Here is a 56,944-nt window from a genome sequence, read left to right as displayed (position 1 = left end):
GATGTAACCGCTGTACATCAAGTAATCCACCGCCGCTGCGCCCACTTCATCGGGGTTCTTCATGGCGGCCATGCCGACTTGGGTGGTCAGTTCGCCCCATTCCCCGTTCAACTGATTGAGCTGCGCCACATACCCCTTGAGCAGCGGATGCTCGGCATTCGCCAAGCAGAACTTATGCACAATCTTGGTAAACCCGCGCAGCAACTTGCCCTGGCTACCCAGCACCTTGCGCCCCAGCAGGTCGAGGGCCTGGATGCCGTTGGTGCCCTCATAGATGGGTGCGATACGCGCATCGCGTGCCAACTGCTCCATGCCCCATTCGCGGATGTAACCGTGGCCGCCGAAGATCTGCATGCCGTGGTTGGTCACTTCCAGGCCGGTATCCGTCATAAAGGCCTTGCAGATCGGCGTGAGAAACGCCAGCAAGTCCTCGGCCTCCTGACGCTGGCCGGCGTCAGGGCTCAGATGCGCGGTGTCGAGCAACTGCGCGGTGAAATAGGTCAGCGCCCGGTTGCCTTCGTTGAAGGCCTTCATGGTCAGCAGCATGCGGCGCACGTCGGGGTGCACGATGATCGGGTCAGCCGCTTTATCGGGGGCCTTGGCGCCGGTCAGCGAGCGCATTTGCAGGCGGTCGTTGGCGTACTGGATGGCGCCCTGGAAACTCGCCTCACCGTTGCACAGCCCCTGCATGCCGGTACCCAGGCGGGCGTGGTTCATCATGGTGAACATGCAGTTGAGGCCCTTGTTCGGCTCGCCGATCAAAAAGCCCTTGGCCCCGTCGAAATTCAGCACACAGGTGGCCGAGCCCTTGATACCCATCTTGTGCTCGATGGAGCCGCAGTGCACCGCATTGCGCTCACCGGAATCGGCATGGAACTTGGGCACGATAAACAGCGAGATGCCCTTGGTACCCGCCGGCGCATCCGGCAGCTTGGCCAGCACCAGGTGGATGATGTTGGCACTCATGTCGTGCTCGCCGGCCGAGATGAAAATCTTGCTGCCGGTGACCGCATAACTGCCGTCCGCCTGGGGCACGGCGCGGGTCTTGATCAGGCCCAGGTCGGTGCCGCAATGGGCTTCGGTGAGGCACATGGTGCCGGTCCACTCCCCGGCAGTCAGTTTGGTCAAGAAGGTGTCTTTTTGCTCGGCCGTGCCATGGGCATGAATCGCCGACATCGCGCCGTGGGTCAGCCCCGGGTACATGCCCCAGGAGGTGTTGCTGGAGCCGATCATCTCGCTCAGTACCAAACCCAGCGATTGCGGCAAGCCTTGGCCACCATAGGCCGGGTCGGCCGCCACGCCATGCCAGCCGCCTTCCACGTACTGGGCGAAGGCTTCCTTGAACCCCTTGGGCGTGGTGACCACGCCATTGTCGAAATGGCAGCCCTCTTCATCACCGCTGCGGTTGAGCGGTGCGAGGACGTTCTCACAGAATTTCGCGCCTTCTTCGAGGATCGCGCTGACCATGTCAGGGCTGGCGTCGGTGGCGCCCAAGGCCGCGTAGTGGCCGTGGAAATCAAACACATGGTCGATCAGAAAGCGCATGTCGCGCAGGGGAGCTTTGTAGTCAGGCATGGCAATGTCTCCGGCAGCAGATGGTTTCAACCTACTGCCGGCCATCGCCTCAAACAATGACTGTAGCGCTGCTGAATACAGCGCCATCACTCAACCGGCAGCACCTTCCGTGCGCACCGCGCCGCGCCGGGTTTGGCCGGAGGCGACCACGCAGTTACGCCCGGCGCCCTTGGCCGCGTACAACGCTTGGTCGGCGGATTTAAGCACTTCTTCAGGGGTGCGCTGCTCGGCCTGGCGTTCGGCCACGCCGATGCTGATGGTCACCGAGACACTCGATGCGCCGCTGCCTGCACGGCGCTGCCGACCCTGGTGATCGTCCTGCGGGCGGTCCGAGTTGCGCAGCTTGATGTCGTAGTCGGCGATGATCTCGCGGATTTCCTCCAGATGCGGCATGCACTCATCCAGGGTCTTGCCGGCAAACACCACGGCAAACTCTTCCCCGCCATACCGGTACGCGCGCCCGCCGCCGTTGACCTTGGACAGCTTGCTGGCCACCAGGCGCAGCACCTGGTCGCCCACGTCGTGGCCATGGGTGTCGTTGAAGCGCTTGAAGTGGTCGACGTCGCTCATCGCCAGCACATAGTTGCGCCCCAGGCGTTGCATGCGCTCGTTGAGTGCACGGCGCCCCGGCAGGCCGGTCAGCTCGTCGCGGAAGGCCATTTGGTAGGCCTCGTGGGCCACGCCGGCTGCAATCATCAGCATCACCTGGCTGCACATGATGTTCAGGGTGAACGGCAGGATGAAGGTTTGCGGCAACATCCAGAACATCCCCAGCAACCCGACCATTTGCGCCGCGTGCAACGGGCGTGGCTGGTACCAGTACTGCGCCGCCAGGGTCAGGAAGCCGATCAGGAACATCGGGTACGACAGCTGGATCAGGCTCATCCAACTCCCATGCAGCGCCGGCCAGCGGATCTCCGCCAACCAGGCCAGCAGCGCCTGTGGGTAACTTTGCTCCAAGGCCAACGCCACGCTGCCGACGGCAAACAGCACCGCACAGCGGGCGACAAAGTCGCGGAACAGGTGGGTCTTTTCCTGCCACAGTGCGTAGATGCTGAACAACAGCGGCAACAGCAGGCAACACAGGTGGAACACCACCGCTGCGTCTTCGCGCACGCGGCCGTTGTCGCGGTAGAAGTCGGTCTGGGTGTCGAGCAGGAAGTAGGCGATGTACACCGTGATCATCAGGAACAGTTCACGCTGGCGCCGATACACCGCGCAGTACGAACCGCCGAGCAACAGCACCAGGGTCGGCAGCACGTTGAACAGCGAGGTGAAGAAGACGTTGAGGTCCTTGACGTACGCAGCCGAGAGCCCGGCCAGCAACAGCAGTAACGAAGGTAGGAAATGACTGAAACGTACAGCGGACACGCGTGACAAGGGTAAAACTCCGACCCGCAAAAAATGATGGCACTGTGCCTTTATGCCGACAGTTAAGCACAACCTGGCACGCATGTATCACATTGCCATCACTGTAACGGCAGCCGAGCAGAATCCCTGAGCGCTGTACTGTGGTTTTTTATCACCCATAAAAAAACCGCCGCACCCGAGGGGCGCGGCGGCTTCAAGAGAAACCGGTAAGGCTTAGTAAGCCAGGCCGAAGTCTTCTTCTTTCATGTCCATCAGGTTGTTGGCGCCCGACAGCATGGTGGCCACGTGGGTACGGGTACGTGGCAGAATGCGCTGGAAGTAGAAGCGCGCGGTCTGCAGCTTGGCGGTGTAGAACGCTTCTTCGGTGGTGCCGGCAGCCAGTTTCTCAGCCGCCAGGCGCGCCATGTCGGCCCAGAAGTACGCCAGGCACGCGTAGCCGGAGTACATCAGGTAGTCCACCGAGGCGGCACCCACTTCTTCACGGTCTTTCATCGCGGCCATGCCGACCTTCATGGTCAACTCGCCCCACTCTTTGTTCAGTGCCGCTAGCGGTGCAACGAACTCTTTGACGGCTTCGTTGCCTTCGTTGGCCTGGCAGAACTTGTGCACGATCTTGGTGAAGCCCTTGAGCGCTTCGCCTTGGGTCATCAGCACTTTACGGCCCAGCAGGTCGAGAGCCTGGATGCCGGTGGTGCCTTCGTACAGCATGGAAATGCGGCTGTCGCGAACGTTCTGCTCCATGCCCCACTCGGCGATGAAGCCGTGGCCACCGTAGATCTGCACGCCGTGGTTGGCCGACTCGAAGCCGACTTCGGTCATGAACGCCTTGGCGATCGGGGTCATGAAGGCCAGCAGGCCGTCGGCCTGTTTCTTGGCTTCGTCGTCAGTGCCGTATTTGACGATGTCCACTTGCTTGGCGGTGAAGTACACCATCGCACGGTTGCCTTCGGCGAAGGCTTTCATGGTCAGCAGCATGCGGCGCACGTCAGGGTGCACGATGATTGGGTCAGCGGCTTTGTCTGGCGCTTTCGGGCCAGTCAGGGAGCGCATTTGCAGGCGATCACGCGCATATTTCAGGCCGCCCTGGAAGCCGATTTCGGCGTGGGACAGGCCTTGCAGCGCGGTGCCCAGGCGAGCGGTATTCATAAAGGTGAACATGCAGTTCAGGCCTTTGTTCGCCGGGCCGATCAGGAAACCGGTGGCCGCGTCGAAGTTCATCACACAGGTGGCGTTGCCGTGGATGCCCATCTTGTGTTCCAGCGAGCCACAGCTCACGGCGTTGCGCGCGCCAATCGAACCGTCGGCGTTCGGCAGGAACTTCGGCACGATGAACAGCGAGATGCCTTTGGTGCCAGCCGGTGCGTCCGGCAGGCGGGCCAGCACGATGTGGACGATGTTGTCGGCCATGTCGTGTTCACCGGCCGAGATGAAGATCTTGGTACCGGAGACTTTGTAGGAACCGTCTGCCTGAGGCTCGGCCTTGGTGCGCAGCATGCCCAGGTCGGTGCCGCAGTGTGGCTCGGTCAGGCACATGGTGCCGGTCCATTCGCCCGACACCAGTTTGGTCAGGTAGGCCTCTTGCTGCTCAGGGGTGCCGTGCTCGGAGATGGTGTTCATTGCACCGTGGGACAGGCCCGGGTACATGCCCCACGACCAGTTGGCGGCGCCCACCATTTCGCTCACGGCCAGGCCCAGGGATTCCGGCAGGCCTTGGCCACCGTGCTCCACGTCGTGGGCCAGGCTTGGCCAGCCGCCTTCGACGAATTGTTTGTAGGCTTCTTTGAAACCAGTAGGGGTCTTAACGCCTGACTCACTCCAGGTGCACCCTTCGATGTCACCCACGCGGTTCAACGGGGCCAGCACTTGCTCACAAAACTTGGCGCCTTCTTCAAGGATGGCGTCAACCATGTCCGGGGTAGCGTCCTGGCAAGCCGGCAGGCTCTGATAGTGCGCTTCATAGCCAAGCAGTTCGTCACGAACGAAGCGAATATCACGCAAGGGGGCCTTGTAGTCAGGCATAGCGATAAACCTCTGCTGATGAATCTGGAATGAACAACCGCGTGGATTTGTTATGGCGGTCAAACAGGTGTTTGAAACATACGTTTACGACCTGGGGATGTCAAGCGTCGTCCGGGCGCCGTTTGTCATGACATGAATCAAACGTGCACACGTCGACGTCTGCGACGAGTTGCCACAGTAAGATTAGGAGAAATAAAGAATCATGTAGGAGCCGGCTTGCCGGCGATGCAGACGCTGCGCAGTATCAGGAAAACCAAGTAGAAGCTATCGCAGGCAAGCCAGCTCCCACAGAAGAGCCGGCATGTCTGAAGAGAGGGGATTAAGCGTAGGTATCGATCAAGGTGCCGAGCATTTCATCCGAAGCCTTGGCGACTTTGGCGCCCAGCTCCACTTGAAACTTGCCCTGGGCCAGTTCGACCATGTTGCTCGCCGAGTTGGTAGGCTGGGCACGATCGTTGGCTTGCAGACGGTCACTTTGCGCGTCCGAGGGCTGGGTCGTCGCGGCGCTGGCAATTTTGCCGGCAGCCTGATCGACACGGTTCTGCCCGGTCTGAATGCTGCTCAGGCCCGAATAAAACGCGCTGCTTCCAGAGATTTCCATGGCGTAAGCCTGCCTTTAGAGAATCGTGAACCTGAATTGAAGCAGAGATCCTGGCAGAACGCCCGTCAAAAACACTAATGGCATAATGCCTTCGCGATAGCCAAAATCAGTCAAGCAGGTCCAGTTCCAGGTATTCGGCCACCGCTTCAGCCCCGGCATGCTTGAGTTTCGGCACACGGCCAAGGCAGGGTGCCGGCAACCTTTCGGCGAGGGTGGCGAGGTTTTCTTCCAGACGAGAGGTCTTGGGGTCGATGATATTCGCCACCCATCCGGCCAGCGGCAAACCGTCCCGCGCAATGGCCTCGGCCGTGAGCAACGCATGGCTGATGCAGCCCAGGCGCACGCCCACCACCAGGATGACCGGCAGTTTGAGCGCCATGGCCAGGTCCGACAGGTTGCTCTGGTCGGCCAACGGCACGCGCCAGCCGCCCGCGCCTTCGATCAAGGTGAAGTCCGCGTGTTTGGCGAGGATGTGCTGCATGGGCTTGAGTAGCGATTGCACCGTGAGCGCCACGCCTGCTTCACGCGCCGCCAGGTGTGGCGCGATGGCCGGTTCGAACGCCACCGGGTTGACCTCGGCATAACTCAACGGCAACGAACACTCGGCCAGCAACGCTAGGGCATCGGCGTTGCGCAAACCTTTGGGGGTGACCTGGCAACCCGAGGCGACCGGCTTGCCGGCGGCAGTGCTTTTTCCCGCCAACCGCGCGGCGTGCAGCAGGCCTGCGGCGACCGTGGTCTTGCCGACATCGGTGTCGGTGCCGGTGATGAAATAAGCGGCGCTCATAGAGGTTTCTCCAGTACGGCGTACACCACCTGATAAGTGGCTGGCAGGCCCTGGGCCTGGCGGAACTGCTCGTAAGCGTTGACCAGTGCAACAATCCGAGCGCGGCCCGTCAACCCTCCCGGGCGGCCCGGGTTGAGGTTATGGGCGCCCAGCGCTTTCAATTCATGGGTCAGGCTGCGCACGTCCGGGTAATGCAGGACGTGGGGCTGGCGCTCCAGGCTGGCCACCCGCAGGCCGCTGGCCGCGCACAGCTTTTGATACGCCTCGAAGGTACGGAAACGGTTGACGTGAACCAGGCCATCCACCGCACGCCAGCTGTCACGCAGCTCGCTCAGGGTGCCCACGCACAGGCTCGCAAAAGCCAGTACGCCACCCGGCCGCAGCACGCGATAGGCCTCGCTGAGCACCGCGTCGAAATTCGCACACCACTGCACGGCCAGGCTGGAGAAGATCAGCCCGCAGCTTTCATCCTGCAGCGGCAAACGTTCGGCGTCACCGGCGATGAAATGTTCAGCACCGCCCAAAGGCCTGGCGTGGTTGAGCATGCCCTCGGCGATATCCAGCGCAACGCCCTGGCTGGCCGGCAGCCGTTCATTCAGCACACGGCTGAAATACCCCGTGCCACAGCCCATATCCAGCCAGCGTTGCGGCGCGATATCAGCCGGCAAACGCGCCAGCAATTCACCGCCCACCGCCCGCTGCAACTCGGCCACACTGTCGTAGCTGGCGGCCGCACGGGAGAACGACGCGGCGACCTGACGCTTGTCGGGCAAGGCGCCGGGCAATGAAGGGTGGGATAGATCAGTCATCGACGCACTCATGCAAAAAAGCCTGGATGGCCCCCGCTACACCGTGAGGGTCTTCCAGAAGAAAAGCGTGGCCGGCCTGTTCAATCAGGCCGATTTCGACATCAGGCAGCAGGGCCAGCAGGTCGCTGGCCGCTTCGGCCGGCACCAACCCGTCCAAGCCCGCAAACAGATGCATCTGCGGGCCACGGTAGGCAAGCAGCGCTTCACGGGTATCCAGTTGCGCCAGCAATTCAAGGCCCGGCATCAGCACACTGGAAGGCGAATTCGGCGCGCCGCTGACCAGCAAGCGCGACAGCCCACGCGGGTCCTCGGCGCCCTTGGCACACAACAGGCCGAAACGTTTGAGGGTGACTTGGGAATCGGCATGGCATCCGGCCAGAAACGCATCGAACGTTTCGGCGGGCATCGCGTTCGGCCAGCCTTCATGGGCGACAAAACACGGGTTGCTGGCCAGGGTCAGCAGGCCGCAGCAGCGCTCACCGCGCCGTGCGGCCAGCTCGGAGGCGAGCATGCCGCCCAAAGACCAGCCGCCCAGCCAGGCGTTGTCCGGTAGCGTGGCGTCGAGTTCGTCGAGCCATTCATCAAGGTCGCTGGAATCCAATGCGGGCAGCGGCTCGATCTGCACCCGCAGGTGTTCGTCCAGGCCCTGCAAGGCGGCGGCCAGAGGCTCCAGCGGCGACACACCGAGGCCCCAGCCGGGCAGCAATATCAGTCGATCACGCATGGTCGGGCTCCGTGGCGCCTAACAAGCGGAAACACTCTTCCAATGCGCTTAACAATAGCTGCACCTGCGCCTCGGTGTGGGCCGCCGTCAACGTCACGCGCAAACGGGCGCTGCCAGCGGGCACGGTCGGTGGGCGGATGGCGGTCACCATCAAGCCGCGCTCGCGCAACATCTGCGACAGGCGCACGGCCTTGGCGCTGTCGCCGATCAGGATCGGCTGGATCGGCGTGAAGCTGTCCATCAGGTCCAGGCCAAGCTGTTCGGCCCCCTGGCGGAACTGGCGGATCAAACCATTGAGGTGCTCGCGCCGCCAGTGTTCGGTACGCAGCAGCTCAAGGCTTTTCAAGGTGGCGCAGGCCAGCGCCGGTGGCTGGCTGGTGGTGTAGATATACGGCCGGGCGAACTGGATCAGGCTTTCGATCAGCTCTTCACTGCCCGCCACAAACGCGCCTGCCGTACCGAATGCCTTGCCCAGGGTGCCAACCAACACCGGCACGTCTTCCTGGCTCAAGCCGAAGTGCTCGACGATCCCGCCGCCGGTGGCCCCCAGGGGGCCAAAACCGTGGGCATCATCCACCATCAACCAGGCGCCTTTTGCACGCGCTTCGCGGGCCAGCGCGGGCAAGTCGGCCAGGTCGCCGTCCATGCTGAACACGCCATCGGTGACCACCAGCGTATTGCCGGCAGCCTTCTCCAGGCGCTTGGCCAGGCTGCCGGCATCGTTGTGCAGGTAACGATTGAAACGCGCCCCGGAGAGCAAGCCGGCGTCCAGCAAGGAGGCGTGGTTGAGGCGGTCTTCGAGCACGGTATCGCCCTGCCCTACCAACGCCGTGACTGCGCCGAGGTTGGCCATGTAGCCGGTGGTAAACAGCAAGGCGCGCGGGCGACCGGTAAGGTCAGCCAAGGCTTCTTCCAGTTCGTGGTGCGGCGTGGCATGCCCGACCACCAGGTGCGAAGCACCACCGCCCACACCCCAGCGGGACGCACCGGCACGCCAGGCTTCGATCACGTGCGGGTGATTGGCCAGGCCCAGGTAGTCGTTGTTGCAGAACGCCAGCAGCGACTGGCCGTCCACCACCACTTCCGGGCCTTGGGGGCTGTCGAGCAGCGGGCGTTGACGATAAAGGTGTTCGGCACGGCGTGCAGCGAGGCGCGCGGCGAGATCAAAAGACATGCTGGCCTCGGATATATATCTGAATGAAAACAGTCTCAATGTGGGAGCTGGCTTGCCTGCGATGACGGTGGCACATTCAGCATCAATGTGTCTGAAAGACCTCTATCGCAGGCAAGCCAGCTCCCACACTGGATTGCATTCCAATGGAGAGATAGGCGTCAAACAACGGCGTTGTAGAACTGCTCGCTGCTCTTCTGCTCCACCAGCGCCTGCTCAATCGCAGCCTGGTGCACTTCATCAGCGTGCTCTTCACGGGCTTCCGGCAAGATCCCCAGGCGCGAGAACAGTTGCATGTCCTTGTCAGCCTGCGGGTTGGCGGTGGTCAGCAGTTTGTCGCCGTAGAAGATCGAGTTGGCGCCAGCAAAGAATGCCAGGGCCTGCATCTGCTCGTTCATGGCCTCGCGACCCGCCGACAGGCGCACGTGGGACTGCGGCATCAGGATGCGCGCCACCGCCAGCATGCGGATGAAGTCGAACGGGTCGATGTCTTCGGCGTTTTCCAGCGGGGTACCGGCGACTTTCACCAGCATGTTGATCGGCACCGACTCCGGGTGCTCCGGCAAGTTGGCCAGCTGGATCAGCAGGTTGGCGCGGTCATCGAGGGACTCCCCCATGCCGAGGATGCCGCCCGAGCAGATCTTCATCCCCGAATCGCGCACGTAGGCCAGGGTTTGCAGGCGCTCGCTGTAGGTGCGAGTGGTGATGATGCTGCCGTAGAACTCCGGCGAGGTGTCCAGGTTGTGGTTGTAGTAGTCGAGGCCAGCCTGGGCCAGGGCTTCGGTCTGGTCCTGGTCGAGGCGGCCGAGGGTCATGCAGGTTTCCAGGCCCATCGCCTTCACGCCTTTGACCATCTGCAGCACGTAGGGCATGTCTTTGGCCGACGGGTGTTTCCACGCGGCGCCCATGCAGAAGCGGGTCGAACCGATGGCCTTGGCGCGGGCGGCCTCTTCGAGGACCTTCTGCACTTCCATCAGCTTTTCTTTTTCCAGGCCAGTGTTGTAGTGGCCCGACTGCGGACAATATTTGCAATCTTCCGGGCAGGCGCCCGTTTTGATCGACAACAGGGTCGACACCTGTACACGGTTGGCGTCGAAATGCGCGCGGTGCACGGTCTGCGCCTGGAACAACAGGTCGTTGAACGGTTGCACGAACAACGCTTTGACTTCGGCGAGGGACCAATCGTGACGCAGGGTGGCAGAGGTGCTGGCGCTCATGGGCGATTCCTTGATTATGCTTTGGCAAGCGCTGTGGGAAGGGCAATACCCACAGGCACGACACGGATGCTCGGCATATTTAAGGAAGATTCATGCACTGTCAACCAGACCACAAACACCAGGTTTACATCTGGTCAATAAACAACCAAACCTGTTTAATCTGCGATGAAAGCACGGAATCCGCCGATCCTGTATGCAACGTCTGCGAAACGGAGCTGCCTTGGCTGATAGAGCAGTGCAGCGTGTGCGCCCTGCCGCTGCCGATGGATGGCCTGATCTGCGGCCAATGCCAGAAAAACCCACCGGCCTTTAAACAGGTGATCGCGCCCTGGACCTACAGTTTCCCGATCGACACCTTGATCAGCCGCTTCAAGCACCAGGCACGCTGGCCACTCGGGCACCTGCTGGGGCATTTGTTGGGCCGACATCTGCAACACCGCCTCGACAATGGCGAACTAACGCGCCCCGATTGCCTGCTGCCCGTGCCCATGGCGGCAAAGCGCCTACGTGAACGCGGCTTCAACCAGGCATTGATGCTGGCACGCTGGCTCAACAGCGACCTGAATATCCCCCACGATGAACACCTGTTGTTACGCCCCCATGAAACCGTCGCGCAACAAGCCCTTAACGCCAGGACCCGCAAGCGCAACCTGCTCGGCGCCTTCGTCCTGGCGTCTGATGCGCAGGTACAGGGTCGTCACTTTGCACTGGTGGATGACGTGCTCACCACCGGCGCCACCGCCCACAGCCTGGCGCGGTTGCTGATGAACGCGGGAGCCCGTGCAGTCGACGTCTACTGCCTGGCCCGCACGCCAAAACCAGGCCCGTGACTTGACTCCACAGCCCGGCGCCTGCAACGTCCGCTCATCTCACCACAGCGTATCCCCATGTCTCTGCCCACCTCCCTCAGCCAACACATCATTCGCCGCCCCCAGCGTATCGCCCTGCTGGCGCACATCGCCGAACAAGGCTCGATCACCCGCGCCGCCAAAAGCGCCGGCTTGAGCTACAAGGCCGCGTGGGACGCCATCGACGAGCTGAACAACCTGGCGCAAAAGCCGCTGGTAGAACGCAGCGTCGGTGGCAAAGGCGGGGGTGGCGCCAAACTGACGGTCGAAGGTGAGCGCGTGTTGCGCCTCTACCAACGCCTGCAAGTGTTGCAGGCCGAAATACTAGGCTCAGATGAAGATGCCAGCGACTTCAACCTGCTGGGCCGCTTGATGCTGCGCACCAGTGCGCGCAACCAGTTGCATGGCCAGGTGATCGCCATCGACAACCATGGCCGCAATGACCTGATCCACCTGCAATTGGCGGGCGACCTGAGCCTGGATGCCCAGATCACCCATGACAGCACGCACCGGCTGGAACTGGAGCCGGGTGTGGAAGTGGTCGCCTTGATCAAGGCCGGCTGGCTGGAACTGCTCGCCCCTGGGCAGCCTGCAACACCTGGACACAATTGCATGAGCGGCATTATCGAGACGATTCTCGACGCCGATGACGGCCCCAGCGAGGTCCGCATCACCCTGCCCAACGGCCAGGTTTTATGCGCCCTGGCGCAGCCTGCCGCGCTCACGGCACTCGGTGCGGCAGAAGGCCAGCCGATTCAGGTGCAATTCGCCCCCAGTCATGTGTTGCTCGGTACGCCGGTGTAGCCGGCCGGCCGACTTCAAAACGCAACAATTTCGTCACAAGCGCTCCTTAAGGTGTCTGCAAAAACCGCAGGGAGCCTGAAATGAGCCTATTAGAAGAAAACCAAGCCACCGACCTGGAACAGATGGTCGGCCTCACCCGCCGCCGCTTTATCGGCGCCGGCGCCCTGTGCGGGGCCGCGATGTTCCTGGGGGGCAACCTGCTGACCCGCAGCGCCATGGCCGTGAACGCCGCCACCGCCAGCCCGCTGCTGGGCTTCACCAGCATCGGCGCCGCCACCAGCGACGCCATCACCTTGCCGCCCGGCTACAGCGCCTCGGTGCTGATCAGCTGGGGCCAGCCATTGAGCAAGGGCGCCCCGGCCTTCGACCCGTCCGGCAACGGCACGGCAGCGGCCCAGGAGCAGCAATTCGGCGACAACAACGACGGCATGAGCCTGTTCGCCTTCCCGGGCGACGACAACCGCGCGCTCATGGCCATCAACAATGAATACACCAACTACCGCTACCTCTATGCCCACGGCGGCGCGCCGCAGTCGGCCGAAGACGTGCGCAAGGCCCTGGCCAGCGAAGGTGTGTCGGTGATCGAAGTACGCCGCAAGGGCGACACCTGGCAGTTCGTCCAGGACTCGCGCTACAACCGCCGCATTCACGGCAACTCGCCGATCCGCCTCAGCGGCCCGGCCGCCGGCCACGACTGGCTCAAGACCGGCGCCGACAAATCCGGCAAGAAAGCCCTGGGCACTTTCCAGAACTGCGCCAACGGCAAGACCCCGTGGGGCACTTACCTGACGTGCGAAGAGAACTTCACCGACTGCTTTGGCAGCAGCAACCCACAACAGGCGTTCGATGCCGGGCAAAAACGCTACGGCGTGGTCGCCGCCAGCAAAGACATCAACTGGCACCCACACGACCCGCGTTTTGACCTGGCCAAGAACCCCAACGAACTCAACCGCCATGGCTGGGTCGTGGAAATCGACCCGTTCGACCCCAAGTCCACGCCGGTCAAACGCACCGCCCTGGGCCGCTTCAAACATGAAAACGCCGCGCTGGCCGAAACCCGCGACGGTCGCGCCGTGGTGTACATGGGCGACGATGAACGCGGCGAGTTCATCTACAAGTTCATCAGCCGCGACAAGATCAACCACAAGAACCCCAAGGCCAACAAAGACCTGCTCGACCACGGCACCTTGTACGTGGCGATCTTCGATGCCGGCGACGGCAACGCCGACCACCCCAAGGGCAAGGGCCAATGGGTGGAGTTGACCCACGGCAAAAATGGCATTGATGCCAGCAGCGGTTTCGCCAGCCAGGCCGAAGTGTTGATCCACGCGCGCCTGGCCGCCAGCGTGGTGAAAGCCACACGCATGGACCGCCCGGAATGGATCGTGGTGAGCCCCAATGACGGCCAGGTTTATTGCACCCTGACCAACAACGCCAAGCGCGGCGAAGAAGGCCAGCCGGTAGGCGGCCCCAACCCACGGGAGAAAAACGTCTACGGCCAAATCCTGCGCTGGAAGGCCGACGCCGATAACCACGGCGCCACAGCATTCACCTGGGATCTGTTTGTGGTGGCCGGCAACCCGGGCGTGCATGCCGGCACGCCGAAGGGCGGCTCGTCCAACATCAACCCGCAGAACATGTTCAACAGCCCCGATGGCCTGGGTTTCGACAAAGCCGGCCGCCTGTGGATCCTCACGGATGGCGACTACAGCAACGCCGGCGACTTCGCCGGCATGGGCAACAACCAGATGCTGTGTGCCGACCCGAGCACCGGAGAAATCCGCCGTTTTATGGTAGGACCGGTGGCCTGTGAGGTGACGGGCATCAGCTTCTCGCCGGATCAGAAGACGTTGTTTGTGGGGATTCAACATCCGGGTGAGACCGGCGGTTCGACCTGGCCGGAGCATTTGCCGAATGGCAAGCCGCGCTCGTCGGTGATAGCGATTCGACGGGATGACGGCGGGATCGTCGGCGCCTGATAGGGCCTCATCGCAGGCAAGCCAGCTCCCACAGTGGACCGCGTTCTCATGCTGGAACTCGGTCGAATGTAGGAGCTGGCTTGCCTGCGAAGGCGTCCGCACAGCCACCACCTATCGATGCTGTTACCATACCCGGCCGGACGCGGCGCCCTGCTGCGCGCAGGAGTTCGCATGGCCCACCCGTTTGAAACACTCACCCCCGACCTGGTGCTCGATGCTGTCGAAAGCATCGGCTTCCTCAGCGACGCGCGCGTTCTGGCGCTCAACAGCTACGAAAACCGCGTCTATCAGGTGGGCATCGAAGATTCCGAACCGCTGATCGCCAAGTTCTACCGGCCCCAGCGCTGGACCAACGAAGCGATCCTGGAAGAACACCGTTTCACGTTCGAACTGGCCGAATGCGAAGTACCGGTGGTCGCGCCACTGATCCACAACGGTGAAAGCCTGTTCGAACACGCGGGTTTTCGCTTCACCCTGTTCCCCCGCCGTGGCGGCCGTGCGCCAGAGCCGGGCAATCTCGACCAGTTGTATCGCCTTGGGCAATTGCTCGGGCGCCTGCATGCGGTGGGTTCCACGCGTCCGTTTGAATACCGCGAAGCCCTGGGCGTGAAGAATTTCGGCCAGGATTCCCTGACCACCCTGCTGGAAGGCAACTTCATTCCCAAGAGCCTGCTGCCGGCCTACGAGTCCGTGGCCCGCGACCTGCTCAAGCGCGTGGAGGAGGTGTACAAGGCCACGCCGCACAAGAACATCCGCATGCACGGCGATTGCCACCCCGGCAACATGATGTGCCGTGACGAGATGTTCCACATCGTCGACCTCGACGACTGCCGCATGGGCCCGGCGGTGCAGGACCTGTGGATGATGCTCGCCGGCGACCGTCAGGAATGCCTGGGGCAGTTGTCGGAATTGATGGATGGTTACCAGGAATTTCACGATTTCGACCCGCGTGAGCTGGCCCTGATCGAGCCCCTGCGCGCCCTGCGTCTGATGCACTACAGCGCGTGGCTGGCGCGGCGCTGGGACGACCCGGCGTTCCCCCACAGCTTCCCGTGGTTTGGCAGCGAACGCTATTGGGGCGATCAAGTGCTGGCCCTGCGCGAACAACTGGCCGCCCTCAACGAAGAGCCCCTGAAACTCTTCTAATCGCACATTCCCCTGTAGGAGCCGGCTTGCCGGCGATAGCATCACCACGGTCCGGCAGACAAACCGAGGCGCCTGCATCGCAGGCGAGCCAGCTCCCACAGAAAAGCGGGTCCCACTGGCAGACAAATATCCTTACAATCGCGCTTTGTTAGCTGCCTAAGCAAGGATTCTGCAATGCAACCCGCCAACCCCCGCAAGGGGTACATCCTGGGCCTGAGCGCCTATGTCATCTGGGGTCTGTTCCCGATCTACTTCAAAGCCATCGCCAGCGTGCCCGCCGCCGAAATCATCGTGCACCGGGTGCTGTGGTCGGCGTTGTTCGGTGGTTTGTTGCTGCTGGTGTGGAAACACTCGGGTTGGTTGCGCGAACTGCTCGACAACCCCAAGCGCTTGGCCATCCTGGCGCTCAGTGGGTCATTGATTGCGGGCAACTGGCTGACGTATGTGTGGTCGGTGAACAGCGGGCGCATGCTGGAAGCGAGCTTGGGTTACTACATCAACCCGTTAGTGAATGTACTGCTTGGCATGCTCCTGCTCGGTGAACGCCTGCGCCGCTTGCAGTGGGTTGCCGTCGGGCTGGCGGCGGTGGGCGTGGCGCAACAGGTGTGGCAAGTAGGCAGCCTGCCCTGGGTGTCGCTGGTGCTGGCGTTGACCTTCGGTTTCTACGGGCTGATCCGCAAACAGGCACCGGTCAAGGCACTGCCAGGGCTGGTGGTGGAAACCTGGATGCTGGTGCCGATCGCCGTCGCCTGGCTGCTGTTCAACCCGACCGCTCACAGCGCACAACTGGCGTTCTGGAGCACTTCCGAAGCCTGGTGGCTGGTGGCCGCAGGCCCGGTGACGCTGATCCCGCTGGTGTGTTTCAACGCCGCCGCACGGCATTTGCCCTACACCGCCCTGGGCTTTTTGCAGTACGTCGCACCGACGTTGGTGCTGCTGGAAGCCGTGCTGCTGTTTGGCGAACACCTGGCGTCGAGCACGTTGATTGCCTTCGCCTTTATCTGGGCCGGCCTGGTGGTGTACAGCCTGGACGCCTGGCTGACTGTGCGCAAACGCTGATCAAATAACGCACAAACCTCTGCAAGCCACAGCGGGCGTGGCTTGCAGGCATCCACCCCAAGGTTATCCACAACCTGATCCCCGCCATTTGTGCACAACCCCTTGAAACTGCTCGTTTTTTGCTCAACGGGTAAAGAAGCCCGGCCGGCGTGGCCTGGCGTCGGGTCTCTACAGGTTATCCACAGGCCCATGCAAGATTTCCATGCATAACCTTGTGGATGGATTATTCCTCGTGGTGCAGTTCAACCATCAAATCATCAGCCAGGGTTTCAAGGGACAACTGCAAGGTGTCCAGGGATAACGCGGCCGGTACCTGCAAGACGGCCTCGGCGGTAAACAATGGATCGCCGCTCATGGGCGCCGGGCGCACATCGGTGCTCAGGCTTTCCAGGTTTACGCCCTGCTTGCTCAGCAGCGCGGTGATCTCACGCACGATGCCCGAACGGTCATTGCCCACCAGCGTCATCATGATCGACTTGGACGCCGACGCCTGGCCGCTGCTGCCCTCGCCCACCAGCACACGAATGCCGTGGGTGGATAAGTCTTCCAGCGCGCCCACCAAGGCTTGACGGTTTTCTGTGGGAACGCTAACCCGCAGGATCCCGGCAAACTGCCCCGCCATATGCGCCATGCGGCTTTCCAGCCAGTTGCCACCGTGGGCGGCGATGTTCTGCGCGACGCGCTCGACCAGGCCGGGTTTGTCGGCGGCAATAATTGTGAGTACAAGATGGTCCATGGCGAAAATCCTCAGAGGCTTTGTTGTTCTGCAGGAGCCGGCTTGCCGGCGATAGCGGCCTGATCATCGCCGCAAGGCCCAAGGGCCTCATCCCTACAAAGTGGACGCACAGGTCCATGAAAACAAATCGTGTACCATTTCTATATTTATCTGGAACAATCCAGTAGTTTTTTGAGAACATCCCGTTCCCCACTGTGACCGAATGTCACAGGTGGGTCGCTAAACGACGTATTTGGTCTGATTTTCACAACCGCAAGTCATCATGTAGTATGCCCAATCGCGCACTACATAACGTTAGGTCGATGTCTGCCAAGGCACCAACGCACCGCGATAACCCGCCAGCCCAGCCGCCTGAACGGCATGTACTGGGGGATCGGGTTCGTGGTTTAAATGGCCAGAGGCTTCATTGGTAAATTGAAAAGCTGAAAAGCGCATAAGCTCCGAAGAGTGAGGCAAGAGATGACTGAACACGTTCAAGTCGGTGGCCTGCAGGTCGCCAAAGTCCTGTTCGACTTCGTGAACAACGAAGCCATTCCCGGTACCGGCATCACTGCCGAGCAGTTCTGGGCCGGCGCCGACAAGGTCATCCACGACCTGGCACCGAAGAACAAAGCCCTACTCGCCAAACGCGACGATTTCCAGGCGCGGATCGATACCTGGCACCAGACCCACGCCGGCCAGGCCCACGATCCGGTGGCCTACAAAGCCTTCCTGCAAGACATCGGATACCTGCTGCCAGAAGCCGCAGACTTCCAGGCCACGACCCAAAACGTCGATGACGAAATCGCCCGTATGGCCGGCCCACAGCTGGTCGTACCGGTGATGAATGCACGTTTCGCCCTCAACGCCTCCAATGCGCGCTGGGGCTCGCTGTATGACGCGCTGTATGGCACCGACGCCATCAGCGAAGCCAATGGTGCCGAAAAGGGCCAGGGCTACAACAAAGTGCGTGGGGACAAGGTCATCGCCTTCGCCCGCGCCTTCCTCGACGAAGCCGCACCGCTCACTGCCGGCAGCCACGTCGACTCCACTGGCTACAAGATCGTTGATGGCAAGCTGGTTGTCAGCCTCAAGGGCGGCAGCAACAGCGGTCTGCGTGACGACGCGCAACTGATTGGCTACCACGGCGACACCGCCCAGCCGACCGCCATCCTGCTCAAGCACAACGGCCTGCACTTCGAAATCCAGATCGACGCCAGCACCCCGGTCGGCCAGACCGACGCCGCCGGCGTCAAAGACGTGCTGATGGAAGCCGCGCTGACCACCATCATGGACTGCGAAGACTCCGTGGCCGCCGTCGATGCCGACGACAAAGTGGTGATCTACCGCAACTGGCTCGGCCTGATGAAAGGCGACCTGGCCGAAGAAGTGGCCAAGGGCGGCAAGACCTTCACCCGCACCATGAACCCTGACCGCGTCTACAACGGCGTGAACGGCCAGGACGTGACCTTGCACGGCCGTTCGCTGTTGTTCGTGCGCAACGTTGGCCACTTGATGACCATCGACGCGATCCTCGACAAAGACGGCAACGAAGTGCCAGAAGGCATTCTTGACGGCCTGGTCACCAGCCTGGCGGCGATTCACAGCCTCAATGGCACCAGCAGCCGCAAGAACAGCCGCACCGGTTCGGTGTACATCGTGAAGCCGAAGATGCATGGCCCGGAAGAAGCTGCGTTCACCAACGAGCTGTTCGGCCGCATCGAAGACGTGCTGAACCTGCCGCGCAATACGCTGAAAGTCGGGATCATGGACGAGGAACGCCGCACCACGGTCAACCTCAAGGCCTGCATCAAGGCGGCCAGCGAGCGCGTGGTGTTCATCAACACCGGCTTCCTCGACCGCACCGGCGACGAAATCCACACCTCCATGGAAGCCGGCGCGATGGTGCGCAAGGCAGCGATGAAGGCCGAGAAATGGATCGGTGCCTACGAAAACTGGAACGTCGACATCGGCCTGAGCACCGGCCTGCAAGGTCGCGCCCAGATCGGTAAAGGCATGTGGGCCATGCCCGACCTGATGGCAGCGATGCTCGAACAGAAAATCGCCCACCCACTGGCTGGCGCCAACACCGCTTGGGTACCGTCGCCTACCGCGGCTGCACTGCACGCGTTGCACTACCACAAGGTCGATGTGTTCGCCCGCCAGGCCGAACTGGCCAAACGCGAGCGTGCGTCGGTGGACGATATCCTGGCCATTCCTCTGGCCAGCAACACCGATTGGTCCGACGAAGAAATCCGCAACGAGCTGGACAACAACGCCCAGGGCATCCTGGGTTATGTGGTCCGTTGGATCGACCAGGGTGTCGGTTGCTCGAAAGTGCCGGACATCAACGATGTGGGCCTGATGGAAGACCGCGCCACCCTGCGCATCTCCAGCCAGCACATCGCCAACTGGCTGCGCCACGGCATCGTCAACGAAGCCCAAGTCATGGAAAGCCTCAAGCGCATGGCGCCGGTGGTGGACCGTCAGAATGCCGGGGACGCGTTGTATCGCCCGCTGGCGCCGGACTTCGACAGCAACATCGCGTTCCAGGCAGCGGTGGAGCTAGTGATTGAAGGCACCAAGCAGCCAAACGGGTATACCGAGCCGGTGTTGCACCGTCGGCGCCGGGAGTTCAAGGCTAAAAACGGCCTGTAAATGAAAAAGCCCCGATCGAAAGATCGGGGCTTTTTTTGAGTGTTGTGGTGACTGTGGCGGCCTCATCGCAGGCAAGCCAGCTCCCACAGGTGATCGCGTATGTCTGTAGGTACTCGGTCAAATGTGGGAGCTGGCTTGCCTGCGATAGGGCCCGCCCAGTCACCACAAATTCAGGAAGCCATCCCCAGTTCCCGCTTCACCATCTTCGCCAACTTCACGCTATCGATCGGCTTGAGCAAAAAGTCCACCACGCTCAAATGCATCGCATCGATCACATCCGGCGCTTCGGCGTCCCCCGACATGATGATGATCGGCAACGCCGCCCGCGTGGATTCACGTACCTGCCGAATCAATTCCAGGCCATTGCTGGGTGCCATGCGCAGGTCGGTGATGAGCAAACCGATGGAGCTGCTCGACTTCAGCAAGTCCCACGCCGCCTCGCCGCTGTCGGCGGTCATGCAGCGAATGCCGTCCAGCCCAAGGATTTCCGCCAGCAGTTCACGTGCGTCCTTGTCGTCGTCGACAATCAACACCCGTTGCGGCGGTAAATCAGGCTCCAGCATCACGGCGCTCAGCGCCTCGCGCTCGGCATCACTCAAAATATCGTGGTCGGACATACGGTTCTCAGCAGTTCTCATCAATCTCCCAGCACACTCGTCAGACATCTGCGGAAGGGCGATCAATGTGCACTTCGTCGGAAAGTTTGCCTAGTGGGCGTTCTACGGGTTTTGGACGATAGTCATGTAAGGTTTTTCCCTAGTCGTGAGTGGTTTTACCAGTACCTAGACTTACGTCCAATGGGCACCCGCTGCGCAGGAGTCGACCATGCCTGACGATAACGACAAAAAAACTGCGGTCACTGTTATGAGTAAAGCTGATGCTTTCACGCAGGCGGGGAAAACCGCCGTGTTGCAGAACATCCACGGCACCCTGCAATTCCTGCAACGTTTCCCACCGTTCAACCAGATGGAACACGCGCACCTGGCGTTCCTGGTGGAACAGTGCCAATTACGCTTCTACGGCCCCGGCGACAGCATCCTCAAGCCCTCGGGTGGCCCTGTGGAACACTTCTATATCGTCAAGCAGGGCCGCGTCGTCGGCGAGCGGCCGGACTCCACCGAAACCACCTTTGAAATCACCACCGGCGAGTGCTTCCCGCTGGCCGCCTTGCTGGGTGAGCGGGCGACCCGCACCGAGCACAAGGCCGCCGAAGACACCTTCTGCCTGCAACTGAACAAGCCCGCGTTCATCAAGCTGTTCGCGCTTTCCAGCCCGTTTCGTGACTTTGCCCTGCGCGGCGTCAGCAGCCTGCTCGACCAGGTCAACCAGCAGGTCCAGCAAAAAGCCGTGGAAACACTCGGCACCCAATACTCGCTGAACACGCGCCTGGGCGAATTGGCCATGCGCCATCCGGTCACCTGCAGCCCGAATACACCGCTGCGTGAGGCGGTGACGCTGATGCATGAGCAGCAAGTGGGCAGCATCGTGATCGTCGATGAGCACAAGGCCCCCCTCGGCATCTTTACCCTGCGCGACCTGCGCCAGGTGGTGGCCGATGGCACCAGTGATTTCAATCAGGTCATAGAAGGTCATATGACCCAGGCGCCGTTCTTCTTGACGCCGGACCACAGCGCGTTCGACGCGGCGATCGCCATGACCGAGCGGCATATCGCCCACGTGTGCCTGGTCAAGGACCAGCGCTTGTGCGGCGTGGTGTCCGAGCGCGACCTGTTTTCCCTGCAACGCGTCGACCTGGTGCACCTGGCCCGCACCATCCGCAATGCGCCCCGGGTGGAGCACCTGGTGGCGATTCGCGGTGAAATCGGCCAATTGGTCGAACGCATGCTGGCCCACGGCGCGTCGTCCACCCAGATCACCCACATCATTACGCTGCTCAACGATCACACGGTGTGCCGGGTGATCGAGCTGACCCTCGCCGAAAAAGGCGACCCCGGCGTGCCGTTCAGTTGGTTGTGTTTCGGCAGCGAAGGCCGTCGCGAACAGACGCTGTTCACCGACCAGGACAACGGCATTCTGTTCGACGCCAAGGACGCGGCCGAAGCGGCGGCGATCCGTGGGCGGCTGTTGCCGCTGGCCCAGCAGATCAACCAGAGCCTGGCGCTGTGCGGGTTCAGTCTGTGCAAGGGCAATATCATGGCCGGCAACCCCGAGCTTTGCCTGTCGCGGGCAGAATGGGCGCGGCGTTTTGCGGCTTTTATACGTGAGGCGACACCGGAGAACCTGTTGGGCTCGAGTATCTATTTCGACCTGCGGGTGGTGTGGGGCGATGAGCGCGGCTGCGAGCAACTGCGCAAAGGCATTCTTGATCAGGTGGCGGATAACCGCTTGTTCCAGCGCATGCTGGCCGAAAACGCCCTGCGCCATCGCCCGCCCGTGGGGCGTTTCCGTGAGTTTGTGCTGACGCGCAAAGGCGGTGAGAAAGCCACCCTGGACCTCAAGGTCCAAGGCCTCACGCCCTTTGTCGACGGTGCGCGCTTGTTGGCCCTGGCCAACGGCATCCACGCCAACAACACCCTGGAACGCCTGCGCCAACTGGTGGCCAGTGAAGTGATCGAGCCCCTGGATGGCGCCGCCTATGAAGAGGCGTATCACTTCATCCAGCAAACCCGCATGCAACAGCATCAGTTGCAGACCCGAGAGAACCAGCCGTACTCCAACCGCGTCGACCCCGACAGCCTCAACCACCTGGACCGGCGCATCCTGCGTGAATCCCTGCGCCAGGCCCAACGCCTGCAAACCAGCCTGACCTTGCGGTATCAACTGTGAGGCTGTTCGACTGGTTACGCCCGAAAAAGCCAGGGCTCAATGCAGCGCAACAACAGCGTCTGGCCCAACTCCCGCCAGCCGGCACATTGGGCGACGGCGCACTGCACAGCCAGCGCTGGGTCGTGGTGGACCTGGAAACCAGCGGGCTGAACCTCAACCGAGACCAGGTGCTGTCCATCGGCGCCGTGGTGATCGAGGACGGCGCGGTGGATTTCTCGCAGATGTTCGAACGCACCCTGCAACGGGCCGAGACCAAACTCAGCCCCAGCGTGCTGATCCATGGTCTGGGCCCCAGCGCCATCGCCGCCGGCAGCGACCCGGTGGAGGCCCTGCTGGATTTCATGGAGTTTGTGGGTGACAGCCCGTTGCTGGCGTTTCATGCGCCATTCGATCAACACATGCTCTGCCGGGCACTCAAGGACAGCCTGGGTTACCGCCTGGCGCACCCGTTTCTCGACGTGGCCGACCTCGCCCCGCTGCTGTGCCCTGACGCGAATATCCGTGAAGCCGGGCTCGATGATTGGACCCGGCACTTCAAGCTGCACGTGGGCGAACGCCATCACGCCAGTGCCGACGCCTTGGCCACGGCCGAGCTGATGCTCATCCTGTTTAGCCGCGCGCGCCAACAACACATCGACACACCGCAGGCCTTGCAAGAGCGTTTGAGCCAATGGAAACGGCGCAAGCAAGCGCCATCGTTTTAATAGCACTGCCCGACAGACGCCAATTGCGCCCGTCCGACGCCTCTGACACAATCGCGAATAATTCTCGTTAGTTTAAACCTCTTGTTTATTCGGTGATGCCTTGTCGTCGGTCCAGAACCCACACAGTGAGCTTGTTGGCGCGTTGTATCGCGACCATCGTGGCTGGCTGTTGGCCTGGCTGCGACGCAACGTGGCTTGCCCGAGCCGCGCCGAAGACTTGAGCCAGGACACCTTCATGCGCCTGCTGGGCCGTGACGAGTTGCGCGAACCCCGCGAGCCACGCGCCTTTTTGGTAGCCATCGCCAAAGGGCTGCTGTTCGACTACTTCCGTCGCGCCGCCCTGGAACAGGCCTACCTCACCGAATTGATGCTGATCCCGGAAAGCGAACACCCTTCGCCTGAAGAACAGCAACTGATCCTAGAAGACCTCAAGGCCATCGACCGCCTGCTCGGCAAGCTGTCGAGCAAGGCTCGCGCCGCGTTCCTCTATAACCGCCTCGACGGCCTGGGCCATGCAGAAATCGCCCAGCGCCTCGGCGTCTCCGTCCCTCGCGTGCGCCAGTACCTGGCCCAGGGCATTCGCCAGTGCTACATCGCGCTGTATGGCGAGCCGCTGTGACAAGCTCCCGGCCGGTCTCGGCCCGTGTGCTGGACGCCGCGATTGCCTGGCAACTGTCCCTCGACTCGGGGGACGGCAGTGCGGTGGAGCGTGAAGAATTCGCCAAATGGCTGGCCAGCGATGAAGAACACGCCCGCGCCTGGCGCCAACTGGGCATGCTCGACCAGCGTTTCAGCGTGGCCTCGGGCCCGGCGCGGGCGGCGTTGTTGCAGTCACGTGAAGGCATTCGCCAGCGCGTGCGCAAGCTGGGCAGCGGCCTGGCGAGCATTGCACTGGTGATAGGCCTGGCGTTGTTTGCCGGTGAGCGCTACGTGCCAATCCACTATTGGATGGCTGATCAACGCACTGCGACAGGCGAGCAACGCACGCTGAAACTGGCGGACGGTACGCTGATCAACCTCAACACCCACAGCGCCATCGACGTGCGTTTTGATGAAAAGCGCCGTCTGATCGTGCTGCAAGAAGGCGAGATTCTGGTTGAGACCGGCCACAACGACGCCCGCCCTTTCTATGTGCAAACCCGCGACGGCAACCTGCGCGCCTTGGGCACGCGGTTTATCGTCAAGCGCGAAGACGACGCCACGCGCCTGAGCGTGCTGCAATCGGCCGTGGCCGCGCAGCCCGAGGCGTTGCACCAGGAACAGGTGTTCAAGGAAGGCCAGCAAGTGCTGATGCGCAGCGATGGCCTGGGCCCTGCGCTGGCCGTCACCCCCGCCACCGACGCCTGGACCCGCGGCATGCTGGTGGTGGACAACGCGCGCCTGGGCGATGTGGTTGGCGAGCTGAGCCGCTACCGCACCGGCTACCTGGGTGTGGATAAGAGCGTGGCAGATCTGCGGATTACCGGCAGCTTCCCGCTGCATGACACAACCCTGGCGTTGAATGCGCTGCTGCCCACCCTGCCGGTGCAGATCGAGCAACACACGCCGTGGTGGGTGACGGTCAGGGCCAAGCCTTAGTTTCTGCGGTGCCTGGGCTATTGCTATCGCAGGCAAGCCAGCTCCCACATTTTGACCGTGTGAACCCAATCAAATGTGGGAGCTGGCTTGCCTGCGAAGAGGCCCTCAAGGCCAACCGAAAAAAATATTTTCACCCTGCCCTATCACTTTTCAATTCTCGTTCGGCACCTAGGCAATTGAGAAATATTTCCATTCAGGAGCCGCCCTATGTCCCGCACGCTAGACACCTTGTTGCGCCCCAGCCTGTTAGCCGTGGCCATTGCCTTAAGCACCCCGCTGGCCAGCACTGCGCTGATGGCAGCCGAACAAGCCTCGAGCGTGCGCGCCTACAACCTGCCGGCGGCGCCGCTGGCCACCACGTTGAACCAAATCGCCAGCCAGGCCGGCCTGGCGTTGACCCTCAACCCGGCGCTGGCGTCGGGCAAGACCTCGGCACCGGTCAAAGGCCAGTTCGACCCACAGGGCGCGCTGCGTGAGGCCCTGCGTGGCACCGGTTTGCAGCTGGAGCAAAGCAGTGCCGGCACCTTCACCCTGGTCGCGATCCCCGACGGTGTGGTGGCCCTGCCGGAAACCAACATCACCGGGCAAGACGCCAACTACGAAAGCGCCTGGGGCCCGGCGCAAGGCTACCTGGCGACACGTACCGCCGCCGGCACCAAGACCGACACCGCGCTGGTCGAAGCACCGCGTTCGATCTCCGTCGCCACTCGCCAGCAAATGCAGGACCGCAACGTCCAGAACCTGGATGACGCGGTCAAATACATGCCCGGCATCGTGTCCGCCAGCTACGGCAGCGACACCCGCTACGACTGGATGCGTGTGCGTGGCTTCGAACCCACCCAATTCCTCGACGGCCTGCCGCTGCCACGCGGTGTGTACGCCAACCCGAAAGCCGAGACCTGGAACCTCGACCGCCTCGCCCTGCTGCGCGGCCCGGCGTCCTCGATCTACGGCCAGACCCCACCCGGTGGCCTGCTGGACATGGTCAGCCGGCGTCCCAGCGCCGAGTCGAGCAATGCCATCCAGGTGCAGTACGGCAGCGACAACTACCGCCAGATCAACTTCGCCAGCACCGGCAAGATCGACGATGAAGGCCAGTTCCTCTATGGCCTCAGCGGCGTGGTACGCGATGCCGGCACCCAGGTCGACCACATCGACAACAAGCGCTACAACATCGCGCCGAGCCTGACCTGGAACATCGACCCGGATACCAAGCTGACCTTCTTGTCGCAGTTCACTCGTGACGATACCGGGGCTACTAGCCAGTTCCTGCCTATCGTGGGCACCAAAATTCATTCGCCATTGGGCGAAGTATCACACCACAAGAACCTCGGCGACCCGGACTACGAGTTCTACGACCGTACCTATTACGCATTGGGGTATGCGTTCGAACACCGCTTCAATGACACTTGGCAGTTCAAACAGAACCTGCGCTACACAAAGTCGGAGTTGTCTTTCCAACAATTGACCGTGGGTGCCTATGCCTACGCCCCCGTAGATGCCGCAGGCAATATGGATCGCCTCTCAACCAACGTTGACGAGAACATCGGACAGTTCGCTGTAGATAACAATTTCCAGGCCGACTTCGCCACGGGCGACATCACCCACACCCTCCTACTGGGCCTTGATCACCAGCGTACCGACACCTCTTACTTGTCGATTTACGGAGGCGCCGGACGCGTCAATATCTTCAACCCGATCAACAGCACGCCAGTAGTACGTCCTTTGCGCTCCGATGCGTTTTACGACTACAACCAGAAGACCGTGCAGACTGGCCTCTACGCGCAAGACCAGATGGCCCTGGACAAATGGCGCCTGACACTCGGTGGCCGTGAAGACTGGGTGCACCAAGGCACCACGTACTTCAATAAAAAAGACGCCACCAATACCGACCGCAGCAAAAACTTCAGCGGCAACGCGGCGATCAGCTACGTATTCGATTCCGGCTTCGTGCCGTACCTGTCCTATGCCGAGTCGTTTCAGCCTGCGAGCAACGCCAGCGTCGACCCGTTGACGTCCTACAAGCCCACCGAAGGCAAACAATGGGAACTAGGGATAAAGTATCAGCCACCCGGCTCCAACACACTGCTGAGCGCAGCGGTCTACGACCTGACCCAGAAAAACGTGTTGGTGACCCGAATTGGTTCGGGTAGCCAGTCAATCACTGATCAAGCAGGCGAAGTGAAGGTCAAAGGCCTGGAGCTGGAAGCGGTATCTGACGTCACCGAAAACCTCAAGGTCATTGCCTCCTACACCTTGTCTAAGTCCGAAGTTCAAACAGGCATCTACAAAGGTAATCGCCTGCAACTGATACCTAACCAGCAGGCGTCGCTGTGGACAGACTACACCTGGCACAACGGCGTGCTCGACGGCTTCGGTATCGGCTTCGGTGCCCGCTACACCGGTAACACCTATGGCGACCAGGCCAACACCTGGCTGGGCAAGTCCGATGCCTACACCGTATTCGACGGAGCCGTTCACTACGACCTCGGTCGTCTCGATAACAGCCTCAAAGGTGCATCGGTGAAGTTGAATGCCACGAACCTGTTCAACAAGGACTACATTTCCACCTGCGACGCGTCCTACTGCTACTTCGGCGACCAACGCAGCGTCGTCGCCAGCGCCACCTACCAGTGGTAATCGGCTGAGTTCATCACCAGGCCGCCCCCATGGGCGGCTTTGGTGTGTCTGAAGGTTGAAAAAATGAAAAGCAAAACCATCCGCCGCTGGTCCTTCATCCACACCTGGACCAGCCTGATCTGCACGGTGTTCCTGTTGCTGCTCGCCCTTACCGGCTTGCCGCTGGTGTTTCACCACGAGATCGACCACCTGCTGGGCAACGAGCCGGAACTGGCGCAGATGCCTGCCGATACGCCGCAGCTCAACCTGGAACAACTGGTGGCCAAGGCCCAGGCCCATCGCCCCGGCGAAGCCATGCAGTACCTGGCCTGGGACGAAGACGACAAGAACGGCGTGATCGCGATCATGGCCGCCACAGCCGGCACCGAACCCAATTCGTCGCACACCTTCATGCTCGATGCGCGCACCGGCGAAGCAGTGGAAACGCCGGCGGCCAACGGCGGGCTGACGCTGTTCCTGCTGCGCTTGCACGTGGACATGTTCGCCGGCCTGCCCGGCAAGTTGCTGCTCGCGTTCATGGGCATTCTGTTTGTGGTGGCGATTGTCTCGGGCACGGTGTTGTACCTGCCGTTCATGCGCCGCTTGAAGTTCGCCACCGTGCGCCAAGACAAATCCACCCGCCTGCGCTGGCTCGACCTGCATAACCTGATCGGCGTGGTCACCCTGACCTGGGCGCTGGTGGTGGGCGTGACCGGTGTGATCAGCGCCTGCGCCGACCTGATCATTGCCGCCTGGCGCCAGGACAGCCTCAGCGCGATGATCGAGCCGTACAAGAACGCTCCGCCGCTCACCCAGCGTGCACCGGCTACCGAGCTGCTGGCCATCGCCGCCAAGGCTGCGCCCGGCATGGAGCCGGACTTCATCGCCTTCCCCGGCACGCGCTTTTCCAGCGAGCACCATTACGCGGTGTTCATGAAAGGCAGCACCCACCTCACCTCGCACTTGCTCACGCCGGTGCTGATCGACGCCAGCACCCTGGCCGTCACCGCCATCGCCGAACGGCCGTGGTACATGGACGCCATGGGCATGTCCCAGCCGCTGCACTTTGGCGACTATGGCGGTATGCCGATGAAGGTTCTGTGGGCGGTGCTGGATGTGCTGACCATCATCGTGCTGGGCAGCGGGGTCTACCTGTGGATTGTGCGGCGCAAGGCGGCCAAGCCATGAAGCCGCGGCAGTCGAGTTTCTGGAAGGTGTTTGGCATTCCCCTGGGGATTGGCGTGCTCAGTGCGGCGGGGCTGTTTGCGGCGTTGCTGGGGGATGGGCTGTGGGATTCGCTCAGTTGGGTGGGGTTGGGGATTCCTGCCGGCATTGGTGTATGGGGTTTGTTTAAGCGGCGCGGTTGAGGCCGTCATCGCAGGCAAGCCAGCTCCCACCTTGGAATGCATTACCCTGTGGGAGCTGGCTTGCCTGCGATGAGGCCTTCAAAAACACCCTCAATGTCTCTAGGCTAGCCGCAGCCCATTCTTGAGGTGTACCCATGTCCGCTCCCAGCATGACCTTGTTCCACAACCCCGCTTCACCCTTTGTCCGCAAAGTGCGCGTGCTGTTGATCGAAACCGGCCAGCAGGACCGCGTGGCCCTGCATGCGTGCATGCCAACACCGGTCGCCCCGGACGCCCAGGTGGTGCAAGGCAACCCCGTGGGCAAGATCCCGGCCCTGCGCCTGGCCGACGGGTCGGTACTGCACGACAGCCGGGTGATCCTCGACTACCTGGACCACCAGCACGTCGGCAACCCGCTGATCCTCCGCGACGGCTCCGCGCGCTGGCGCCGCCTGACCCTGGCGTCGATGGCCGACGGCATCATGGATGCGGCCGTGCTGGTGCGTTACGAGACCGCCATGCGCCCTGCAGAAAAACACTGGGACCAGTGGCTCGACGAGCAGCGCAACAAGATCCGCCGCACCCTCGCCGAGCTGGAACAGGACGCGATTGCCGAGCTGAGCAGCCATTTCGACATAGCGGCGATCAGCGTGGCATGCGCCTTGGGTTATCTCGATTTTCGTCATCCCGACCTGCAGTGGCGTGATGCTAACCCCAAGCTTGCAGCCTGGTACGCCGACGTCAGCCAGCGCCCTTCGATGCAGCAGACCCAGCCCCCGGTTTGAAAACCACCGCAGTCCCCTGTAGGAGCTGGCTTGCCAGCGATAGCGGAGTGTCAGCTTGCGACTCGTTGACTGGACCACCGCGATCGCTGGCAAGCCAGCTCCTACAGGGGGCGGTGGCGTGGTTGAGAAATGCGACCATCCGCGCCTTCATCTGCTGATCTTCACGCAACCCGATCATTGCACCGCCTCCAGGTCAAACTGCAGCGGCTCGACCGCCTTGCGCTTGCCCACGCCATACCAATCGAGCTTGCGCGTCAGCACCATCACCGTGCCCAGCAGGCCGAACAGCAACAGCGACCCCATCAGCAGCGCGTAATCCTCAGCGCTCAGCAACCCGTACAACAAGCCATATAACGCTGCCAACCCCGTCGAAAAGCCCAGGCCATGCCTGACGCTGCGCAGCACGTGGCACACGTAGAAACCGATCAACAACACACAGGCGCTGGCCGAGATGAGGTAAGCCATGGCGAACCCGATATGCTCGGACAACGACAACAACAGCAAGTAGAAAAACGCCAGCGCAAACCCCACCAACGCGTACTGCACCGGGTGCACGGCCAGGTTCTTGAGCACTTCGAAAAGGAAGAAGCCGGCGAAGGTCAGGGCGATGAACAGCAGCGCATATTTGATCGCACGGTCGCTCTTGAGGTACTGGTCCACCGGGTCGATGAAGTTGACGCCAAAGCCCCGGTTGCTGAAGTCCTTGCAGCCCTGCCCGTCGAGACAGCTTTGCAGCGCTTGTTCAAGGTTGGTGGAGAAGAATGAGGTTTGCCAGGTCGCGGTAAAGCCTGTGTCGCTGACCTCACGCTGGGCTGGCAGGAAGTTGCCGATAAAGCTGGGGTGCGGCCAGTTGGACGCCAGGGTCACCTGGCTGGTCTTGCCTACCGGTACGACTTGCAGCTGTTCGGTGCCTTGCAGGCGCAGGTCGAAGGCGAACTCCACGACATAGGGCTTCTTGCTGTCTTGCTGCGGCAGCGCCACGTGCACGCCTTCACCCAGCCAATCGACTTGGGAACCCGGTTCAAATTCCAGGCGCTGGTTGCCCAGTTCCAGCTTCAGCGCGTTTTCGATGCCGCGAATATCGCTGATGCCCACCGCCAGAAACGCCGGCTCAAAGCGGTAATCGGCAAAGTCTTCCGTGATGCCCATTTGCGCAGGCACTTCAAACCGCCCGCCGATGCGGGTATCGGCATGGAACAACCGCGCCTGGTAGATGCCCCGTGCGCGCAGTTCGGTCTGCACTTTGCCGTCGAGTTCAAATCGATCCGGCAGGAAATACAGACGACCGCGCTCTTCACGCGTGACTTCGTAGCGTTTGTTGAGCTTTTCATTGAGTTTCCACTCGCGCACGGTCTTGCGATAAGGCACCACCATCACCGGGCCGGTGAGGCGCTGGCTGTAGCTGGAGCTGCGGGCGATGTCCATCAATACACCGTCACGCAGCTGCTGGCGGTCGCTGATGATGCCGTTGATCATCAGCAACGGAATCAGCAACAGCAGGATCAGCAGCGCAATGGCGCCAAGTTTGAAAAGCAGACTGCGGTTCATGGGTCTCTCCCTGTTTTGATGGGGGGAGAGTGTGTGAGGGCTGCGTAGCGGTTTTATGGAGGCTGTGTGGAGAGTCTGTGGAGACTCTCCAGCGTGGGTCAATTGACCACGTTACGGTGGCTGCCCTGTTCAAGAATGCTCAACAGTACCTGTGCTGCCTTGGCCCGCAACTCCGGCAACGCCGCGTCGGAATAGAACGCGACATGCGGTGACAGCAACACATCATCACGGCCCAGGAATTGTTCGGGGATCGCTTGACGCTCGTCTTCGTAGACATCGAGCCCAAGCCCGGCCAACAGGCCGTCGGCCACGGCATCACGCAACGCCTGTGAGTCGATAATCGGACCACGTGCGGTGTTGATCAGGTACTTGCCATTGAGCATCGCCAGTTCCCGTGCGCCGATCAGGTGATGGGTCTGTTCATTGAGCGGCGTGTGAATGCTCACCAAGTCGGCCTTGTGCAGTAACTGCTCCAGCGTTTCGCAACGCTGCAGCCCCAAGGATTTTTCCACCCCGCTGCAGACAAGGGGGTCGTAAAAGCTGACCTGACAACCAAACGCCTTGAAGCGCAGCGCCGCCGCCATGCCGATCCGCCCACACCCAATAATGCCCACGTGCAGTTGGCTCATGCGCGGCAACGCACCGACTTGACGCCAATCCCAACTGCCTCGCGACACCACCTCATGGCCGCGGGGCAAGCGGCGTAGCAACGACAGGGCCATGGACAATGCGTGATCAGCCACCTCTTCAGTCCCGTAGTCGGGCACGTTAGCCACTTCGATATGGCACTGACGGGCTGCCACCAAGTCGATATTGTCAAACCCCACGGCCGCACGAACGATGCCCCGGCACCGTTCAAGGCGGTTGATGAACGCGGCTTGCAGCGGTACCAGGTGCCAACTGATCAGCCCGTCGCATTGCATCGCAGCCTGCGGCAGTTGGTCCGCATTGGAGACCTGGAACAGCGAGACGCTGGCCCGCCCACCGAATACATCCTGCTCAATGTCAGCCTTGCTCACGTAGCTGTTGTGAAGCGAGTCTATGATTCCGATTTTCATGGTTTGTCCTTAAATGAGCCAACGGATCGCCGCGCAGCTAAAGGTGCCTGCGGCGACGCCGAGCAAGGTGTTCTTGAACTTCCAGACCACCGCCACGGTGATCAGCGCCGCCAGCCAGATCGACACATCGCCGGTGGCGAGTTTCGGACTGATCAGCGCGGCCAGCAGCGCCGCCGGCAGGTTTTTCAGAAAGCGTTCTGTGAAGCCGTTAAGGCTGGTGCGCTCGGCCGTCACCAGCAACCCACCGATACGGGTGAGGTAGGTGACGAGGGCCATGCCGATGATTGCCGCCAGTTCCAACTCACTCATGGTCGATTTCCAGTTGTCCGGCCTGGGGCAACGCGGCCACCAACGCACTGGCGATAATCGCCGCAATCACCACCGACGCCTGGCCAATACCCGGCAACTGCGCCGCGTAGAAGGCGATGACCCCGGACAGCAGCCACGTGAAGAAATCCAGCGAGCGCTGCCACAGCAACACCATCAACGACAGGAACATCGCCACAAAGGTGAAATCCAGGCCGAAGTCCGCTGGCCGTGGAATATGGCTGCCCAATTGGGTCCCCAGCAGCGTGCCGCCGACCCAGCCGAAATAGATCAGCAGGCCGGCCTGCACGAAATAACGCAGGGACGGCGCCGACTTCTTGAAGCGGTGCTCGGCCAGTGCCCAGGTTTCATCGATCAGCAACAAGGAAAACGCGGGAATCAGCTTGCGCTTGGGTTCCTTGCGAAACGCTGGGCGCAGCGACAGACTCATCAACAAGTGCCGTAGATTGACCAACAACGTCGTCAGCACGATGGCCACCAACGACAGCTGCCCGGAGTGCCATTGCTCCACCGCCACGAACTGCGAAGCACCGGCGAATACCATCAGGCTCATGAGTGTGGCGGCGAGGGGCGACAGCCCGGCCTTGCTGGCCAATACACCAAACACCAGGCCGAAGACAAAGCCGCTGATGACAATGGGCAAGGCGTCTTGAAAGGCGTCACGAAACTGCAGTTGAGGTTTCATTCAATGGCCCTCTCGAACAGTTCCAGCACGCGCTCCTCCAGGGCGGCTTCACAGACGGTGACCCGGATCAGGTTGGCAAACGCCGGATGCAGTGGCCGGTGCACGGCAATCCGGTGATCCAGCAGATGCTCCTGCAAGTGGTGAGCCGCCGCCGCGGACGGCAACAACAGGCTGATGAAGTTGGTACCGGACGGCAGCACCCGGTAGCCCATCCCCCGCAACCGCTGGCTGAAGGCATCGCGCAACAGGGCGTTGTTTTCCTGGATGGCTTCGGCGTGGCGCCGATCGTCCAGCGCCACACGCGCGGCGTGCTGCACCAGGCCGCCGACGGCGTAGTGAATGCGCACCTTGTCGAGCATGGCGATGGTCGCAGGATCGGCCAGCGCATACCCCAGACGCAAACCGGCCAGGGCGTAGGCCTTGGACAGAGAACGCACCCGGATGCAGCCCTCAAGCACCCGCTCACTGTTCATCTGCAGGTCAGGGCAGAAGTCCAGGTAGGCCTCGTCCAACAGCAAGGTGCAATCATCGGGCAAGGAGGACGCCAGCTCCTGGACCGCCTCGAACGACCACCAACTGCCCGTCGGATTATCCGGGTTGGCCAGGTAGACCACCTTGGCGCCGCAGCGCACGGCCTCAAGCAACAAGCCTGGAATGTTCACTGCCAGGCTGGTGTCCGTGCGGTGATACGGGGTTTCGACCACCTCACACCCCGCCGCCTTGGCAAAGTACGCAAAAGTTGGATAGGTGCCAGCACTGCACACCACCCGGTCCCCCGGCGCGCACAAGGCTCGAATGCACAACGCCAGGACCGCATCGGCGCCGCTGTCCAGGCACAGATGCGCCGGGTTGAAACCATGGGCCGCCGCCAGTGCCTGGCGTAGGGCAAAGGCTTGCGGATCGCCATACAGCCGTGCGTGTTCGCAAAAGTCATTACCGTACCGCTCGCGCAAGGCGGTGAGTGGCGCGTCGAGACATTCATTGCCGCCCAGGCGCAAGTCGACCTGCCTGCCTGTGCGCTGCTCAAAGGCGACCATGCCAGGAAACGGGTTGGGGTTGTCCAGGCCCGTCAGATGGCTGGCAAAACGATTGACCATAAGGTTCATTCCGGAAAAGTGCAGGGCTGGCCTTGCCAGTTGGTGTACTGCAGGTATTCACCGTCGCTGCGTCGCTGCAGGGTCGGCAGACCGTTCAGCAGATCCAGCGGCACGGTGTATTTGCCGGTTTTGTGAGGCAGTACGTATTCAGGCACGGCGATGTTCGACAGCCTGCGCTTCATCCGGCTGACCAAGGCCACGGCGTCGCTGATGTCGGTACGAAAGGCCTGGGAACCGGGTGAGAACGGCATGAAGTGATACAAGTAGTGCGGCTGGATGCCGTGCCGGTAGAGGGTCAGGCACAGCTCGGCCATCGTGTCGTAGTCGTCGTTGATGCCACTGAGCAATGGGATGTTGGCGAATAGGATCGGGCACACGCTGCGCAGGCGCTTGGCAGCTTGCAGGAAGTCTTCCGTGACTTCCCGGGGGTGGACGATATGCAAGCCTATGGCAGTGACGTCGTGCCGCCCGAGGATCTCCACGAGTTGATCAGTAATACGGTACGGGTTGAAGGTCAGCGCACGGGTGTGCAGGCGGATGATCAGGTTGGGGCGAATCGCTCGCAGGTCGCCAAGGTAGCCATCCAGGTGTTTGTCGGAATGCATCAACGGCTCGCCGCCACTGAGGATCACTTCATCGAGCTGCGGGTTCTGACGGATGTAGTCGAGCGTATCGAGCCAGTCCTGCTTGCGCATTGAGCTTTTAACGGTCTGTTTTTCCAGGGTGCGCAAGGCTTCGTAGCAGAACTGGCAATACGCGTGGCAGACATTGGCCAGGCGCAGAATGACCCGGTTGTCGTACTTGTGCTGGCAGATCGGCGTGACCATTTCGTCGGGCAATTCCCAGTTTTCCGACTCGCCGTCGTAGCCCAGGGCCTCGGCGGCAGGGGTGCTGTTCCAATCGGGAATCAATTGACGCCAAAAGGGGTCATCTGTCAGGGGGCGCCGATGCTGATCAACCTTGATCAGACCCAGGGTGTAAGGGGTTACCGTAAGTTTGCGGTCTTCCAGATGCTGGCCAATACGCTGCAGCCAACCATCCTGTGCCAACCCCGGAAAGTAGCCCAGCAGTTCATCAAGCTTGGTCACTGCATTGCGCTGTTGCCATTTCCAGTCGCTCCAGTTGTCCAGGTCGGTCACGGCCAAGGGCTGACTGTTGCGGGGTGCCAATACCGACGGTGACAAAACGTGCGTCATCACTATTCCTCCTGAATTAAGCTGACAGTCCGTCAGGCTTACTCCAGAAATCCCGGCAACCCAAAAACAGTGCTGGTCCTGCTGTGATAACTGTTAGAAGATTTGCCCTAACACTTCATGGTCAGGGTCACAGGGATGGAACTCATACTAGACCGCTCACCAAAGATTGCCGTCATCGAACAGTTGGTGAGTGCCATCAAGGAGGCTATCGGGCGTGGCGAGATCAAGCCCGGGCAGCGTTTGCCGTCCATTCGCGAGCTCAGCGCCAGGCACGACCTGAGCTTCCATACCGTCGTCAGCGCTTACGAGCGCCTGGAAATCAATGGGTGGATCAGCGCCAGCCAAGGCCGTGGTTTTTTCGTCGAGGCCCAGGCGAGCAAACCACCGGCGCCTGCCCAAATGGCGCCCCTGGAAGCCATTGACCGAGGAAACTTGAACGCCTTCTGGCGGATCTTCCATGGCGATGCCTACAGCATGAAACTGGGCTGCGGCTGGCTGCCGCCGGCTTGGCGCGACACCCAGGCCCTGGCGAGGATCATCCGCCGTACGGCCAACTTCGCCCACAGCTCGCTGATCGAATACGGCGATCCACTCGGTCATTTGCCGCTGCGCCAGAACCTTGCCCAACACCTGCACAACAGGCTGGCCTTAACGGTCAACCCCGATCAGGTGCTGACCACGCTCGGCGCCACCCAGGCGCTGGACCTGGTGATTCGCAAACTTATCGAGCCCGGCGATTGCGTACTGGTGGACGACCCCTGCAACAGTAACCTGGTGCAACTGCTGGCCCTGCGCGGTGCCACGGTGGTCGGCGTCGCGCGGCTGCCTGACGGCCCGGATATCGAAGCACTGGAAAAAACCCTGGCCAGCCGAACCGTGAAAGCGTTCTTCATCAACTCGCAATTTCACAACCCCACCGGCTCATCGCTGAGCCCGCATAGGGCTTTCCAGATTTTGCAGCTGGCTTATCAGTACGATCTGCTGCTGGTGGAAGATGACGTTTACGGCGACCTGACCGGCGAACACGGCACGCGGCTGGCGACCCTCGACGGCTTGCGCAAAGTGATCTACATCAGCAGCTTTTCCAAGACACTCTCGGCCAGCCTAAGGGTGGGCTATTTGGTGGCACCGCCCCACCTGATTGCAGCGTTGGCCGACTTGAAACTGCTGACCAGCGTCGCCGTGCCGAGCTTCTGCGAGCGCTTTCTCAGCACGATCCTGTCGGACGGTATTTACGAACGGCACTTGAACCTGGTTCAACGCAAATTGCAGACCCACCAGGCGATCGCTCAAGCGAGTTTCCAACGCTGGGGCTGGGAGATCTTCCACCTGCCCGATGGCGGGTTGTTTCTCTGGATACGCCACCCCGAACTGACTCAAACCGATGACTTCCTTGAACGCGCCTACAAGCAGGGCATCCTGCTGGCGCCCGGCCAGTTGTTCGACGCCAATGGTCTCAAGAGCCCCTGGTTGCGCATCAACGTCGCACACCTGGACCCGGCCAAAGCCCAGCGGCTGTTCCAGAAGCCTTTCGGTTGAGTCATGCAGACCTCTGCTCAGTCGACGTCAGGCAACCACAGCACCACACGCACGCCGCCGGCAACGTTGCCGATGTGCAGGCCACCGTTATGCAACTGCATCACTTCTTGCACGAAGTTCAATCCCAGCCCAGTGCTCTTGCGCCCGCTCACCGGCCGTGGCAACGAGTAGAAACGCTCGCTCAAGCGCGGTAGTGCATAGTCGGGAATCGGCTCAGCCTGGTTGAACAGGCTCACCTCAATCTTGTTATCCCGGCGCTGCGCCGAGAAGCGCAGCGTGCCGCCAGGGGGCGTGAAATCCAGCGCATTTTCCAGCAGGTTGCCGAGGGCCTGTTGCAGCAGAAAGGGCTCGCCAAACAGCTGTACATCCGCGGCGATCCCTTGTTCCACTTGCAAGTCGAAACGCTGGATCCGCGCACATTGAGCGTTGAGGACTTTGTCCACCAAGGCTGCCAGCGGCACCGCCACTTGCTCTTCCAGGCCCTGACGTTGCTCGACCTGCGCCAGGTTCAGCAGGCGCTCGATCAACTGCTGCAGGCGCGCACTTTCGCTGTCGATGTTGCCGACAAAACGCTGCTGCTGCTCGCGGCTCATATCGCCCTGCAACAGCTCCGCCGCGCCACGAATCGCCGCCAGCGGGCTTTTCAGTTCGTGGGTCAGGGTGTGCACGTAATGTTCGACGTAGGCCTTGCCCTCCAGCTGCGTGCGCATGTGCTCCACGGCCGTGGACAGCTGCTTCAACTCGCCGCCCCGGTAATGGGGCAACTCGGCACGCCGGCCTTCGCTGACGGCCTCTGCGTACGCCGTGAGCCGACGCAGCGCCACGCTCAGCCACCATGACAGCAACGCACCGAGCAACAGACCGAGAATCACCAACCCGGCGCCGTACCACAGCAGGCGGCGCTCGGTTCGGTCCACATAGGGCTGCAGCGAGCTGTTGGGCTTGGCCACGGTGACCACACCGATGATCTGGCCGTTGTCGCGGATCGGCGCGCCCACGTGCATCACCGACGACGCCGGGTCGTCCAGTTCGCTGCGGGTGGAACGGGCGCCGTACTCGCCGCGCAGGGTCAGGTACACGTCGTTCCACTTGGAATAGTCCTGGCCTACGGCTTCACCCGTGGAGTCGAGCAACACGGTACCTTTAGCGTCAGTCACGTAGATACGGTGGTTGACCTGGTTCTTCGGCAAGCCCCAGATGGTCGCGCCGGGCTGACGGTTGCCGTAGGCCTTGAGCAGTTCAGGCCAGTGGCTTTGGCCGAGGGTGCCGTTTTTTACGTCATCGCGCAGGATCTCGGCCAACAGGTTGGCGGTGTCCACCAGGGTTTCTTCGGTGGACTGGCGCACGCCCGGGCGGATTTCCTTCATCACCGTGCTGAGCACAAAGTAGCCGGTGAGGCCGATAAACAGCGCGTACACCAGGAAGATCCGCAGCCCCAGGCGCATCAGCTGTTGCTCGGGCTGTAGCTGTAACCGAGGCCGCGGTGGGTCTGGATCGGCTCGGCATCGGCGGCCACGCTCCGCAGTTTGCTGCGCAGGCTTTTGATATGGCTGTCGATATTGCGCTCATAGCCGGCATCCGCCGCCACGCCCACCGCATCGAGCAATTGCTCACGGCTGAACACCCGCTCGGGTTGTTCCAGCAAGCTCTGCAACAAACGGAATTCATGGCGTGTGAGGCTCAACGGCTGGCCGCGATAGGCGATCTGCATGCGTTCCAGATCAACCTGGAACACCGTAGGCGCAGTGCCCGGGCCGATGCGCTTGAGGATCGCCCTGACCCGCGCTGTAACCTCCCGAGGGCTGAACGGCTTGACCACATAATCGTCGGCGCCGATCTCCAGCCCAACCACGCGGTCGATCTCGCCATCCCGCGCACTGAGGAACATCACCGGCACTTCACTGAACCGGCGCAGTTGCTTGCAGGTTTCAAACCCCGTGATGTCGGGCAGGCCGATGTCGAGGATGATCAAGTCGGCCGGCGTCTGGCGCTGATGGGCCAGCGCTTCCTGGCCGAGGCTCAGCCAGGTGGTGGTGAAGCCCTCGCCTTGCAGGGCAAAAATCAGCGTGTCGGCGATGGCCGCTTCGTCTTCGACAATCAGGATATGCGGCATGGTGGTCCGTCAGCAGTCCGGTTTGTCAGCAGTGTAACGACGGGCCGGGTTTACCGCTGCACCGAATTCACGCAGGGCCTTGGCGCCGATCAGCAGCGGGTAGTTGAAGCTGCTGCGGTCGGTGAGGTTGACCTCGACGGTGCGCTTGACGTTGCCCAGGCACATTTCCAGGTCGATCACCGGGCGCTTGGCCACGGTGGCTTCGTCCTTGTCGTCGTCTTCATCGGCGCGGCTCTTGATCTTGCTGATGCGCGACACCTTGTGTTCGTAGACTTTGTCACTCGCGTCCTTGCCGCCGAGGCGGAAACGCACCCAGTCGTCCCCGTCACGCTGGAAGGTTTCGATGTTGCGGGCCGACAGCGAGGCGGTCAGCGCGCCGGTGTCCATCTTGGCCTTGAAGGTTTGGCCGATCTCCGGCAGTTGGATGTATTCATAGCGACCGTAGAGGGTCGGTTCGGCGGCCATGACGGGCAAGGCAACCAGGGCAAAGGCGGCAAGGAGCAGTTTCACGAAGTGATTTCCTCGGAAAGAAGTAGGCGGATTCTAGACCGCAAAAGCGCGGGTTAGTTAGCTCGCTTGCAGCATACCCGGCACATTGTGAAACATTCGCCGGGCGATTTGCGATTTGGCCTCTAGACTCACCTCTCTTATGATGGCCCGCCCACCGGACACCAAGAGTTGCTTATGCGCCGCCTGCTCACCGGCTGTTTCGTCACACTGCTGCTATTGCTCAACACCCTGGTCCTCTTCGGCCCGCTGATGGTGTTTGCCCTGCTCAAGCTGATCGCCCCCGGCCGCTTGCGCGACTACATGTCCTGGGCGGTGATGTGGATCGCCGAGACCTGGGCCGAGATCGACAAGCTGATCTTCTCGCTGTGCATCCCGACCCAATGGGACATTCGCGGCGGCGATGACCTGCGCGGTGACACCTCCTACCTGGTGATCAGCAACCACCAATCCTGGGTGGACATCCCGGCACTGATCCAGACCCTCAACCGCCGTACCCCCTTCTTCAAATTCTTCCTGAAAAAAGAACTGATCTGGGTGCCCTTCCTCGGGCTGGCGTGGTGGGCGCTGGACTACCCCTTCATGAAGCGCTACACCAAGGCCTTCCTGGCCAAGCACCCGGAACTGGCCGGGCAGGATCTGAAAATCACTAAAGAAGCCTGCGAGCTGTTCAAGCGCCAGCCGGTGACAGTGGTCAATTACCTGGAAGGCACGCGGTTCAGCGAAGCCAAGCGCAAACAGCAGGAGTCACCCTTTGCCCGGTTGCTCAAGCCCAAGGCGGGCGGCGTGGCGTTTGTACTGGCGGCGATGGGCGAACAGCTGGACGCGATCCTCGACGTCACCGTGGTGTATCCACAGGAGAAGATTCCGGGTTTCTGGGACTTGATCAGCGGCGCCGTGCCGAAGGTGATCATCGATATCCGCACCCGTGAGCTGGACCCGGCGTTGTGGCAGGGGGATTACGAGAATGATCCGGCATTTCGCCAGACTGTCCAGAACTGGGTGAACCAGCTCTGGATGGAGAAGGACGCGCGCATCGAACAGCTGCGCGCGACAGGACGTTAACCGCCAGTACCCCACGCCTGGGCCAGTTTGCCCAAGACCGAACTGCTGGCACCCTGGCCGCCCAGGTATTGCAGGATCACCGGCGCAAACTGGCCGATCATCCCACTGTCCATGCCCAGCGCGCTGAACGCGGTGTTCAGGTCGCTGGTGTTCTTCACGTTACCCAGCAGGCCATCGAGGCCGCTGGTCTTGCTGCCGCCACTCTGGCCGAGCATCCCGCTCAAGGCGCCGAGGCTGCCCAGGGAGTTGCTCCCCGAGAGTTGATCCAGGCCCGGCACGCTTTTGCCCAGTTGCGAGTAGTCGGTGCTGCTCAGCTGGTTCTTGGCCAGGCCCAGCATGGCGCCGGTGCCGCCTACCGCTTGTTCCGGGGTGACGTTCAATTGCGAGGTCAGGGCGCTCAGCAGGCCGGCGGTCTGGGAGCTGGGCGCCGCTGCTGCCGCCTTGTTGTTGCCCTGGGCGCCGGAGACGGCGTTGGCCACGTCACCGAGGCTGAAACCTGCGGCAAACACCGGGCCAGCGGCCACGCTCAGCAGGCAGGACAGGGCAAAACCGCGTGAAATCTTCATCAAGACAACCTCTGAAAGTAGGAGCTAAAAAGCAGGCGTTTGACTGACAGTCCCAAAGGAATGTTCCCACCTCAAGATTAGTTCAGAAAAAGCTGCATCCGGATTACGTGCTCGCGCGTATAACAGGCATGCACCGCCCGGAGTCGGATGGAATGAATGCAAGAGCTGAACTACCCTCTGCCTACCGTGCGCAGTCCCGTCGCTCTCGTTCGAGTGCTTGGAGAAGCCCTATTTCCATCAACGATGCTGACCCGTTGCGGCCTTTGCTGGCCCAATGCGCCCTGGGCAACCGCCAGGCATTCGAAACCCTTTACCGCAGTGTCTCACCGCGACTGCACGGTGTGGCCTTCCGTTTCATGGGCCGCTCAGACCTGGCCGACGAAGTGCTGCAAGAGGCCTTCGTGCGCATCTGGTACAGCGCCTCGCGCTACGAGGCGCACCTGGCGGCACCGATGACCTGGATGGTCAACATCACCCGCAACCTGGCCATCGACCAACTGCGCAAACGCCGCGAACTGCCACTGGCCGAGGGCCAACAGGACGCGATGCTCGACGACAGCCCCAGCGCCCACGAACAGCTCGACAGCGAGCGTGACGCCCGCGCCCTCAACCGCTGCCTCGACACCCTGGACGGCATGCAACGCCAGTCGATCACCGTGGCTTACTTCCAGGGCCTGTCGTGCTCGGAACTGGCCGAACACCTGGCCGCGCCCCTGGGCTCGGTCAAATCCTGGATTCGTCGCGGCATGGAGCGCCTGCGCAGGTGCCTTGAATCATGAACTACCAAACCACCGCCCTGCGCCGCGCCCTCGCCGCCGACTATGCCATTGGGCTGATGCCGGCCACCGCACGCCGACGTTTTGATGCCCTGTTGCTCGACGATGCCGCGCTGCGGGTCGAACTCGGCCACTGGCAGGACGCCCTCGCCAGCCTGACCGGCGCGCTGCCCGAACGGCCGGTGCCAGAACATGTGTGGGAAGGCATCAAGGCGCGCATCGAACCGCAGGTGCTGCATATGCCGGCGAAGAAACCGTTCTGGATGAGTTTTCGCGTACTGGCTGCCGCATGTGCCGTGGTAGTGGCGCTGTTGGTGGGCGTGCTGTACCAGCGCGATATCGGCCCCGAGTACAGCGCCACACTGGCCAGCGCCAACCAGCAACCGGCGCTGCAGATCCAGGCGTTTGGCGATCATTTGCAAGTGGAGGCGCTGTCACTGGCCGCCGTGGAACCGACGCGCGCCTTGGAACTGTGGGCTATCCCGGCTGGCGGTAAGCCGGTGTCCCTGGGCCTGGTGCCTGTTGCCGGCAAAGGTCGAATTCAGTTGAGCAAGGAGCAGCAGGCATTGCTCACCGCCCCGCTAACCCTCGCCGTCAGCCTGGAACCACAGGGCGGCTCGCCCACTGGGCAACCCACCGGCCCCGTGCTGTATCAGGGCCAATTGGCATCACTTTAAGCCGAGCCAAAACACCATGGGAGGGGGCTTGCCCCCGATAGCGGTGTTTCAGCCAACAAATAAGCGACTGACACTACGCCATCGGGGACAAGCCCCCTCCCACATTTGGATTTACGCGTGTTTGAGATTTACGCCGCGCTGAACAGCTTGTGCGGATCGATCACAAACTTCTTCGGCACACCCGCATCGAACTCGCCATAACCGCGCGGCGCGTCATCCAGGCTGATCACCTGCACACCGACGATTTCGGCAATGTTGATACGGTCCCACATGATCGCCTGCATCAACTGGCGGTTGTACTTCATCACCGGGGTCTGGCCGGTGTGGAAGCTGTGGGATTTAGCCCAGCCCAGGCCAAAGCGAATGCTCAGGCTGCCCATCTTCGCGGCGGCATCCACAGCACCCGGGTCTTCGGTCACGTAGAGGCCGGGGATACCGATCTTGCCCGCCACACGCACCACGCCCATCAGCGAGTTAAGCACAGTAGCAGGAGCCTCCGCCTTCACGCCTTCGTGACCATGACCACGAGCTTCGAAGCCTACGGCGTCGACCGCGCAATCCACTTCCGGCTCGCCCAGCAGGGCGGCGATCTGTTCGTGCAGCGGGGTGTCCTTGGACAGGTCGGCAATTTCAAAACCCTGGGCCTTGGCGTGGGCCAGGCGCACCGGGTTGACGTCGCCGATGATTACCACCGCCGCACCCAGCAGGCGGGCAGAAGCGGCTGCGGCCAGGCCAACCGGGCCGGCACCGGCGATGTAGACGGTGCTGCCCGGGCCAACGCCGGCCGTCACAGCGCCGTGGTAGCCGGTCGGCAGAATATCGGAGAGGCAGGTCAGGTCGCGGATTTTCTCCATGGCCTTGTCGCGGTCCGGCAGTTTGAGCAGGTTGAAGTCAGCGTACGGCACCAGCACGTACTCGGCTTGGCCACCGGTCCAGTCGCCCATGTCGACATAGCCGTAGGCGCCACCGGCACGGGCCGGGTTGACGGTCAGGCACACGCCGGTGTGTTGTTCCTTGCAGGAGCGGCAACGGCCGCAGGCCACGTTGAACGGCACGGACACCAGGTCGCCGATTTTCAGGTTCTCGACGTCGCTGCCCTTCTCGATCACTTCGCCGGTGATCTCGTGACCGAGCACCAGGCCGGTCTGGGCGGTGGTACGGCCGCGGACCATGTGTTGGTCGGAGCCGCAGATGTTGGTGGAGACCACGCGCAGGATGACGCCGTGCTCAATCTTCCTGCCACGGGGGTCCTGCATTTTGGGATAGTCGATTTTCTGTACTTCGACCTTGCCGTTGCCGAGATACACGACACCACGATTACCAGACATGCTTTCACCTCGCTGTTGTTTTTATGGAACCACGTCGCCCAGGCAGGCGGCGCGTTTAAGTGCTCGGGTACAGATGCTGTTTCTTGTGTTGTTTATTAGGGCCTCATCGCAGGCAAGCCAGCTCCCACATTTGATCGGGTTCACACGGTCAAAAATGTGGGAGCTGGCTTGCGCGCGATAGCGATCTAAAGAACGACCGTGCGATTGGCGTTCAAGAACACCCGCCGCTCAATGTGATACCCCACCGCCCGGGCCAACGTCAGCCCCTCGATATCGCGCCCCTTGGCAATCAAGTCCTCGGGGTAGTGGCTGTGGTCCACCACCTCCACGCCCTGGGCGATGATCGGGCCTTCATCCAAATCGTTGTTGATGTAATGCGCCGTGGCGCCCACCAGCTTCACCCCTTTGTTGTAAGCCTGGTGATACGGCTTGGCGCCCTTGAACCCCGGCAGCAACGAGTGGTGAATATTGATGGCCTTGCCATCGAGCTTGCGGCACAGCTCCGGCGACAGCACTTGCATGTAGCGCGCAAGGATCACCAATTCGGCGCCGGTGTCTTCCACCACCTGCCACACCTGACGCTCCTGGGACGGCTTGTCGTTAGGGTCGAGGGGGAAATGGTAGTAGGGAATCTGGTGCCAGTCGGCCAACGGCTTCAAATCGGGGTGGTTGGACACCACTGCGACCACGTCCATCGACAGTTGGCCGATGCGCTGGCGGTACAACAGGTCGTTCAGGCAGTGATCGGCCTTGGAGACCATGATCACCACTTTTGGCCGGTAGTTCGGCGCCGTCAGTTCGAAGATCATGCCGAAAGCTTCACCGCGCGTGGCCAGGCCATCGCGGAAAGCCTGCTCGTCAAACCCGTCGGGCTGGCGGAATTCCACACGAATGAAGAACCGACCCGAAAGGCGATCATCGAACGAATGGTGCTCGGTGACGTAGCAGCCCTGCTCGAACAGGTAGCGGGTGACCGCATCCACCGTGCCGAGCACGCTGGGGCAGTCGGCGGTCAAAATCCATGTGTCGGGTGCGCGGCTCATTGCAAATCACTCCTCAACCATCTGCATGCAACGCAACCTTGTAGGAGCCGGCTTGCCGGCGATGGCGTTCTCAAGACCGCTATCGCCGGCAAGCCAGCTCCCACAATGTCAGCGTTGCGTCATATCAGGCTTCTACGCTCAGGCCGAACTCGGCCGACGCATCCTGCAGCCACAACCACCAGTAGTCCGAGAAACTGCGACGGATCAGCAGCTCCCAGGTGTCTTCGGCCGTGTGGCGGATCACCAGTTGCGACTTGGCGAACACCGTGCCCACCGCCTTGCCCACCGGGAAGTTGTTGGGGTGCACGTCGTAGCTTGTGGACTTCATCAGCACATCGCGTACGTTCGGGCCGCGCAGTTCGAGGATCTGCTGGCCGCCACTGACGTTGACGACCTGGATATGCAAATCACCCAGGGCGGCACGCAGGTTTTGCTCGGCGGCAAATTCTTCCCCACTTGGCACGACCAGTAGCCACTCATCCGGGCCGAGCCATTGCAGGCTGGTTTCACCATTGATGATCACTTGCAGGGCGCCGGGCAATTCGATGCCCAGGGCCTTGTGCACACCGGCAGCGAAGGCGGCGTCATGGCCATCGCCACGGATGGTGAGGTGGCCGAGGAGTTTCTTTTCACGCACGGTCACGCCGGCGTTTTTGCGGCCCTTGCCGACCAGGCTGGCGAGGTCGGCATGGTGCAGCGACGACTCGGCCTTGGCGCCGGAGGTGGGGCGTTGTTGGTAAACGTTGGCTGCTGTCATAGAGCACCTGTTCTGAATTCTGTGCTGTCTGTTCGGGCCTCATCGCGGGCAAGCCCGGCTCCCACAGGGGAATGCATTCCAAATGTGGGAGCTGGCTTGCCTGCGATGCAGGCGACTCGGTCTGTCAGATGTTCTGGCGATCGCCTTTCGGGTCGAAGAACACCGAGGAAACAATCTCCGCCTCGATCACGCTGCCATCCGCTTGCGGTGAGAACACCCGCTCGCCCATGCGCTTCAAGCCGCCCTTCACCACCGCCATCGCGAACGAGTAGCCGAGGGAGTTATGGGCATAGCTTGAGGTGACGTGGCCGACCATCTTCATCGGGATCGTCTGCTTCGGATCGAACACCAGCTGGGCGCCTTCCGGCAGCCACACTTTTGGATCGACCGGCTTCAGGCCCACCAGTTGCTTACGCTCTTCGCGCACGCAGTCTTCACGGTTCATGCCGCGCCAGCCGATCCACGAGAACGGCTTGGTACGGCCGACGCACCAGCCCATGTTCAGGTCGTCCGGGGTCATCGAGCCGTCAGTGTCCTGGCCAACGATGATGAAGCCCTTCTCGGCCCGCAGTACGTGCATGGTCTCGGTGCCGTACGGGGTCAGGTTGTACTTCTTGCCTGCCTCGACGATTTTTTCCAGCACGCCCATGGCGTAGTCGGCCTGCACGTTGACTTCGTACGACAGCTCACCGGTAAACGAGATCCGGAACACGCGCGCCGGTACGCCGCCGACCAGACCTTCCTTCCAGGTCATGAACGGGAAGCCGTCCTTGTCCAGGTCGATGTCGGTCACTTCGCTCAACAGCTTGCGGCTGTTGGGCCCGGACAGGGTCATGGTCGCCCAGTGGTCGGTGACCGAGGTGAAGTACACCTTCAGGTCTGGCCATTCGGTCTGCTGGTAGATTTCCAGCCACTGCAACACGCGAGCCGCGCCGCCGGTGGTAGTGGTCATCAGGAAGTGGTTGTCGGCGATGCAAGCGGTCACGCCGTCATCGAAGACCATGCCGTCTTCCTTGCACATCAGGCCGTAGCGCGCCTTGCCCACGTCGAGCTTGGTCCAGGCGTTGGAGTAGATGCGGTTGAGGAACTCACGCGCATCCGGGCCCTGGATGTCGATCTTGCCGAGGGTGGACGCATCCAGCAGGCCGACGCTGTCGCGCACGGCCAGGCATTCGCGTTTCACCGCAGCGTGCAGGTCTTCACCGTTGCGCGGGAAATACCAAGGGCGCTTCCACTGGCCGACGTCTTCAAACTCGGCGCCGTTCTTCACGTGCCAGGCCTGCAGCGCGGTGTATCGAACCGGCTCGAAGATGTGCCCGCAGTGACGGCCCGCGACCGCACCGAAAGTCACCGGCGTGTAGTTGGGGCGGAACATGGTGGTGCCCATCTGCGGGATGGTCACATTCAGCGAACGGGCAGCAATGGCCAGGCCGTTGACGTTGCCCAGCTTGCCCTGGTCGGTGCCGAAGCCCAGCGCGGTGTAGCGTTTGACGTGTTCGACCGACTCGAAACCTTCGCGGGTCGCCAGTTCGATGGCGGCGGCGGTCACGTCGTTCTGCAGGTCGACAAATTGCTTCGGCGCCCGTGCGGTGGGTTTGTCATGCGGTACCTGGTAGACAGCCAGTGTCGGCTCTTCCAAGCGGCTCAGAGCTTTTGGCAGGGTGCCTTCCACTGGTGCAAACCCGGCTTCGCTGGCCGCGCGCACGCCGCCTTCAAAACCGTCCGCCAGAGAATCACCGAGACCGTAGACGCCGTTGATGCCCCCCACGCACACGCGTTTCTGCGGGGCTTCGCCCGGTACGAAACCGAGGATGTCTTCACGCCAGGTCGGCTTGCCACCCAGGTGCGAAGCCAAGTGAACCACCGGACTGTAACCGCCGGAGCTGGCCACCAGGTCGCACTCCAGCCACTCACCAGGGCTAGTGACTTTGTGGGCTTTCACATCAATCGCGGCCACGCGGGCAGCGGTGACGTGTTTGCTGCCACGAGCCTCGATCACGGCGCTGCCGGTGAGGATACGAATGCCTTTGGCACGCGCCTCTTCCACCAAGGCGCCGCGTGGGTTGTGGCGCACATCGGCCACCGCCACCACTTGCAGACCCGCGTCGAGCCAGTCCAGCGCAACACGGTAGGCATGGTCGTTGTTGGTCGACAACACCAGCTTCTTGCCCGGTGCCACGCCGTAGCGGCGCACGTAGGTCGAAACGGCACCGGCCAGCATGTTGCCCGGCACGTCGTTGTTGCCGTACACCAGCGGACGCTCGCACGCGCCGGTGGCCAGCACCACACGCTTGGCCCGTACACGGTGAATACGCTGGCGCACCACACCAATCGGCGCACGGTCACCGAGGTGATCGGTGAGGCGTTCGTGAATGGTCAGGAAGTTATGGTCGTGGTAGCCGTTGACGGTGGCGCGGGGCAGCAGCACCACGTCAGGCAGGGCTTTCAATTCAGCAATCACGCTGGCGACCCATTCCGCAGCCGGCTTGCCGTCGAGGCTTTCGCGGGAATCGAGCAGCGAGCCGCCGAACTCTTCCTGCTCATCGGCGAGGATCACACGGGCACCGCTGCGCGCCGCGGCCAGTGCAGCCGCCAGGCCTGCAGGGCCTGCGCCGACGACCAGCACGTCGCAGTGACGGTTCATGTTGTCGTAGGTGTCCGGGTCGTTCTCGGTCGGCGAACGGCCAAGGCCAGCTGCCTTGCGGATGTACTTCTCGTACGTCATCCAGAACGATTGCGGGTACATGAAGGTTTTGTAGTAGAAACCCGGCGGCATCAGCTTGCCGCCGACCTTGCCGAGAATGCCCATCACGTCATTGTTGACGTTCGGCCAGCCGTTGGTGCTGGTGGCGACCAGGCCTTGGTACAGCGCCTGTTGCGTGGCGCGCACGTTAGGGATCTGGGTGGCTTCGGTGGCGCCGATCTGCAGCACCGCGTTCGGCTCTTCGGCGCCGGCCGCAAAGATGCCGCGAGGGCGCGAGTACTTGAAGCTGCGGCCGATGATGTCGACGCCATTGGCCAGCAGGGCTGCGGCCAGGGTGTCGCCTTCAAAGCCTTTGTAGGTCTGGCCGTTGAAGCTGAAGGTCAGGACTTTATTACGGTCGATCCGGCCACCGTTGGACAGGCGATTGGTCTGGCTCATACCTTCTCTCCAGAGGCCTTGGCGGTGAATTGTGGCTTCTCACCGATCTTGTAGGTTTCAAGAATTTCGTAGGTCAGGGTGTCGCGGGTCGCGTTGAAGTACTGGCGACAACCGGCAGCGTGAATCCACAGCTCGTGGTGCAGGCCACGGGGGTTGTCGCGAAAGAACATGTAGTCGCCCCACTCTTCATCGGTGCAGGCGTTAGGGTCCAGCGGGCGCGGGATGTGCGCTTGGCCGGACGCGTGGAATTCCTCTTCGGAGCGCAGTTCGCCACAGTGAGGACAGAAGATATGCAACATAGGGAATTTCTCCTGTTAGTGGGCGACGGCCGCAGCGCCGTGTTCGTCGATCAACGCACCGTTGTGGAAACGGTCGATGGAGAAAGGTGCCGCCAACGGGTGCATCTCACCCTTGGCCAGGCTGGCGGCAAACACGTTGCCTGAGCCTGGGGTGGCCTTGAAGCCACCAGTACCCCAACCGCAGTTGAAGAACATGTTCGGTACCGGCGTCTTGGAGATGATCGGGCACGCATCCGGCGTGGTGTCGACGATGCCGCCCCACTGACGGTTCATGCGCACACGGGACAGCACCGGGAACATCTCGACGATGGCCTGGATGGTGTGTTCGATCACCGGGTACGAGCCACGCTGGCCGTAGCCGTTGTAGCCGTCGATACCGGCGCCGATCACCAGGTCGCCCTTGTCAGATTGGCTGATGTAACCGTGTACGGCGTTGGACATGATCACGCTGTCGATAATCGGCTTGATCGGCTCCGACACCAGCGCTTGCAGCGGGTGGGATTCGATCGGCAGGCGGAAGCCCGCCAGCGAAGCCATGTGCCCGGAGTTACCCGCGGTGACCACACCGACGCGCTTGGCGCCGATAAAGCCCTTGTTGGTTTCCACGCCGATGCATACACCGTTTTCCTTGCGGAAGCCGATCACTTCGGTCTGTTGGATCAGGTCCACGCCCAGTGCGTCAGCCGCACGGGCAAAGCCCCAGGCCACGGCATCGTGACGGGCCACGCCGCCACGACGTTGCACGGTGGCGCCGAGTACCGGGTAGCGGGTGTTCTTGGAGCAGTCGAGGTACGGGATCTCGTCGGCCACTTGCTTGGCATTGAGCAGTTCGCCGTCCACGCCGTTGAGGCGGTTGGCACTCACGCGGCGCTCGGAATCACGGATGTCTTGCAGGGTGTGGCACAGGTTGTACACGCCACGCTGGGAGAACATCACGTTGTAGTTCAAGTCCTGGGACAGACCTTCCCACAGTTTCATCGCGTGTTCGTACAGGTGCGCCGACTCGTCCCACAGGTAGTTGGAACGCACGATGGTGGTGTTGCGCGCGGTGTTACCGCCGCCCAGCCAGCCTTTCTCGACCACGGCCACGTTGGTGATGCCGTGCTCTTTGGCCAGGTAATAGGCGGTCGCCAGACCATGCCCGCCGCCGCCGACGATGACCACGTCGTAGACCTTCTTGGGGGTCGGCGTGCGCCACATCTTCTGCCAGTTTTCGTGGTGGCTGAGTGAGTGCTTGAAGAGGCCGAAGCCCGAGTAGCGTTGCATAGTCATTACTCCAAAACCGCGCTCAGCGATAAACCGGGAAATCAGCGCACAGGGCAGACACGTGCTTGGCCACGTTGGCCTCGACATCGGCGTCGCCGAGGTTGTCGAGGATGTCGCAGATCCAGCCGGCCAGTTCGATGCACTGCGGCACTTTGAAACCACGCGTGGTCACCGCCGGGGTGCCGATGCGCAGGCCCGAGGTCACGAACGGCGACTGCGGGTCATTCGGCACGGCGTTCTTGTTGACGGTGATGTGGGCGCGGCCCAGGGCGGCATCCGCCTCTTTGCCGGTCAGGCCCTGACGGATCAGGCTGACCAAGAACAGGTGGTTGTCGGTGCCGCCGGACACCACATCGTAGCCACGTTTGATAAACACGCCGGCCATGGCCTGGGCGTTGTCGATCACTTGTTGCTGATAGGCCTTGAAGCCAGGCTCCAGCGCTTCCTTGAAGCACACGGCCTTGCCGGCGATGACGTGCATCAGCGGGCCGCCCTGGGCGCCCGGGAACACGGCAGCGTTGAGTTTCTTTTCGATCTCTTCGTTGGACTTGGCCAGGATCAAGCCGCCCCGTGGACCGCGCAGGGTCTTGTGGGTGGTGGTGGTGACCACGTCCGCATACGGCAGCGGGTTCGGGTACAGGCCAGCGGCAACCAGGCCGGCGACGTGGGCCATGTCCACGAACAGCAGCGCGCCTACCTTGTCGGCGATCTGACGGAAGCGTGGGAAATCCAGGGTCTTGGAGTAGGCAGAGAAACCGGCCACGATCATTTTTGGCTTGTGTTCCACCGCCAGGCGCTCGACTTCGTCGTAGTCGATCAGGCCGGTGTCGGTGTTGATGCCGTATTGCACCGCGTTGTACAGCTTGCCCGAAGACGACACTTTGGCGCCGTGGGTCAAGTGACCGCCGTGGGCCAGGCTCATGCCCAGGATGGTGTCGCCGGCGTTGATCAGGGCCAGGTACACGGCGCTGTTGGCCGAAGAGCCGGAGTGCGGCTGCACGTTGGCGTAATCGGCGCCGAACAATTGTTTGGCGCGCTCGATGGCCAGGGCTTCGACCTTGTCCACGTGCTCGCAGCCACCGTAGTAGCGCTTGCCCGGGTAGCCTTCGGCGTATTTGTTGGTGAGGCCGCTGCCTTGCGCTTCCATCACACGTTTGCTGGTGTAGTTCTCTGACGCGATCAGCTCGATATGATCTTCCTGACGCTGTTCTTCGGCATTCATGGCCGCCAGCAGTGCGTCGTCATATCCCTGGATCTGGTCTTTTTTGCTGAACATCGCGTCTCTCCCAGCCTTTCATATTGTTGAGGCCCTCGCAGGGCCCTTTGATGCGATGGTAGGGCTGGTGCAGACAGGTCAAATGCCTACGCACGCCACGCAAAGGTGCGTTTACGACATTCATTGAGCGGCGCAGAACAAATGTGAGAATGGGCCTGTATGGGCGCTGGCTTTTGTGGGAGCTGGCTTGCCTGCGATGGCATCACCACCGTTTAGCTGAGAGACCGAGGTGTCTGCATCGCAGGCAAGCCAGCTCCCACACAAGCCCGCCCCACAGGGGGTTAGGCGATGATCTGGCGGACGAGTAACAGCAGCAGGAAATGCAGGGGATAGAGGACATAAGCCCAACGCCGCATGGCCGGTGGCGAGACGTTTTTGGCACGTCGCAACAGAAACAGACCAGCCAATGGCGCAATCAGACATGCCGCCAACCCCATCAATGCGACCGGCGTGCCGCTCTCGAGCAAAATCTGCCATTGATTGGCGGCCATGCAGACCACACCCGGCAACAGGCTGAAATACCAGGCACGACGAAACACCAGTAGCATCGCCAACGGCAACAACACTCCGAAAAAACCGAACATCAACTGCGCGGAAAACACAGCGGCAATCATGACGGCAATCAGCGCCAATCCTCGATCAAAAAGCGCCTTCTGCTGCCATCCTCGGACAACCAGCAAGCCCAACGCCAAAGTCGGCAACACGTTCAACGTATCGGCATCATCGATAAACAGGCGGTACGGCACTTCGCTGATCACGCTGAACAGCAACAGCCATCCCAGGTAGCGCCACTGACCGGTCACGGGTGCATTTCTTACGCGGTGCAGATTCGCTGCAATCGCCAGGCAAAACCACGGAAACGCCAGGCGCCCCGGCACGTACAGGCCATCCAGGCTCAAGCCGACATACCGCAGGTGGTCCAGCACCATGCACAGCAGCGCCAGCCACTTGAGCAAATCCAAAGCGCCATCACGGACGCGTCCGACAGGAATCGTTTCAGTACCGTGCATAATTCCCCAGTGACTTTGCATTTACAGAGCGTGCGCACCCGCGACAATCTTGGTTACAGTGCGCACCAACATCGACCACAGGAATGGGCCATGACCGACAAGAGCCAACAATTTGCCAGCGACAACTATTCCGGCATCTGCCCGGAAGCCTGGGCCGCCATGGAACAAGCCAACCAGGGTCATCAGCGCGCCTATGGCGACGATGAATGGACCCACCGCGCCGCCGACGGTTTCCGCAACCTGTTTGAAACCGACTGCGAAGTGTTCTTCGCCTTCAACGGCACCGCCGCCAACTCCCTGGCGTTGTCGTCCTTGTGCCAGAGCTACCATAGCGTGATTTGCTCGGAAACCGCCCACGTCGAAACCGACGAATGCGGCGCGCCGGAGTTTTTCTCCAACGGTTCCAAGCTGCTCACCGCCCGCACCGAAAACGGCAAGCTGACCCCGGAATCGATCCGCGAGATCGCCCTCAAGCGCCAGGACATCCACTACCCGAAACCCCGCGTAGTGACCCTGACCCAGGCCACCGAAGTGGGCAGCGTGTACACCCCGGAAGAAATTCGCGCCATCAGCGTCACCTGCAAGGAGCTGGGCCTGAACCTGCACATGGACGGCGCGCGCTTCTCCAACGCCTGCGCGTTCCTTGGCTGCTCGCCAGCCGACCTGACCTGGAAAGCCGGCGTCGACGTGCTGTGCTTTGGCGGCACCAAGAACGGCATGGCCGTGGGCGAGGCGATCCTGTTCTTCAACCACAAGCTGGCTGAAGACTTCGATTACCGCTGCAAACAGGCCGGCCAACTGGCCTCGAAAATGCGCTTCCTCTCGGCCCCGTGGGTGGGCTTGCTGGAAAACGACGCCTGGCTCAAACACGCACGCCACGCCAACCATTGCGCGCAGCTGCTGAGCAGCCTGGTGGCGGACATCCCCGGCGTGGAATTGATGTTCCCGGTGCAGGCCAACGGCGTGTTCCTGCAGCTGTCGGAACCCGCCATCGCGGCGCTGACAGCCAAGGGCTGGCGCTTCTACACCTTCATCGGTAAAGGCGGCGCTCGGTTCATGTGTGCGTGGGATACCGAGGAAGAGCGTGTAAGAGAACTCGCGGCGGATATTCGGGAAGTGATGGGCGCCTGATACTGGCGCAGTGCCGAGTCTGTTATTTGATATTTCTGACAGCAGCACGCTGCATTTTCATTGTCTAGCCTCTTGGAACCCGGAAGGAAAACGCCGCAGCAGCGGCTCTCCTTTCGGTACGACAACCTGCCGAATGATCGGCCGGAAATGGACATCCAATAGAGAGCTAAGCCATGGAATATCAGAGTATCGGCAACACCCTGGAAAGCGACGGCAGCGTCAGCACCACCGTCATTGACTGGGATGAGTTCCGCAAATACGCGAAAGTCGGCGACACCATCCGCGAGCCATCAAGGACGTTGCGGATCTACGATAAAGTCTATGAATTGACAGCATCAGGCCAGCATTTCGTCGTGCACATCTACGCCCAATAACTACCCCACCCCTGTGGGAGCTGGCTTGCCTGCGATGGCGTCCTCATGATCGCCATCGCCGGCAAGCCGGCTCCTACAGGGGGCGGTGCAAGCCTTTAGAATTCGATGCGCACGTCGCCTTTCGGCACGCTGCAGCACGAGAGGATGTAGCCCTCGGCTTCGTCTTCCTCGGTGATCCCGCCGTTGTGGTCCATCTCGACCTCGCCCCCCAGCTTCATCACCTTGCACGTGCCGCAGATGCCCATGCCGCAGGCTTTTGGAATCAACAGGCCAAGCTTGGCCGCCGCCGCATGCACGGTTTCGCCCGGGGCCACACGAATGCTTTTGCCCGAGGCAATGAATTCCACCTGGTGCAGATCCGCCAGGTCGATTTCCGGCGCGTCGGCGGCTTGTTCGGCTTGCTCGACCGCATCGGCACGGGCTTCCGGTGGCGTGGCACCGAAGGACTCTTCGTGATAACGCGTCATGTCGAACCCGGCCACTTCCAGCAGGCGCTTCACCGCGTTCATGTAGGGCGTTGGCCCACAGCAGAACACTTCGCGCTCCAGGAAGTCCGGCACCATCAGTTCAAGCATCTTGTGGTTCAGGTAACCGCGATAACCGGCCCACGGCTCACCCAAGCCGTGTTTCTCACAGATCAGGTGCAGGCTGAAGTTGTCGATCCGCGACGCCATGTGCTCCAGCTCGCGGTGGTAAATGATGTCCTTGGGCGAGCGGGCGCTGTGGATAAACGTCATGTCGACGTTGGCGTTGGTGTCGTAGAACCAACGCGCCATGGACATCACCGGCGTGATGCCCACGCCGCCGCTGAGGTACAGCACTTTGGGGCTTGGGAAGTCGATGGCATTGAACAGGCCCACCGGCCCGTGCACCGCCAGTTCCTGGCCTTCATGCAGCGTGTCATGCAGCCAGTTGGACACCTTGCCGCCCGGCACGCGCTTGATGGTCACCGAGAAGCTGTAAGGCACCGACGGCGAGCTGGAAATGGTGTAGGAACGCATGATCGGCTGGCCTTCGATTTCCAGCTCCAGGGTGACGAACTGACCCGGCTTGAAAAAGAACAGGATCGGCTGGTCGGCCATAAAGCAGAAGGTGCGCACGTCCCAGGTTTCCTGGATGACTTTGACGCAACGGACAATGTGCCGACCATTGGCCCAGGTCTGGGTGGTTACCGGATTCAGGAAATTATTGGACATGTTGTTCTCCACCGCCGACATCGGCCTTATGGTGGCGATTCTGCGTAACGCCAGAACCACCCATTTACCTATCTGCGACATTCACATACTTATCGCGACCAGCCCCCAACGACCTAGGGTTGCGCGTCGGGAACAGATTGGGCCATGTCGCCCATGGATAAGGTTCGGCCCATCGGCGGCCCCACACTCGCTCCCAACAACGACGCTTTCTTTACGCCTTGCTGCACACCTGATTAGCCACTTATCTCGGCCACACAGAATGGCCATGAGGACCTACACGATGGACGTCACCGCAACCTTAAGCTTGGGCGATCCGCTGGAACCCGCACGCAAGGCCACCGCGCAAATGCTGCAAGAGCGCGAGCGCACCTTTTCGCTGCCACAGCCGTTCTACTCTGATGAGCGGTTGTTTGATATCGACATGCAGGAAATCTTCCAGAAAGAGTGGCTGATCGCCGGCATGACCTGCGAGATCCCCACCAAGGGCAACTACCTGACCCTGCAAGTGGGCAAGAACCCGATCATCGTGATCCGTGGTGCCGAAGGCGTGGTGCATGCGTTCCACAACGTCTGCCGCCACCGTGGTTCGCGCTTGTGCACCAGCGACAAGGGCAAGGTCGCCAAACTCGTGTGCCACTACCATCAGTGGACCTACGAACTGGACGGTCGCCTGCTGTTCGCCGGCACCGAGATGGGCGCCGACTTCGACATGAAGCAATACGGCCTGAAGCCGGTGAACGTGAAGACCGCCGGCGGCTACATCTTCATCAGCCTGTCGGAGAACCCGCCAGCTATCGATGACTTCCTGTCGACGCTCACCCATTACATGGAACCGTACGACATGGAAAACACCAAGGTGGCGGTGCAAACCACCTTGATGGAAAAAGCCAACTGGAAACTGGTGCTGGAAAACAACCGCGAGTGCTACCACTGCAACGCGTCGCACCCGGAGCTGCTGAAAACCCTGCTGGAATGGGACGACGTCACCGACCCACGTGCCGACCAGGCCTTCAAGGACCACGTAGCCGCCTCCGCCGCTGCCTGGGATGCCGAGAAGATCCCTTACGCCCACGCCAGCTTCGGCCTGCGTAACCGTATCGTGCGCATGCCCCTGCTCAAGGGCACCGTGTCGATGACCATGGACGGCAAGCAAGGCTGCGCCAAGCTGATGGGCCGCATCAAGAACCCGGACCTGGGCTCAATGCGCATCCTGCACCTGCCCCACTCCTGGAACCACTGCATGGGCGACCACATCATTGTGTTCACCGTGTGGCCGATCAGCGCCCAGGAAACCATGGTCACCACCAAGTGGATCGTGCACAAGGATGCGGTGGAAGGCGTGGACTACGACCCGGCGCGCATGCGCGAAGTGTGGGACGCCACCAACGACCAGGACCGTCGCCTGGCCGAAGAAAACCAGCGCGGCATCAACTCCACCGCCTATCAGCCTGGCCCGTACTCCAAGACTTACGAGTTCGGCGTGGTGAACTTCGTGGACTGGTACAGCGAGCGCATGCTCAGCAACCTGGGGGCGGCGCCAGCGCCTTACCTCAAGGGTGTGGCAGTACACGAGTAACAGAGCCCACAAAGACCAAACTGTGGGAGCTGGCTTGCCTGCGATAGCGGCGGTGAATTCACTGCACTCATCGCAGGCAAGCCAGCTCCC

At 61.7% G+C, this 56,944-nt stretch carries 51 protein-coding genes (1 of these 51 only partly in view); 21 read left to right on the top strand and 30 right to left on the bottom strand.

Annotated features, from left to right (window positions below; translation table 11 throughout):
- The 9 genes from AC07SU_RS13880 to bioB form a co-directional block, all read right to left on the bottom strand.
- Positions 1 to 1,575: the 5' portion of an acyl-CoA dehydrogenase C-terminal domain-containing protein gene (locus tag AC07SU_RS13880; protein ID WP_494997332.1), read on the bottom strand. 198 nt of this gene lie to the left of the window's left edge; 1,575 of the gene's 1,773 nt are visible here — the first part of the coding sequence; the start codon lies at positions 1,573 to 1,575; its stop codon lies beyond the left edge, outside the window.
- Between the two features lie 90 nt (positions 1,576 to 1,665).
- Positions 1,666 to 2,955, bottom strand: a complete 1,290-nt coding sequence (locus AC07SU_RS13875; protein ID WP_176996633.1) for a GGDEF domain-containing protein — start codon at positions 2,953 to 2,955, stop codon at positions 1,666 to 1,668.
- Positions 2,956 to 3,159: 204 nt separating this feature from the next.
- On the bottom strand, positions 3,160 to 4,965 hold the full coding sequence (locus AC07SU_RS13870) for a phenylacyl-CoA dehydrogenase (protein ID WP_176996636.1): 1,806 nt from the start codon (positions 4,963 to 4,965) through the stop codon (positions 3,160 to 3,162).
- Positions 4,966 to 5,284: 319 nt separating this feature from the next.
- Positions 5,285 to 5,566: a pyrroloquinoline quinone biosynthesis protein PqqE gene (locus AC07SU_RS13865; protein ID WP_176996637.1), complete on the bottom strand. Its 282-nt coding sequence runs from the start codon at positions 5,564 to 5,566 to the stop codon at positions 5,285 to 5,287.
- A gap of 106 nt (positions 5,567 to 5,672) precedes the next feature.
- Entirely contained in the window at positions 5,673 to 6,353 is a 681-nt protein-coding gene (gene bioD / locus AC07SU_RS13860) for a dethiobiotin synthase (RefSeq protein ID WP_176996638.1), read from the bottom strand.
- Positions 6,350 to 7,162: a malonyl-ACP O-methyltransferase BioC gene (gene bioC, locus AC07SU_RS13855; RefSeq protein ID WP_494997331.1), complete on the bottom strand. Its 813-nt coding sequence runs from the start codon at positions 7,160 to 7,162 to the stop codon at positions 6,350 to 6,352. The genes bioD and bioC overlap by 4 nt, the downstream gene beginning before the upstream one ends.
- Entirely contained in the window at positions 7,155 to 7,886 is a 732-nt protein-coding gene (locus AC07SU_RS13850; protein ID WP_494997330.1) for an alpha/beta fold hydrolase, read from the bottom strand. The genes bioC and AC07SU_RS13850 overlap by 8 nt, the downstream gene beginning before the upstream one ends.
- The gene (gene bioF / locus AC07SU_RS13845) at positions 7,879 to 9,060 is read right to left on the bottom strand and encodes an 8-amino-7-oxononanoate synthase (RefSeq protein WP_494997329.1); all 1,182 of its coding nucleotides are present in this window, start codon (positions 9,058 to 9,060) and stop codon (positions 7,879 to 7,881) included. The genes AC07SU_RS13850 and bioF overlap by 8 nt, the downstream gene beginning before the upstream one ends.
- 158 nt (positions 9,061 to 9,218) lie before the next feature.
- A complete protein-coding gene (gene bioB, locus AC07SU_RS13840) occupies positions 9,219 to 10,274 on the bottom strand; it encodes a biotin synthase BioB (protein ID WP_016974158.1) in 1,056 nt (351 codons plus the stop codon).
- Between the two features lie 92 nt (positions 10,275 to 10,366).
- Here bioB and AC07SU_RS13835 point away from each other — a divergent pair, with 92 nt between their 5' ends.
- From AC07SU_RS13835 to rarD, 5 genes are all read left to right on the top strand, one after another.
- Positions 10,367 to 11,104, top strand: a complete 738-nt coding sequence (locus AC07SU_RS13835; RefSeq protein ID WP_494997328.1) for a ComFC family protein — start codon at positions 10,367 to 10,369, stop codon at positions 11,102 to 11,104.
- 57 nt (positions 11,105 to 11,161) lie between these two features.
- Entirely contained in the window at positions 11,162 to 11,926 is a 765-nt protein-coding gene (locus tag AC07SU_RS13830) for a TOBE domain-containing protein (protein ID WP_494997327.1), read from the top strand.
- An 80-nt stretch (positions 11,927 to 12,006) separates the two neighbouring features.
- On the top strand, positions 12,007 to 13,905 hold the full coding sequence (locus AC07SU_RS13825) for a PhoX family protein (RefSeq protein WP_494997326.1): 1,899 nt from the start codon (positions 12,007 to 12,009) through the stop codon (positions 13,903 to 13,905).
- 171 nt (positions 13,906 to 14,076) lie between these two features.
- On the top strand, positions 14,077 to 15,051 hold the full coding sequence (locus AC07SU_RS13820; protein ID WP_494997325.1) for a serine/threonine protein kinase: 975 nt from the start codon (positions 14,077 to 14,079) through the stop codon (positions 15,049 to 15,051).
- A 174-nt stretch (positions 15,052 to 15,225) separates the two neighbouring features.
- Positions 15,226 to 16,110, top strand: a complete 885-nt coding sequence (gene rarD, locus AC07SU_RS13815; RefSeq protein WP_494997324.1) for an EamA family transporter RarD — start codon at positions 15,226 to 15,228, stop codon at positions 16,108 to 16,110.
- A gap of 223 nt (positions 16,111 to 16,333) precedes the next feature.
- On the opposite strand, the gene AC07SU_RS13810 is transcribed toward rarD, so the two are convergent.
- A complete protein-coding gene (locus AC07SU_RS13810; protein ID WP_494997323.1) occupies positions 16,334 to 16,846 on the bottom strand; it encodes a glycine cleavage system transcriptional repressor in 513 nt (170 codons plus the stop codon).
- Between the two features lie 459 nt (positions 16,847 to 17,305).
- Between AC07SU_RS13810 and AC07SU_RS13805 the strand changes: the two genes are divergently transcribed.
- On the top strand, positions 17,306 to 19,483 hold the full coding sequence (locus AC07SU_RS13805; RefSeq protein WP_494997322.1) for a malate synthase G: 2,178 nt from the start codon (positions 17,306 to 17,308) through the stop codon (positions 19,481 to 19,483).
- 170 nt (positions 19,484 to 19,653) lie between these two features.
- On the opposite strand, the gene AC07SU_RS13800 is transcribed toward AC07SU_RS13805, so the two are convergent.
- Entirely contained in the window at positions 19,654 to 20,100 is a 447-nt protein-coding gene (locus AC07SU_RS13800) for a response regulator (protein WP_058426679.1), read from the bottom strand.
- Positions 20,101 to 20,347: 247 nt separating this feature from the next.
- Between AC07SU_RS13800 and AC07SU_RS13795 the strand changes: the two genes are divergently transcribed.
- The 8 genes from AC07SU_RS13795 (at position 20,348) to AC07SU_RS13760 (ending at position 29,302) form a co-directional block, all read left to right on the top strand.
- Positions 20,348 to 22,270 (top strand): putative nucleotidyltransferase substrate binding domain-containing protein, encoded by a 1,923-nt coding sequence (locus tag AC07SU_RS13795; protein WP_494997321.1) that lies wholly within the window; start codon positions 20,348 to 20,350, stop codon positions 22,268 to 22,270.
- Positions 22,267 to 22,974: a 3'-5' exonuclease gene (locus AC07SU_RS13790; RefSeq protein WP_494997320.1), complete on the top strand. Its 708-nt coding sequence runs from the start codon at positions 22,267 to 22,269 to the stop codon at positions 22,972 to 22,974. Before AC07SU_RS13795 ends, AC07SU_RS13790 begins: the two co-directional genes overlap by 4 nt.
- A 100-nt stretch (positions 22,975 to 23,074) precedes the next feature.
- The gene (locus tag AC07SU_RS13785; protein ID WP_053131018.1) at positions 23,075 to 23,593 is read left to right on the top strand and encodes an RNA polymerase sigma factor; all 519 of its coding nucleotides are present in this window, start codon (positions 23,075 to 23,077) and stop codon (positions 23,591 to 23,593) included.
- Positions 23,590 to 24,552: a FecR domain-containing protein gene (locus AC07SU_RS13780; RefSeq protein ID WP_494997319.1), complete on the top strand. Its 963-nt coding sequence runs from the start codon at positions 23,590 to 23,592 to the stop codon at positions 24,550 to 24,552. Before AC07SU_RS13785 ends, AC07SU_RS13780 begins: the two co-directional genes overlap by 4 nt.
- Before the next feature lie 207 nt (positions 24,553 to 24,759).
- Positions 24,760 to 27,192, top strand: a complete 2,433-nt coding sequence (locus tag AC07SU_RS13775) for a TonB-dependent siderophore receptor (protein ID WP_494997318.1) — start codon at positions 24,760 to 24,762, stop codon at positions 27,190 to 27,192.
- 63 nt (positions 27,193 to 27,255) lie between these two features.
- Positions 27,256 to 28,359 carry a PepSY-associated TM helix domain-containing protein gene (locus tag AC07SU_RS13770; RefSeq protein ID WP_494997317.1) on the top strand — a complete coding sequence of 368 codons (1,104 nt, stop codon included), beginning with the start codon at positions 27,256 to 27,258 and terminating at the stop codon, positions 28,357 to 28,359.
- The gene (locus AC07SU_RS13765; protein WP_176996653.1) at positions 28,356 to 28,538 is read left to right on the top strand and encodes a hypothetical protein; all 183 of its coding nucleotides are present in this window, start codon (positions 28,356 to 28,358) and stop codon (positions 28,536 to 28,538) included. The genes AC07SU_RS13770 and AC07SU_RS13765 overlap by 4 nt, the downstream gene beginning before the upstream one ends.
- A gap of 134 nt (positions 28,539 to 28,672) precedes the next feature.
- Positions 28,673 to 29,302, top strand: coding sequence for a glutathione S-transferase (locus AC07SU_RS13760; RefSeq protein WP_494997316.1), 630 nt, complete (start codon positions 28,673 to 28,675; stop codon positions 29,300 to 29,302).
- Between the two features lie 174 nt (positions 29,303 to 29,476).
- Here AC07SU_RS13760 and creD read toward each other — a convergent pair whose 3' ends face one another.
- The 6 genes from creD to AC07SU_RS13730 form a co-directional block, all read right to left on the bottom strand.
- Complete coding sequence (gene creD / locus AC07SU_RS13755; protein ID WP_494997315.1) at positions 29,477 to 30,850, bottom strand: cell envelope integrity protein CreD; 1,374 nt, start codon at positions 30,848 to 30,850, stop codon at positions 29,477 to 29,479.
- 98 nt (positions 30,851 to 30,948) lie between these two features.
- The gene (locus AC07SU_RS13750; RefSeq protein WP_494997314.1) at positions 30,949 to 31,908 is read right to left on the bottom strand and encodes a C-terminal binding protein; all 960 of its coding nucleotides are present in this window, start codon (positions 31,906 to 31,908) and stop codon (positions 30,949 to 30,951) included.
- A gap of 9 nt (positions 31,909 to 31,917) precedes the next feature.
- On the bottom strand, positions 31,918 to 32,217 hold the full coding sequence (locus AC07SU_RS13745; protein WP_176996657.1) for an AzlD family protein: 300 nt from the start codon (positions 32,215 to 32,217) through the stop codon (positions 31,918 to 31,920).
- Positions 32,210 to 32,920 carry an AzlC family ABC transporter permease gene (locus AC07SU_RS13740; protein ID WP_494997313.1) on the bottom strand — a complete coding sequence of 237 codons (711 nt, stop codon included), beginning with the start codon at positions 32,918 to 32,920 and terminating at the stop codon, positions 32,210 to 32,212. Before AC07SU_RS13740 ends, AC07SU_RS13745 begins: the two co-directional genes overlap by 8 nt.
- Complete coding sequence (locus tag AC07SU_RS13735) at positions 32,917 to 34,017, bottom strand: pyridoxal phosphate-dependent aminotransferase (protein ID WP_494997312.1); 1,101 nt, start codon at positions 34,015 to 34,017, stop codon at positions 32,917 to 32,919. The genes AC07SU_RS13740 and AC07SU_RS13735 overlap by 4 nt, the downstream gene beginning before the upstream one ends.
- A gap of 5 nt (positions 34,018 to 34,022) precedes the next feature.
- On the bottom strand, positions 34,023 to 35,213 hold the full coding sequence (locus AC07SU_RS13730) for a KamA family radical SAM protein (protein ID WP_494997311.1): 1,191 nt from the start codon (positions 35,211 to 35,213) through the stop codon (positions 34,023 to 34,025).
- A 135-nt stretch (positions 35,214 to 35,348) separates the two neighbouring features.
- Between AC07SU_RS13730 and AC07SU_RS13725 the strand changes: the two genes are divergently transcribed.
- A complete protein-coding gene (locus AC07SU_RS13725) occupies positions 35,349 to 36,752 on the top strand; it encodes an aminotransferase-like domain-containing protein (RefSeq protein WP_494997310.1) in 1,404 nt (467 codons plus the stop codon).
- Between the two features lie 17 nt (positions 36,753 to 36,769).
- Here the strand turns inward: AC07SU_RS13725 and creC are convergent, their stop codons facing one another.
- From creC to rloA2, 3 genes are read right to left on the bottom strand one after another with little or no spacing between them, the layout of a single operon-like run.
- Positions 36,770 to 38,197: a two-component system sensor histidine kinase CreC gene (creC, locus tag AC07SU_RS13720; protein ID WP_494997309.1), complete on the bottom strand. Its 1,428-nt coding sequence runs from the start codon at positions 38,195 to 38,197 to the stop codon at positions 36,770 to 36,772.
- Complete coding sequence (creB, locus tag AC07SU_RS13715) at positions 38,197 to 38,865, bottom strand: two-component system response regulator CreB (RefSeq protein ID WP_494997308.1); 669 nt, start codon at positions 38,863 to 38,865, stop codon at positions 38,197 to 38,199. Before creB ends, creC begins: the two co-directional genes overlap by 1 nt.
- A 9-nt stretch (positions 38,866 to 38,874) precedes the next feature.
- Entirely contained in the window at positions 38,875 to 39,375 is a 501-nt protein-coding gene (rloA2, locus tag AC07SU_RS13710) for a retropepsin-like aspartic peptidase RloA2 (protein ID WP_176996664.1), read from the bottom strand.
- 174 nt (positions 39,376 to 39,549) lie between these two features.
- Between rloA2 and yihG the strand changes: the two genes are divergently transcribed.
- Positions 39,550 to 40,437, top strand: coding sequence for a 1-acylglycerol-3-phosphate O-acyltransferase, YihG family (gene yihG, locus AC07SU_RS13705; protein WP_176996665.1), 888 nt, complete (start codon positions 39,550 to 39,552; stop codon positions 40,435 to 40,437).
- On the opposite strand, the gene AC07SU_RS13700 is transcribed toward yihG, so the two are convergent.
- Positions 40,434 to 41,003, bottom strand: a complete 570-nt coding sequence (locus AC07SU_RS13700) for a DUF2780 domain-containing protein (protein ID WP_176996666.1) — start codon at positions 41,001 to 41,003, stop codon at positions 40,434 to 40,436. The genes yihG and AC07SU_RS13700 overlap by 4 nt on opposite strands.
- 152 nt (positions 41,004 to 41,155) lie before the next feature.
- Between AC07SU_RS13700 and AC07SU_RS13695 the strand changes: the two genes are divergently transcribed.
- Together AC07SU_RS13695 and AC07SU_RS13690 are read left to right on the top strand one after the other, a co-directional pair.
- The gene (locus AC07SU_RS13695; protein WP_494997307.1) at positions 41,156 to 41,782 is read left to right on the top strand and encodes a sigma-70 family RNA polymerase sigma factor; all 627 of its coding nucleotides are present in this window, start codon (positions 41,156 to 41,158) and stop codon (positions 41,780 to 41,782) included.
- Positions 41,779 to 42,456, top strand: coding sequence for an anti-sigma factor (locus AC07SU_RS13690; RefSeq protein WP_494997306.1), 678 nt, complete (start codon positions 41,779 to 41,781; stop codon positions 42,454 to 42,456). The genes AC07SU_RS13695 and AC07SU_RS13690 overlap by 4 nt, the downstream gene beginning before the upstream one ends.
- 128 nt (positions 42,457 to 42,584) lie before the next feature.
- Here AC07SU_RS13690 and fdhA read toward each other — a convergent pair whose 3' ends face one another.
- From fdhA to AC07SU_RS13650, 8 genes are all read right to left on the bottom strand, one after another.
- On the bottom strand, positions 42,585 to 43,784 hold the full coding sequence (fdhA, locus tag AC07SU_RS13685; RefSeq protein ID WP_016972852.1) for a formaldehyde dehydrogenase, glutathione-independent: 1,200 nt from the start codon (positions 43,782 to 43,784) through the stop codon (positions 42,585 to 42,587).
- 185 nt (positions 43,785 to 43,969) lie between these two features.
- Positions 43,970 to 44,827, bottom strand: coding sequence for a formyltetrahydrofolate deformylase (purU, locus tag AC07SU_RS13680; RefSeq protein WP_005792124.1), 858 nt, complete (start codon positions 44,825 to 44,827; stop codon positions 43,970 to 43,972).
- A 124-nt stretch (positions 44,828 to 44,951) separates the two neighbouring features.
- The gene (locus AC07SU_RS13675) at positions 44,952 to 45,584 is read right to left on the bottom strand and encodes a sarcosine oxidase subunit gamma (protein WP_494997305.1); all 633 of its coding nucleotides are present in this window, start codon (positions 45,582 to 45,584) and stop codon (positions 44,952 to 44,954) included.
- A gap of 124 nt (positions 45,585 to 45,708) precedes the next feature.
- Positions 45,709 to 48,726 carry a sarcosine oxidase subunit alpha gene (locus tag AC07SU_RS13670; RefSeq protein ID WP_176996670.1) on the bottom strand — a complete coding sequence of 1,006 codons (3,018 nt, stop codon included), beginning with the start codon at positions 48,724 to 48,726 and terminating at the stop codon, positions 45,709 to 45,711.
- Positions 48,723 to 49,025 carry a sarcosine oxidase subunit delta gene (locus AC07SU_RS13665; protein ID WP_010207083.1) on the bottom strand — a complete coding sequence of 101 codons (303 nt, stop codon included), beginning with the start codon at positions 49,023 to 49,025 and terminating at the stop codon, positions 48,723 to 48,725. Before AC07SU_RS13665 ends, AC07SU_RS13670 begins: the two co-directional genes overlap by 4 nt.
- A 15-nt stretch (positions 49,026 to 49,040) precedes the next feature.
- On the bottom strand, positions 49,041 to 50,291 hold the full coding sequence (locus tag AC07SU_RS13660; RefSeq protein ID WP_010207084.1) for a sarcosine oxidase subunit beta: 1,251 nt from the start codon (positions 50,289 to 50,291) through the stop codon (positions 49,041 to 49,043).
- 22 nt (positions 50,292 to 50,313) lie between these two features.
- Positions 50,314 to 51,567 carry a serine hydroxymethyltransferase gene (gene glyA / locus AC07SU_RS13655; RefSeq protein ID WP_176996672.1) on the bottom strand — a complete coding sequence of 418 codons (1,254 nt, stop codon included), beginning with the start codon at positions 51,565 to 51,567 and terminating at the stop codon, positions 50,314 to 50,316.
- Between the two features lie 281 nt (positions 51,568 to 51,848).
- Positions 51,849 to 52,577: a TraX family protein gene (locus AC07SU_RS13650; protein ID WP_494997304.1), complete on the bottom strand. Its 729-nt coding sequence runs from the start codon at positions 52,575 to 52,577 to the stop codon at positions 51,849 to 51,851.
- A gap of 90 nt (positions 52,578 to 52,667) precedes the next feature.
- Between AC07SU_RS13650 and AC07SU_RS13645 the strand changes: the two genes are divergently transcribed.
- Together AC07SU_RS13645 and AC07SU_RS13640 are read left to right on the top strand one after the other, a co-directional pair.
- Positions 52,668 to 53,708, top strand: a complete 1,041-nt coding sequence (locus tag AC07SU_RS13645) for a threonine aldolase family protein (RefSeq protein ID WP_110620199.1) — start codon at positions 52,668 to 52,670, stop codon at positions 53,706 to 53,708.
- A 173-nt stretch (positions 53,709 to 53,881) separates the two neighbouring features.
- A complete protein-coding gene (locus tag AC07SU_RS13640) occupies positions 53,882 to 54,082 on the top strand; it encodes a hypothetical protein (protein ID WP_176996674.1) in 201 nt (66 codons plus the stop codon).
- A 95-nt stretch (positions 54,083 to 54,177) separates the two neighbouring features.
- On the opposite strand, the gene gbcB is transcribed toward AC07SU_RS13640, so the two are convergent.
- Positions 54,178 to 55,278 (bottom strand): glycine betaine monooxygenase reductase subunit, encoded by a 1,101-nt coding sequence (gbcB, locus tag AC07SU_RS13635; RefSeq protein WP_028618224.1) that lies wholly within the window; start codon positions 55,276 to 55,278, stop codon positions 54,178 to 54,180.
- A 280-nt stretch (positions 55,279 to 55,558) separates the two neighbouring features.
- Here gbcB and gbca point away from each other — a divergent pair, with 280 nt between their 5' ends.
- Entirely contained in the window at positions 55,559 to 56,854 is a 1,296-nt protein-coding gene (gbca, locus tag AC07SU_RS13630) for a glycine betaine monooxygenase oxygenase subunit (protein WP_016972861.1), read from the top strand.
- Positions 56,855 to 56,944: the final 90 nt, after the last annotated feature.

The sequence above is a fragment of the Pseudomonas sp. GW821-FHT05H12 genome (assembly GCF_059419385.1).
Note: the sequence above shows the minus strand (reverse complement) of the source record. Positions and strands in the feature narration are given on the sequence as shown.

What these genes read in the sequence shown, in the direction of transcription:
- bioD (WP_176996638.1), bottom strand. Translation starts at nt 6,353, where the DNA reads ATGAGCGCCGCTTATTTCATCACCGGCACCGACACCGATGTCGGCAAG.
- AC07SU_RS13795 (WP_494997321.1), top strand. Translation starts at nt 20,348, where the DNA reads ATGAGTAAAGCTGATGCTTTCACGCAGGCGGGGAAAACCGCCGTGTTG.
- AC07SU_RS13835 (WP_494997328.1), top strand. Translation starts at nt 10,367, where the DNA reads ATGCACTGTCAACCAGACCACAAACACCAGGTTTACATCTGGTCAATA.
- AC07SU_RS13850 (WP_494997330.1), bottom strand. Translation starts at nt 7,886, where the DNA reads ATGCGTGATCGACTGATATTGCTGCCCGGCTGGGGCCTCGGTGTGTCG.
- AC07SU_RS13665 (WP_010207083.1), bottom strand. Translation starts at nt 49,025, where the DNA reads ATGTTGCATATCTTCTGTCCTCACTGTGGCGAACTGCGCTCCGAAGAG.
- gbcB (WP_028618224.1), bottom strand. Translation starts at nt 55,278, where the DNA reads ATGTCCAATAATTTCCTGAATCCGGTAACCACCCAGACCTGGGCCAAT.
- AC07SU_RS13820 (WP_494997325.1), top strand. Translation starts at nt 14,077, where the DNA reads ATGGCCCACCCGTTTGAAACACTCACCCCCGACCTGGTGCTCGATGCT.
- AC07SU_RS13735 (WP_494997312.1), bottom strand. Translation starts at nt 34,017, where the DNA reads ATGGTCAATCGTTTTGCCAGCCATCTGACGGGCCTGGACAACCCCAAC.
- AC07SU_RS13870 (WP_176996636.1), bottom strand. Translation starts at nt 4,965, where the DNA reads ATGCCTGACTACAAGGCCCCCTTGCGTGATATTCGCTTCGTTCGTGAC.
- AC07SU_RS13745 (WP_176996657.1), bottom strand. Translation starts at nt 32,217, where the DNA reads ATGAGTGAGTTGGAACTGGCGGCAATCATCGGCATGGCCCTCGTCACC.
- AC07SU_RS13800 (WP_058426679.1), bottom strand. Translation starts at nt 20,100, where the DNA reads ATGTCCGACCACGATATTTTGAGTGATGCCGAGCGCGAGGCGCTGAGC.
- purU (WP_005792124.1), bottom strand. Translation starts at nt 44,827, where the DNA reads ATGAGCCGCGCACCCGACACATGGATTTTGACCGCCGACTGCCCCAGC.
- AC07SU_RS13750 (WP_494997314.1), bottom strand. Translation starts at nt 31,908, where the DNA reads ATGAAAATCGGAATCATAGACTCGCTTCACAACAGCTACGTGAGCAAG.
- gbca (WP_016972861.1), top strand. Translation starts at nt 55,559, where the DNA reads ATGGACGTCACCGCAACCTTAAGCTTGGGCGATCCGCTGGAACCCGCA.
- AC07SU_RS13825 (WP_494997326.1), top strand. Translation starts at nt 12,007, where the DNA reads ATGAGCCTATTAGAAGAAAACCAAGCCACCGACCTGGAACAGATGGTC.
- AC07SU_RS13640 (WP_176996674.1), top strand. Translation starts at nt 53,882, where the DNA reads ATGGAATATCAGAGTATCGGCAACACCCTGGAAAGCGACGGCAGCGTC.
- AC07SU_RS13670 (WP_176996670.1), bottom strand. Translation starts at nt 48,726, where the DNA reads ATGAGCCAGACCAATCGCCTGTCCAACGGTGGCCGGATCGACCGTAAT.
- rarD (WP_494997324.1), top strand. Translation starts at nt 15,226, where the DNA reads ATGCAACCCGCCAACCCCCGCAAGGGGTACATCCTGGGCCTGAGCGCC.
- AC07SU_RS13865 (WP_176996637.1), bottom strand. Translation starts at nt 5,566, where the DNA reads ATGGAAATCTCTGGAAGCAGCGCGTTTTATTCGGGCCTGAGCAGCATT.
- AC07SU_RS13830 (WP_494997327.1), top strand. Translation starts at nt 11,162, where the DNA reads ATGTCTCTGCCCACCTCCCTCAGCCAACACATCATTCGCCGCCCCCAG.
- creC (WP_494997309.1), bottom strand. Translation starts at nt 38,197, where the DNA reads ATGCGCCTGGGGCTGCGGATCTTCCTGGTGTACGCGCTGTTTATCGGC.
- AC07SU_RS13730 (WP_494997311.1), bottom strand. Translation starts at nt 35,213, where the DNA reads ATGACGCACGTTTTGTCACCGTCGGTATTGGCACCCCGCAACAGTCAG.
- AC07SU_RS13695 (WP_494997307.1), top strand. Translation starts at nt 41,156, where the DNA reads ATGAATGCAAGAGCTGAACTACCCTCTGCCTACCGTGCGCAGTCCCGT.
- fdhA (WP_016972852.1), bottom strand. Translation starts at nt 43,784, where the DNA reads ATGTCTGGTAATCGTGGTGTCGTGTATCTCGGCAACGGCAAGGTCGAA.
- AC07SU_RS13760 (WP_494997316.1), top strand. Translation starts at nt 28,673, where the DNA reads ATGTCCGCTCCCAGCATGACCTTGTTCCACAACCCCGCTTCACCCTTT.
- AC07SU_RS13775 (WP_494997318.1), top strand. Translation starts at nt 24,760, where the DNA reads ATGTCCCGCACGCTAGACACCTTGTTGCGCCCCAGCCTGTTAGCCGTG.
- creB (WP_494997308.1), bottom strand. Translation starts at nt 38,865, where the DNA reads ATGCCGCATATCCTGATTGTCGAAGACGAAGCGGCCATCGCCGACACG.
- AC07SU_RS13765 (WP_176996653.1), top strand. Translation starts at nt 28,356, where the DNA reads ATGAAGCCGCGGCAGTCGAGTTTCTGGAAGGTGTTTGGCATTCCCCTG.
- creD (WP_494997315.1), bottom strand. Translation starts at nt 30,850, where the DNA reads ATGAACCGCAGTCTGCTTTTCAAACTTGGCGCCATTGCGCTGCTGATC.
- bioC (WP_494997331.1), bottom strand. Translation starts at nt 7,162, where the DNA reads ATGACTGATCTATCCCACCCTTCATTGCCCGGCGCCTTGCCCGACAAG.
- glyA (WP_176996672.1), bottom strand. Translation starts at nt 51,567, where the DNA reads ATGTTCAGCAAAAAAGACCAGATCCAGGGATATGACGACGCACTGCTG.
- yihG (WP_176996665.1), top strand. Translation starts at nt 39,550, where the DNA reads ATGCGCCGCCTGCTCACCGGCTGTTTCGTCACACTGCTGCTATTGCTC.
- AC07SU_RS13725 (WP_494997310.1), top strand. Translation starts at nt 35,349, where the DNA reads ATGGAACTCATACTAGACCGCTCACCAAAGATTGCCGTCATCGAACAG.
- AC07SU_RS13645 (WP_110620199.1), top strand. Translation starts at nt 52,668, where the DNA reads ATGACCGACAAGAGCCAACAATTTGCCAGCGACAACTATTCCGGCATC.
- AC07SU_RS13675 (WP_494997305.1), bottom strand. Translation starts at nt 45,584, where the DNA reads ATGACAGCAGCCAACGTTTACCAACAACGCCCCACCTCCGGCGCCAAG.
- AC07SU_RS13770 (WP_494997317.1), top strand. Translation starts at nt 27,256, where the DNA reads ATGAAAAGCAAAACCATCCGCCGCTGGTCCTTCATCCACACCTGGACC.
- AC07SU_RS13805 (WP_494997322.1), top strand. Translation starts at nt 17,306, where the DNA reads ATGACTGAACACGTTCAAGTCGGTGGCCTGCAGGTCGCCAAAGTCCTG.
- AC07SU_RS13810 (WP_494997323.1), bottom strand. Translation starts at nt 16,846, where the DNA reads ATGGACCATCTTGTACTCACAATTATTGCCGCCGACAAACCCGGCCTG.
- AC07SU_RS13660 (WP_010207084.1), bottom strand. Translation starts at nt 50,291, where the DNA reads ATGCAACGCTACTCGGGCTTCGGCCTCTTCAAGCACTCACTCAGCCAC.
- AC07SU_RS13690 (WP_494997306.1), top strand. Translation starts at nt 41,779, where the DNA reads ATGAACTACCAAACCACCGCCCTGCGCCGCGCCCTCGCCGCCGACTAT.
- bioB (WP_016974158.1), bottom strand. Translation starts at nt 10,274, where the DNA reads ATGAGCGCCAGCACCTCTGCCACCCTGCGTCACGATTGGTCCCTCGCC.
- AC07SU_RS13650 (WP_494997304.1), bottom strand. Translation starts at nt 52,577, where the DNA reads ATGCACGGTACTGAAACGATTCCTGTCGGACGCGTCCGTGATGGCGCT.
- bioF (WP_494997329.1), bottom strand. Translation starts at nt 9,060, where the DNA reads ATGTCTTTTGATCTCGCCGCGCGCCTCGCTGCACGCCGTGCCGAACAC.
- AC07SU_RS13740 (WP_494997313.1), bottom strand. Translation starts at nt 32,920, where the DNA reads ATGAAACCTCAACTGCAGTTTCGTGACGCCTTTCAAGACGCCTTGCCC.
- AC07SU_RS13700 (WP_176996666.1), bottom strand. Translation starts at nt 41,003, where the DNA reads ATGAAGATTTCACGCGGTTTTGCCCTGTCCTGCCTGCTGAGCGTGGCC.